The organism is Companilactobacillus muriivasis, from assembly GCF_036246245.1.
In the GTDB taxonomy this organism is placed as follows: domain Bacteria; phylum Bacillota; class Bacilli; order Lactobacillales; family Lactobacillaceae; genus Companilactobacillus; species Companilactobacillus muriivasis.
Map to the genome: position 1 here is coordinate 1 of NZ_BTTQ01000012.1, position 57,671 is coordinate 57,671.

Annotated in this window: 48 protein-coding genes, 1 rRNA gene and 1 pseudogene (1 of these 50 running past the window's edge); 30 read left to right on the top strand and 20 right to left on the bottom strand. The window is 37.8% G+C overall.

Annotated elements, in window-relative coordinates:
- The first annotated feature begins 19 nt into the window (after positions 1-19).
- From rrf to AAA923_RS11285, 5 genes are all read left to right on the top strand, one after another.
- Positions 20-136, top strand: a 5S ribosomal RNA gene (gene rrf / locus AAA923_RS11265).
- A 166-nt stretch (positions 137-302) separates the two neighbouring features.
- Positions 303-845 (top strand): GNAT family N-acetyltransferase, encoded by a 543-nt coding sequence (locus AAA923_RS11270; RefSeq protein WP_338217195.1) that lies wholly within the window; start codon positions 303-305, stop codon positions 843-845.
- Positions 846-905: 60 nt separating this feature from the next.
- Entirely contained in the window at positions 906-1,751 is an 846-nt protein-coding gene (locus tag AAA923_RS11275) for an aldo/keto reductase (protein WP_338217197.1), read from the top strand.
- 190 nt (positions 1,752-1,941) lie between these two features.
- Positions 1,942-3,006: a baeRF8 domain-containing protein gene (locus AAA923_RS11280; RefSeq protein ID WP_338217199.1), complete on the top strand. Its 1,065-nt coding sequence runs from the start codon at positions 1,942-1,944 to the stop codon at positions 3,004-3,006.
- 245 nt (positions 3,007-3,251) lie between these two features.
- Positions 3,252-3,860: an NAD(P)H-binding protein gene (locus AAA923_RS11285; protein WP_338217201.1), complete on the top strand. Its 609-nt coding sequence runs from the start codon at positions 3,252-3,254 to the stop codon at positions 3,858-3,860.
- Positions 3,861-3,921: 61 nt separating this feature from the next.
- Here AAA923_RS11285 and AAA923_RS11290 read toward each other — a convergent pair whose 3' ends face one another.
- The gene (locus AAA923_RS11290; RefSeq protein ID WP_338217203.1) at positions 3,922-4,491 is read right to left on the bottom strand and encodes a sugar O-acetyltransferase; all 570 of its coding nucleotides are present in this window, start codon (positions 4,489-4,491) and stop codon (positions 3,922-3,924) included.
- 445 nt (positions 4,492-4,936) lie between these two features.
- Here AAA923_RS11290 and AAA923_RS11295 point away from each other — a divergent pair, with 445 nt between their 5' ends.
- On the top strand, positions 4,937-5,389 hold the full coding sequence (locus AAA923_RS11295; RefSeq protein WP_338217205.1) for a flavodoxin: 453 nt from the start codon (positions 4,937-4,939) through the stop codon (positions 5,387-5,389).
- Between the two features lie 393 nt (positions 5,390-5,782).
- On the opposite strand, the gene AAA923_RS11300 is transcribed toward AAA923_RS11295, so the two are convergent.
- From AAA923_RS11300 to AAA923_RS11320, 5 genes are all read right to left on the bottom strand, one after another.
- The gene (locus AAA923_RS11300; protein WP_338217207.1) at positions 5,783-7,594 is read right to left on the bottom strand and encodes an oligopeptide ABC transporter substrate-binding protein; all 1,812 of its coding nucleotides are present in this window, start codon (positions 7,592-7,594) and stop codon (positions 5,783-5,785) included.
- Positions 7,595-7,756: 162 nt separating this feature from the next.
- Positions 7,757-8,707: an ABC transporter permease gene (locus AAA923_RS11305; protein ID WP_338217209.1), complete on the bottom strand. Its 951-nt coding sequence runs from the start codon at positions 8,705-8,707 to the stop codon at positions 7,757-7,759.
- A gap of 15 nt (positions 8,708-8,722) precedes the next feature.
- Positions 8,723-9,682, bottom strand: a complete 960-nt coding sequence (locus tag AAA923_RS11310) for an ABC transporter permease (RefSeq protein ID WP_338217211.1) — start codon at positions 9,680-9,682, stop codon at positions 8,723-8,725.
- A complete protein-coding gene (locus AAA923_RS11315; RefSeq protein WP_338217213.1) occupies positions 9,682-10,653 on the bottom strand; it encodes an ABC transporter ATP-binding protein in 972 nt (323 codons plus the stop codon). The genes AAA923_RS11310 and AAA923_RS11315 overlap by 1 nt, the downstream gene beginning before the upstream one ends.
- On the bottom strand, positions 10,650-11,666 hold the full coding sequence (locus AAA923_RS11320; protein WP_338217215.1) for an ABC transporter ATP-binding protein: 1,017 nt from the start codon (positions 11,664-11,666) through the stop codon (positions 10,650-10,652). Before AAA923_RS11320 ends, AAA923_RS11315 begins: the two co-directional genes overlap by 4 nt.
- Positions 11,667-12,711: 1,045 nt before the next feature.
- Between AAA923_RS11320 and AAA923_RS11325 the strand changes: the two genes are divergently transcribed.
- From AAA923_RS11325 to AAA923_RS11375, 11 genes are all read left to right on the top strand, one after another.
- Positions 12,712-13,206 carry a hypothetical protein gene (locus AAA923_RS11325; RefSeq protein WP_338217217.1) on the top strand — a complete coding sequence of 165 codons (495 nt, stop codon included), beginning with the start codon at positions 12,712-12,714 and terminating at the stop codon, positions 13,204-13,206.
- 271 nt (positions 13,207-13,477) lie between these two features.
- Positions 13,478-13,732, top strand: a complete 255-nt coding sequence (locus AAA923_RS11330) for a RodZ family helix-turn-helix domain-containing protein (RefSeq protein ID WP_338217218.1) — start codon at positions 13,478-13,480, stop codon at positions 13,730-13,732.
- Between the two features lie 790 nt (positions 13,733-14,522).
- Positions 14,523-16,850 (top strand): glycosyl hydrolase family 65 domain-containing protein, encoded by a 2,328-nt coding sequence (locus AAA923_RS11335; protein WP_338217220.1) that lies wholly within the window; start codon positions 14,523-14,525, stop codon positions 16,848-16,850.
- 583 nt (positions 16,851-17,433) lie between these two features.
- Positions 17,434-18,243 carry an SDR family NAD(P)-dependent oxidoreductase gene (locus AAA923_RS11340; protein ID WP_338217221.1) on the top strand — a complete coding sequence of 270 codons (810 nt, stop codon included), beginning with the start codon at positions 17,434-17,436 and terminating at the stop codon, positions 18,241-18,243.
- A 342-nt stretch (positions 18,244-18,585) separates the two neighbouring features.
- Complete coding sequence (locus tag AAA923_RS11345; protein WP_338217223.1) at positions 18,586-20,892, top strand: glycosyl hydrolase family 65 domain-containing protein; 2,307 nt, start codon at positions 18,586-18,588, stop codon at positions 20,890-20,892.
- A 133-nt stretch (positions 20,893-21,025) separates the two neighbouring features.
- The gene (locus tag AAA923_RS11350; protein WP_435890179.1) at positions 21,026-22,267 is read left to right on the top strand and encodes an argininosuccinate synthase; all 1,242 of its coding nucleotides are present in this window, start codon (positions 21,026-21,028) and stop codon (positions 22,265-22,267) included.
- Entirely contained in the window at positions 22,264-23,646 is a 1,383-nt protein-coding gene (gene argH / locus AAA923_RS11355) for an argininosuccinate lyase (RefSeq protein WP_338217225.1), read from the top strand. The genes AAA923_RS11350 and argH overlap by 4 nt, the downstream gene beginning before the upstream one ends.
- 873 nt (positions 23,647-24,519) lie before the next feature.
- Positions 24,520-25,743: an acyltransferase gene (locus tag AAA923_RS11360; RefSeq protein WP_338217227.1), complete on the top strand. Its 1,224-nt coding sequence runs from the start codon at positions 24,520-24,522 to the stop codon at positions 25,741-25,743.
- Complete coding sequence (locus AAA923_RS11365; RefSeq protein WP_338217228.1) at positions 25,700-27,214, top strand: AMP-binding protein; 1,515 nt, start codon at positions 25,700-25,702, stop codon at positions 27,212-27,214. Before AAA923_RS11360 ends, AAA923_RS11365 begins: the two co-directional genes overlap by 44 nt.
- Positions 27,211-28,194 (top strand): aliphatic sulfonate ABC transporter substrate-binding protein, encoded by a 984-nt coding sequence (locus AAA923_RS11370; protein WP_338217230.1) that lies wholly within the window; start codon positions 27,211-27,213, stop codon positions 28,192-28,194. The genes AAA923_RS11365 and AAA923_RS11370 overlap by 4 nt, the downstream gene beginning before the upstream one ends.
- 406 nt (positions 28,195-28,600) lie before the next feature.
- Complete coding sequence (locus AAA923_RS11375; RefSeq protein ID WP_338217232.1) at positions 28,601-29,128, top strand: helix-turn-helix domain-containing protein; 528 nt, start codon at positions 28,601-28,603, stop codon at positions 29,126-29,128.
- Between the two features lie 32 nt (positions 29,129-29,160).
- Here the strand turns inward: AAA923_RS11375 and AAA923_RS11380 are convergent, their stop codons facing one another.
- Positions 29,161-29,586 carry a protein-export chaperone SecB gene (locus tag AAA923_RS11380; protein WP_338217234.1) on the bottom strand — a complete coding sequence of 142 codons (426 nt, stop codon included), beginning with the start codon at positions 29,584-29,586 and terminating at the stop codon, positions 29,161-29,163.
- A gap of 182 nt (positions 29,587-29,768) precedes the next feature.
- On the opposite strand from AAA923_RS11380, the gene AAA923_RS11385 reads away from it, so the two are divergent.
- Together AAA923_RS11385 and AAA923_RS11390 are read left to right on the top strand one after the other, a co-directional pair.
- On the top strand, positions 29,769-30,977 hold the full coding sequence (locus tag AAA923_RS11385) for a cupin domain-containing protein (protein WP_338217236.1): 1,209 nt from the start codon (positions 29,769-29,771) through the stop codon (positions 30,975-30,977).
- Positions 30,978-30,979: 2 nt separating this feature from the next.
- Positions 30,980-32,314, top strand: a complete 1,335-nt coding sequence (locus AAA923_RS11390) for a dihydrolipoyl dehydrogenase family protein (protein WP_338217237.1) — start codon at positions 30,980-30,982, stop codon at positions 32,312-32,314.
- Positions 32,315-32,353: 39 nt separating this feature from the next.
- Here AAA923_RS11390 and AAA923_RS11395 read toward each other — a convergent pair whose 3' ends face one another.
- The 3 genes from AAA923_RS11395 to AAA923_RS11405 are packed head-to-tail and all read right to left on the bottom strand — an operon-like array spanning position 32,354 to position 35,403.
- Positions 32,354-33,085 carry an ABC transporter ATP-binding protein gene (locus AAA923_RS11395; RefSeq protein ID WP_435890180.1) on the bottom strand — a complete coding sequence of 244 codons (732 nt, stop codon included), beginning with the start codon at positions 33,083-33,085 and terminating at the stop codon, positions 32,354-32,356.
- Positions 33,085-33,897 (bottom strand): ABC transporter permease subunit, encoded by an 813-nt coding sequence (locus AAA923_RS11400; protein ID WP_338217239.1) that lies wholly within the window; start codon positions 33,895-33,897, stop codon positions 33,085-33,087. The genes AAA923_RS11395 and AAA923_RS11400 overlap by 1 nt, the downstream gene beginning before the upstream one ends.
- A 3-nt stretch (positions 33,898-33,900) precedes the next feature.
- A complete protein-coding gene (locus AAA923_RS11405) occupies positions 33,901-35,403 on the bottom strand; it encodes an AMP-binding protein (RefSeq protein ID WP_338217241.1) in 1,503 nt (500 codons plus the stop codon).
- Positions 35,404-37,548: 2,145 nt separating this feature from the next.
- Between AAA923_RS11405 and AAA923_RS11410 the strand changes: the two genes are divergently transcribed.
- Positions 37,549-39,444 (top strand): fructose-1,6-bisphosphatase, encoded by a 1,896-nt coding sequence (locus AAA923_RS11410; RefSeq protein ID WP_338217242.1) that lies wholly within the window; start codon positions 37,549-37,551, stop codon positions 39,442-39,444.
- 65 nt (positions 39,445-39,509) lie between these two features.
- Here AAA923_RS11410 and AAA923_RS11415 read toward each other — a convergent pair whose 3' ends face one another.
- The gene (locus tag AAA923_RS11415) at positions 39,510-40,904 is read right to left on the bottom strand and encodes a sensor histidine kinase (protein ID WP_338217243.1); all 1,395 of its coding nucleotides are present in this window, start codon (positions 40,902-40,904) and stop codon (positions 39,510-39,512) included.
- On the bottom strand, positions 40,901-41,593 hold the full coding sequence (locus AAA923_RS11420) for a response regulator transcription factor (RefSeq protein ID WP_338217245.1): 693 nt from the start codon (positions 41,591-41,593) through the stop codon (positions 40,901-40,903). The genes AAA923_RS11415 and AAA923_RS11420 overlap by 4 nt, the downstream gene beginning before the upstream one ends.
- Positions 41,594-42,222: 629 nt before the next feature.
- Between AAA923_RS11420 and AAA923_RS11425 the strand changes: the two genes are divergently transcribed.
- From AAA923_RS11425 to AAA923_RS11440, 4 genes and pseudogenes are all read left to right on the top strand, one after another.
- Complete coding sequence (locus AAA923_RS11425) at positions 42,223-42,645, top strand: Fur family transcriptional regulator (RefSeq protein WP_041501157.1); 423 nt, start codon at positions 42,223-42,225, stop codon at positions 42,643-42,645.
- Between the two features lie 118 nt (positions 42,646-42,763).
- Positions 42,764-43,300, top strand: coding sequence for a helix-turn-helix transcriptional regulator (locus tag AAA923_RS11430; RefSeq protein WP_338217248.1), 537 nt, complete (start codon positions 42,764-42,766; stop codon positions 43,298-43,300).
- A 4-nt stretch (positions 43,301-43,304) separates the two neighbouring features.
- Positions 43,305-44,723 (top strand): MFS transporter, encoded by a 1,419-nt coding sequence (locus tag AAA923_RS11435; RefSeq protein WP_338217249.1) that lies wholly within the window; start codon positions 43,305-43,307, stop codon positions 44,721-44,723.
- Between the two features lie 88 nt (positions 44,724-44,811).
- Positions 44,812-45,796, top strand: a pseudogene (locus tag AAA923_RS11440) (aldo/keto reductase).
- Between the two features lie 63 nt (positions 45,797-45,859).
- Here AAA923_RS11440 and AAA923_RS11445 read toward each other — a convergent pair.
- The 5 genes from AAA923_RS11445 to AAA923_RS11465 all read right to left on the bottom strand — a co-directional run bounded on the left by AAA923_RS11445 (position 45,860) and on the right by AAA923_RS11465 (position 49,635).
- Positions 45,860-46,657 carry a metal ABC transporter permease gene (locus AAA923_RS11445; RefSeq protein WP_338217251.1) on the bottom strand — a complete coding sequence of 266 codons (798 nt, stop codon included), beginning with the start codon at positions 46,655-46,657 and terminating at the stop codon, positions 45,860-45,862.
- 2 nt (positions 46,658-46,659) lie between these two features.
- Positions 46,660-47,325, bottom strand: coding sequence for an ATP-binding cassette domain-containing protein (locus AAA923_RS11450; RefSeq protein ID WP_338217252.1), 666 nt, complete (start codon positions 47,323-47,325; stop codon positions 46,660-46,662).
- Entirely contained in the window at positions 47,322-48,230 is a 909-nt protein-coding gene (locus AAA923_RS11455; RefSeq protein ID WP_338217253.1) for a metal ABC transporter solute-binding protein, read from the bottom strand. The genes AAA923_RS11450 and AAA923_RS11455 overlap by 4 nt, the downstream gene beginning before the upstream one ends.
- A gap of 534 nt (positions 48,231-48,764) precedes the next feature.
- Entirely contained in the window at positions 48,765-49,181 is a 417-nt protein-coding gene (locus tag AAA923_RS11460) for an arsenate reductase/protein-tyrosine-phosphatase family protein (protein WP_338217255.1), read from the bottom strand.
- Positions 49,174-49,635 carry a Fur family transcriptional regulator gene (locus AAA923_RS11465; RefSeq protein WP_041501171.1) on the bottom strand — a complete coding sequence of 154 codons (462 nt, stop codon included), beginning with the start codon at positions 49,633-49,635 and terminating at the stop codon, positions 49,174-49,176. The genes AAA923_RS11460 and AAA923_RS11465 overlap by 8 nt, the downstream gene beginning before the upstream one ends.
- Before the next feature lie 192 nt (positions 49,636-49,827).
- Here AAA923_RS11465 and AAA923_RS11470 point away from each other — a divergent pair, with 192 nt between their 5' ends.
- Complete coding sequence (locus tag AAA923_RS11470) at positions 49,828-50,517, top strand: VIT1/CCC1 transporter family protein (RefSeq protein ID WP_338217257.1); 690 nt, start codon at positions 49,828-49,830, stop codon at positions 50,515-50,517.
- Positions 50,518-50,530: 13 nt separating this feature from the next.
- Positions 50,531-51,232: a VIT1/CCC1 transporter family protein gene (locus AAA923_RS11475; RefSeq protein ID WP_338217259.1), complete on the top strand. Its 702-nt coding sequence runs from the start codon at positions 50,531-50,533 to the stop codon at positions 51,230-51,232.
- 520 nt (positions 51,233-51,752) lie between these two features.
- Here AAA923_RS11475 and AAA923_RS11480 read toward each other — a convergent pair.
- Positions 51,753-52,028, bottom strand: a complete 276-nt coding sequence (locus AAA923_RS11480; protein WP_338217261.1) for a metal-sensing transcriptional repressor — start codon at positions 52,026-52,028, stop codon at positions 51,753-51,755.
- Positions 52,029-52,191: 163 nt separating this feature from the next.
- On the opposite strand from AAA923_RS11480, the gene AAA923_RS11485 reads away from it, so the two are divergent.
- Together AAA923_RS11485 and AAA923_RS11490 are read left to right on the top strand one after the other, a co-directional pair.
- Positions 52,192-52,521: a thioredoxin family protein gene (locus AAA923_RS11485; RefSeq protein ID WP_338217263.1), complete on the top strand. Its 330-nt coding sequence runs from the start codon at positions 52,192-52,194 to the stop codon at positions 52,519-52,521.
- A gap of 697 nt (positions 52,522-53,218) precedes the next feature.
- Positions 53,219-53,488 (top strand): hypothetical protein, encoded by a 270-nt coding sequence (locus AAA923_RS11490; RefSeq protein WP_338217265.1) that lies wholly within the window; start codon positions 53,219-53,221, stop codon positions 53,486-53,488.
- Between the two features lie 43 nt (positions 53,489-53,531).
- On the opposite strand, the gene AAA923_RS11495 is transcribed toward AAA923_RS11490, so the two are convergent.
- Positions 53,532-54,020: a cysteine hydrolase family protein gene (locus AAA923_RS11495; RefSeq protein WP_338217267.1), complete on the bottom strand. Its 489-nt coding sequence runs from the start codon at positions 54,018-54,020 to the stop codon at positions 53,532-53,534.
- A 157-nt stretch (positions 54,021-54,177) separates the two neighbouring features.
- Between AAA923_RS11495 and AAA923_RS11500 the strand changes: the two genes are divergently transcribed.
- Positions 54,178-55,200 carry an LCP family protein gene (locus AAA923_RS11500; protein ID WP_338217269.1) on the top strand — a complete coding sequence of 341 codons (1,023 nt, stop codon included), beginning with the start codon at positions 54,178-54,180 and terminating at the stop codon, positions 55,198-55,200.
- 356 nt (positions 55,201-55,556) lie between these two features.
- Here AAA923_RS11500 and AAA923_RS11505 read toward each other — a convergent pair whose 3' ends face one another.
- A complete protein-coding gene (locus AAA923_RS11505) occupies positions 55,557-56,285 on the bottom strand; it encodes a GntR family transcriptional regulator (RefSeq protein ID WP_338217271.1) in 729 nt (242 codons plus the stop codon).
- 163 nt (positions 56,286-56,448) lie between these two features.
- Between AAA923_RS11505 and AAA923_RS11510 the strand changes: the two genes are divergently transcribed.
- A protein-coding gene (locus AAA923_RS11510) for a glycoside hydrolase family 1 protein (RefSeq protein WP_338217280.1) crosses the window boundary here: on the top strand, positions 56,449-57,671 show its 5' portion. It continues 175 nt past the right edge of the window; the window shows 1,223 of its 1,398 coding nt (coding positions 1-1,223); its start codon is at positions 56,449-56,451; its stop codon lies beyond the right edge, outside the window.

The following is a 57,671-nucleotide window of genomic DNA, read 5'->3' on the forward strand; positions in this document are numbered from 1 at the left end:
AGGGTACGAGCGAAAATAGTGTGGTGGCGATAGTGAGAAGGATACACCTGTTCCCATGCCGAACACAGAAGTTAAGCTTCTCCGCGCCGAAAGTAGTTGGTGGGAAACTACCCGCGAGGATAGGGAGTTGCCACGCTAATATAAAGGAATTGACTTAGGTCAGTTCCTTTTTTCGTATCATAAATAATTGGAAATACCGTTTATCTCCCTTCGGGATCATAAACGGTATTTTTTTGTGCCAAAAATTACCGAAAAGTCTATAATGTTCAATTATTAAATCTTTTACCAAGAAGGAATCAGGAATGATTAAGATTAGACAGGCAACTGAAAATGATGCGCAAGAATTGTTGGATATTTATGCGCCCTACATTATTAATACGACAATTACTTTTGAAGATGCCGTTCCAATTGTAGAAGATTTCAAAAAACGTATCCATAATATTCTAGAAAGCTTTCCATATCTAGTAGCGGTTGATGATAATAATAAAATTCGTGGATATGCTTACGCTCACGCCTATAAAACTCGAGCCGCATATGCTTGGACGGTTGAGTCGAGTATCTACGTAGATCGTGAGTATGAGGGTCATGGTGTGGGTACAACATTGTATCAACATTTGGAAAATACTTTAAAAAGACAAGGTGTCGTTAATTTGATGGCCTGTATCACAGAAGAAAATGCGAATAGTGTTAAATTTCATGAAAAATGTGGTTATGAGAAGGTTGGGACGTTTAAAAAGGTAGGTTTTAAGTTTAATCGCTGGCTCGATATTGTTTGGATGCAGAAAACATTGAATCCACGTTTGGAAAAAATGGAAAAAGTAATTTCTTTTGATAAATTGGATTAAATGTTTGACCTAGAGTTAACTCTAAGGAGTATCATTCTTAATGATGAAGGGAGCATTTATATGACAAAATTAACTGATACATTTGATATTTATAATGGTGTTAAAATTCCCAAGGTAGCATTTGGTACATGGCAAATTCCTGCTAACCAAGCAAGACAAGCTGTTTCTGACGCTATCGAAACAGGTTACAGACATATTGATACTGCACTTGTTTATGGCAATGAAAAAGAAGTTGGACAGGGTATTAAAGACTCCGGTGTTAAACGTGAGGACTTGTTCGTTACTTCTAAATTACCTGCCCAAACAAAGTCTTATGACGGTGCTCTAGCTGACTTTGAGACAACTATGAAAAAACTTGATTTAGATTATTTGGACCTCTATTTGGTTCACGCTCCATGGCCTTGGAGTGAAATTGGTGCTAATTATGACAAGCAAAATCTTGATGTATGGCGCGCTATGGAAGAAATTTACAACTCTGGCCGTGTTAAGGCTATCGGTGTCTCAAACTTTAACGTTCACGATTTAGAAAATGTTATGAAGACAGCAACTGTTAAGCCAATGGTTGATCAAATTCAATACTATATTGGTTACACAGAACCTAAGATTACTTCATTTGCTAAAAAGAATGATATTTTGGTTGAGGCATACTCACCACTTGCTACAGGCGGCTTGATCCACAACGAAGACGTTTTGAAGATTGCTGAAAAGTATCATGTCAGTGTTCCACAATTGGCCATTCAATTTGTTATCCAAAATGATGTTTTGCCATTACCAAAGGCTGTTCACAAGGAACATATTGTTGCTAATACCAAGTTAGACTTTGAGATTAGCGCTGAGGACATGAAGACATTGAACGCCATGCCTGATACTGCACCAGAACATTCTCATAACTCTACACAGGGTTAAAATTGAACTATTTTAAAAGAGCTTGAATCCGTTGAGGTTCAGGCTTTTTTTGTGTTCACATTAAAATTACAAAAAATCATCGCATTTAATTATCAAAATAATTATTAAAATGTTGGACAAATTGACTACGCCATGATAATATAACAATATACTAATGATAACGATAAGATTTTAAACAAGGAGATGAACTATGAAATTAAAAAACGATAACCTAATGAAACTTTTAACATCCGATAACGAACCAAAAATCAGCATTATCTTACCGATTCATCCGGAAACTCCTCAGGCAGAAACTAACTTACTTGCCTACAAAAATCTTTTGAAGGATGTCAAAAAAGACTTAGAACTAAATTATCCACGTCGGGAATGGAATAACGCAGTAAAAAATCTCGAATCCCTGATCCTTGATAGAAAATTATGGAACTCAGATAAAAGAGCCTTATTGATTTTTGCCAACAATGAGAACATGGAAATTAGAGCCATGGAACACACAGTTTTAGCCAAAGAACATGTTGGAAATACTTTCTTGATTCAAGATCTCTTGCTCCCCGAAGAAAATGTTAAGAGACCAGATTACTTGCTAAATATCAGTCGTGACCGCATTAACGTTATTGATATTAATAGTCTGAAAGAAGTCGAATTGCCTGACTTGCACACGAGATTTTCCGACTACTATTCAGACTTTGACGCTAATTCCAATGTGAACTCCGGTTCATATGGTGGTTTAACAGCAACATATCACGGACATCGTACTAAATCCGAAGAGCAACAAAAAGATCAAAGTATTTATTACCAATATTTAGACAAAGAGTTAACGAATTTAAATCGAGCAAAAGGTTATACATTTGTATTAGCAGGCTTGTCAGAAACATTAGATGTATATTTGAAGTCGTACAAGAATAGTCCTTATATCGGTGGAATCATGCATGGATCAGTCATGAATCTGTTCCGTGCTGAATTAGCCGAAAGAGTAAATGATTACTTCGCTTTTGAAAGAATTGCCGAAGTGGAACAAGTTAAGAACAATGTCAAAGCCGCCGGGGAAAAGAATAGAGTTATCAATGACTTGAGCATTATTGATCTAGCTTTAAACAATCGGGATGTTAAATCATTAGTTTCGTTTAACGATGGAAGTTCATATTCAGTAGAGCACAATAAGTTACTGATTAAATCCTTGATCAATAAAATCAATTGTCGAGTTTTATATACACCAGGCGACAATAGTTATCCTAGTATGAATGCTATATTGTATTAGAGAGAGAGCGGAGTTGGGCGCCCCATCGTAGCTCGTTTTAGAGCCACTGCCTAGAACCAATCGATACACCAAAACCATTCATCAAAAATTTCCAACCAAGTAGTGTAGTAGTAACCATACAACCACAAGTAAGCCGATAATCCTAAAAAGATTATCGGCTTATTTTGTGTCCTTCCAGCAAGATTTTCAAGAAAGGTTTAGGATAGACGTGTAACAGAGAGGTAAAACAATCGGAGGTAGAGTAAATGGCAAATGTATTAATTATTGGCGCAACGAGCTTAATGGGGCAAAAAGCGGCGAAATTTTTCTTGGACAAAACTGATGATAATATTACTTTGATGGCACGCTACACGGGACTTTTAACAATTGACGAAAAACGTGAACGTGTATTTCAAGGAGACATTATTGATGAAGAAATTTTGGACGATGCGATGAAAGGTATTGATGTGGTATTAGTATCACTCGATAGTAACGAAGAGCTGTTGATCCAAAAGATTATTGATGCAATGGACAAAGAGGGAGTCAGACGCTTCATATTCTTAACATCAATGGGACTTTACAATGAAGTACCAACCACAAACGGTGCGTCAGGCAATTTAAACGATGGCGAAATTTTGGCACCATATCAACAAGTAGTCGACGCAATCGCTGCTTCAGATTTGAATTACACAGTTGTCCGTCCTACATGGTTAGATAATGGACAAGATGTCGATAATTATGAAATCGTCCGCAAAGGTGGTTTGTCTAAAACAGATACAGTTGCCAGCAGCAGTGTAGCTGACCTTGTAGTTCGCCTAGCACACAACGGAAAGCTAGGTTCACATGATAGTTTGGCTATTAGTCGTAAGGCATAAAAATTATAAAAAAATGGAGTTACTAATCTCATAATTAGTAGCTCCATTTTTATATTAACTATTATTTTTCAGGTTTATTTTCTCTCAATATACGAGCAGGATTTCCAACAACAATAACGTTGTCAGGGAATGAATGTGTAACGACAGATCCAGCACCAACAATGACGTTGTTTCCTAAAGTGACACCTGGTAAGATGCTTGCGCCGCCGCCGACCCAAACGTCATTACCGATAGTAATAGGTGAAACTCTTTCAGCTTCAGTCCGACGAACCGATGGGTCCAATGGGTGCTGTGGAGTGTAGAGACCGACTTTAGGTCCAAACTTAACATCATTACCGATAGTGATTTTACCTTCATCACAGAGCATTACATCGTGGTTAGCGTAGAAATGGTTACCAATTGTAATGTTAACTCCGTAGCTAAAGTAAATCGTTGGTTCAACAAAGAATCTATCGCCGACCGATTTCATCAAACTCTTGATCTTGCTATTACGTTCGTCATTGTTGGCAATACGATTGTAGTCCATCAATTTAGCACGAACGTCGTCACGTAAGGCAGCTAAGTCTTTTGACTCTAGGTATAACTCCCCATTGATCATTTGTTGGTACGATGAATCTTCTTCAATATTCATTTTTAAATTAATCTCTCCTCAAAATAGACATATATTAAGGATAGCACAACGACAAAATGCTTGCTTTGAAGTGTACTTTAAGGTCTAGACTTGGGGTTATATGGGATTCCGTTTCCAGAGCTGAGAGTATTCATCTGCTGCGCGGCACGGTTCGAGCCAAAGGGCGGTCTCGAACCTCGGTTGAAGCCTTACCACAAACTGGTAAGGCTCCAACACGTCCGGTGGTGTAATTGCTAAAGCAATAACGCCACTTTCGCTGCGGATGAATACTCTCAGCTCTTCCAACTAAATTATCTTATGGGATGAATGATTAAATTAGCCGAGATTGTTCTCAATAATAATTATATTTGCTTTTTATCATTCAATCATTGGATAAGTTGTTTGTGTTCGACAATACGGAAATAGGTTTTAAATTATTAAATATAAAAACGAGGAGAGCATATTTATGAAGAAATTAATCATCTATTTTTCACTATCAAATAATACTAAAAAAGCTGCTGAAAAGATTCAAGAAATCACTAATGCAGACATCATTCGGTTACAACCAGTTACACCATATCCAGAAGGGTACAGCAATTACGTTCCAGTTGCTCAAAAGGAATATGAAGACCAAATTCATCCAGTATTGAAGACAGAAATACCAGATTTAGCCAACTATGACACGGTTTATTTAGGCTATCCAACTTGGAACGGAAAGATGCCAATGATATTTCACACATTGTTTGAAAAGTATGATTTTGGTGGCAAGACAGTCGTTCCATTCACAACAAGTGGCAGTTCATCAGTTTCTGAATCAATGCCAGATGTAAGAAAAGTAGCGGCTAATAGTAAGGTGACAGATGGCTTCAGATATGATAATAATGATGTCCAATTAAAAGCTTTTTTAAGCGATAAATAGTAATACCAAGTAATAATACACAAAACAAATAATAATTGAATACAAGAGCCGGAAGGTGCGAGATAGTCCACCAGCAGTGCAAGTGGTGTTAGGACTTTAGTCCTTACTCCACTGACGTATTTTGAGATTCGCAGTTTATGCGAAGCTCAAAATCGAGGCGCGAGACCTTGGCTCGCACCGGTCACACAGCAGGGGACTATCTCGTACCTTCCGGCGGCAGGAACTAAAGAATTCAAATTATAAAAACAACAAAAAAGCTGAAGCAGCTTGGATCGGGAATTATCCAAGTGTTTCAGCTTTTTCTGAGGTTTTAAAACAACCAATTAGCTATTTTTTTATGTGTGTGTAATATGGGAGAACAGCCAATTGATTATGAATAACGGAGCCCATTGACTACTTCAACTTCGAAGAAGTCAATGTAAGGTTACTGAAGAATTCATCGTTAGCAGGGCTAAGGTCGAATCCTTTAACACGGTTGTTAACTGGTTGCCATGCGTAGTTAAATTGTTCACCGACAACACCAGCTTGGTTGTTCATGTATTCTTGCCATTCTTTGAATGTCTTAGCACGTGTCTTATCGTTCCAAGCAGAACTATCATTCATTTGGTTGATCAACTTAGTATTCTTAGCAGTTACAAAGTGACCCATGTTGAATGCAGCAGTATCACCGTACATTTGTGATTGTGATGGTTCTGATGATAATGACCATGCACCTAACCAGATATCCATCTTGTTTTGTTCTGGTTTTTGAAGAGTATCGTAGAAACTGTTCATTTCAACTGGTTTGCCGCTAGTGTACTTAACGTCCAAACCAACCTTGTGCCATTGTTGTAGATAATCTTGGTATGTAGCTTCTGTAGTAGCACTACTTGTCATAGCACCGAAGTAGATAACGAGTTTCTTACCCTTTGGATCTGAACGCCACTTGCTACCGTTACGTTTCTTGTAACCAGCGTCATCAAGTAACTTGTTAGCTTTCTTCATGTTTAGTGGGTAACCCTTAGCAGACTTGTCGTAGTACTTGTTAAATACTGGTGGAATCAAAGTATTAGCACGCCACTTGATACCATTACCAAACTTCTTTGAAACTTGGTCAACGTTTAGAGCATACATCATAGCTTGACGAAGACTCTTGTTAGCCATCTTCTTGTTTGGATCAGCAACGTTCTTACCAGTTTTAGTATCGTAGTGACCTAAGTTAAAGGCAAAGTAGCTGTAACCTAAAGCAGGTTGTCCAACTTTAGTAAATCCTTTAAGGTTCTTCAAGTTCTTGTAATCAGTACCACCAAGTGCACCAGCAACTGATGGAGCAACTGTATCGTACTTCTTAGATTGAAGAGCTTTGTCGATATTATTCATTGAAACAACGTTCAAAGTAATGTGACCGATTTGAGCTTTCTTACCGTAGTAGTACTTGTTTGGTGACCATGATGTTGATTCACCTTCAACGACTTTATCCAACTTGTAAGCACCTGTGAAGATAGGGTTCTTACGGATTTGTTCTGAAGAAGCCAATTTAGCGATAGGAACATCTTTGATGTATTCGTAAGGTTCAACAGTTCCCCAAATGTATGAGTTACCAGAGAACTTCATACTTGGAGCCATTTTCTTGAAGTGGATGACAGCAACTTTACCAGTTTCGCCGTCTGGGAATGTGATACCTGAGATAGTATCAGCCTTACCCTTGTGATATTCAGACATACCTTCGATATCTTCGAAGTCAGATGAATATTGTTGTGAAGTAGTTTCTTTGTTACCTAAAACTTCATAAGCGTATTCAACGTCTTTAGCAGTAACAGGTGAGCCGTTTGACCACTTAGCATCTTTACGGATTGTGATTGTGGCAGTCTTAGCTTTACGGTCAAGTTTTTGATTAGCAAGTCCACCATCGATGATCTTGTAGTTCTTGTCAACGTTGAACAAATTGTTTTGACCACCTGGTGCAAAGGCCTGAGCATCTTCATTGTTAGAAGCAAGAATAGGATCGGTGATACCTTGGAATGGAGCATTATTAACGATAGCTAATTTCAAAGTACCGTTCTTAGTAGCATTTTTATTTGTAGCAGCTTTGTTGTTATAGGCTGTTGGAAGTTTAACAGCTGCATTGGAGCTTTCTGAGCTGCTATTGTTAGAACATCCAGCTAGTGTAAGAGCTGCTAGAAAAGTGATGGCAACTGTGGCTAGCTTTGTTTTTGTTTTAACCATATATATTTCCCCCTTGGAAATTTTTTAAACCCTAAATATTTTTTACCAAAACCACTTGTTGAAAGATGATTTGGTTGTGTAATAAAGAAAGAGAACTGGAAGATGCTTTTGTAATGATGTAGGCATCACTTCTTTCAATTGTTAGGTATGATTTTACAAATATTAAGCTTCGGCGCCTTGACGTTGAGAAGCATCAGCAGAACGACGAACAACTTGTCCGATGTAACTGATTGATAAACATAAAATGATGATTAAGAGTGCGGCTGGCAACCATGTCCACCAGTATTGGGTGATGTTGTTAGGATCATTGGCGTTAGCAATCAAAGTACCAAGTGATGGTGTATGAATTGGAAGTCCAAATCCCAAGTATGAAAGACCAGTTTCAACCCCGATATTTTCGGCGAAAGATAGTGTTGTATCAACGATAATTAGGGATGAAATGTTAGGCATGATTTCTTTAAAGATAATCTTGAAATTGCTAGTACCAGAAGTTTTAGCAGCAGCAACGTAATCTTTTTCTGATTCAGAAAGGGTACGAGAACGAATCAAACGTGAAGTACCTTCCCAGTAAAAGATTGAAAAAATTAAGGTTAAAGTAACAGCGTTGTAATTTTTGATGATTGTAACTAAAACGATGATCATCATAGTCATAGGTAGCATCATCATGAAGTCATACACACGTTGCATACCCCAGTCGATGTAACCGTTGAAGTAACCGGAGATAAGTCCCCAGCAAATACCAAAGGTTGATGAAATAATTGTCAATCCAATGGCGATACCAATTGAATTTCTAGAACCAACGATCAATTGTTGTGCAATCGAACGTCCACCAGTATCAGCTCCAAGTATGAAACCATTAGTACCAGGTGCAGTATTGTAATTCATGATGTTTGTTTCCATCATCTTCGGTGTATCGATAAATAGTGAAGCAATCATAACGAATAAGATGAAAGCTACAACGATAACTAGCGCAACCATAGCTGGCTTGTCGGCCTTGAATTCGCTCCAAATAATTTTGGCAGAACTTGGAGTTGCTTCTTGTTGGGCTTCTTTAGAAAGCCTCTCAAGATCAGCCGCTGAAATACGTGAATGTCTGTTTAAATTTTCTTCCATAATTTAACGGCCCCCTTATTGAATACGAATTCTAGGATCGACGATACTTAGGATGATATCTGAAAGTAGGGTACCTAGTAGATTCAAAATTCCGTAAATTAAAACTAATGCGGTGATAACAGTGTAATCACGGTAACTAATTGAGTTAATGAAGAGTAGTCCCATACCTGGATATGAGAAGACGGTTTCGGTAAATAGGGAACCGTTTAACAATCCGGTAATTGAGTAACCTGCAAAAGCTGCAATTGGTAAGAGTGAATTTCTAAAAATATGGTGTCTGTAGATATCTTTTGAAGGAACACCTTTTGAACGAGCTGTTCTAACATAGTCAGAACGTTTAGCATCGATAACTTCTGAACGAAGGTATTGAACGACGTTGACGGTTCCGAATAATGCACCCAAGATACCAGGTAATAGAATATGGTAGAAACGGGACCCAACTGTTGGTAACCCTGGATTTGCCGTTGATGAAATTGAACCAGTTGTTGGGAACCAGCCAAGCACGTAACCGAAGATCCAAACACCGATAACTAAGATAACGAAGAATGGAATACAGTAAGTAACGTATGTGTAAACTCTGATAATTGAATCAGGTAATTTACCTTCATGCTTAGCAGCGAACATACCCATTGGTAAAGCAAAGCAATATGTCAAAATAGTTGTGAATAATGCTAACCAAAGAGTATTAACAGCACGGCTACCAATCAAACGAGTTACAGGCTCTTGATATTGATAACTATTTCCTAAGTTTCCATGGAATAAGTGAACAACCCAGTTCCAATATTGTTGATACCAAGGATCATATAGACCGTTGAGTTTCATCAAATGATGGATTTGAGCTGGGTCAGATCTAGGATTAATGGAACCGGTGAATGGATCACCAGGCATCGCTTTAGCTAGTAGGAAAACTAAAATACTAAGAATAATAACTTCAGGAATCATAATTAAGATACGACGGAGAATTGTTTTCCACATTATGCTTGCACCTCGCCTTCATGCTTGAGTTGTTCAACCAAATCCTCAGGTAATGCAACTGAATGAGTTGGTGTAATTTGAACTAGTGGATAAGCTTGACCATCTTTGTCATAATATTTATCTTGTTGTTCGCGATAAACTTCTTCGACTGCCAAACGTTGAGCACGATGTTCAGCACGTTGACTAACGTTTGTTTCAGGAATAGCAGCTAAAAGTCGTTTAGTATAAATGTGCATTGGGTGATTGTAAATATCATCTCTAGTACCGATTTCAACTAAACGTCCACGGTTCATGATGGCGATGTTGTTACACATATGTCTGACAACACCTAAATCGTGAGAAATAAATAGGTAAGAAATACCAAATTCACGTTGAATCTTTTTCATAAAGTTAAGAACTTGTGCTTGAACTGATAAGTCCAAAGCGGAAACAGGTTCGTCAGCGATAATCAATTTTGGATTAGTGGCAACGGCTCTAGCAACACCGATACGTTGTCTTTGACCACCGGAGAATTGGTGAGGATACTTATATAAAGCATCAGCATCAAGTCCGACAATATCGAGTAATTGTAAGACACGTAATTTTTCTTCATCTTTAGTTAGGTGTTCAAAGTTACGAAGTGGTTCAGCGATGATATCTTCAATTCTCTTTCGAGGATTTAAACTGGAAAGTGAATCTTGGAAAATCATTTGAACATCGTGATTGTAATCAAGACTCTTACGATTAGACTTTTTAGTAATATCTTTTCCTTTATACATAACTGATCCGCTAGTGACCTTTTCGAGACCAACGACTGATTTACCAGTGGTTGATTTACCAGAACCAGATTCACCAACTAGACCATATGTTTCACCAGCTTCAATGTTGAAACTGATACCATCGACAGCTTTAACTGAATCAGTAATACGATTCCAGAAGCCGGATCGGATAGGGTAGTGAACTTTTAAGTCTTTAATTTCAACTAAACTCATGCTGTTGCACCCCCTTGTTGTTCATCAGGAAAGGTGAACGATTTGTAACATGTACAACGAACGATATGACCGTCGTCAACTTCATGCATACTTGGTTCAGCTTCGTGAGCATCATCTGGCAACCAAGGAATTCTTGGTGCAAAACGATCACCATCAGTAGGCATCTTTTGTAATGAAGGAACGTTACCTTTAATGACGTATAAGTCATCATTTTCTTTATCAAGTTGAGGCATTGATCTTAATAGTGAACGCGTATAGGGATGTTTTGGTTGGTCGAAGATTTGTTCGGCTGAGCCTTCTTCAACGATTTGACCGGCATACATAACAGCAACACGGTCAGCCGTTTCAGCAACAACTCCTAAATCGTGGGTGATTAAGATGATTCCGGCGTGATTTTCTTTTTGGATATCACGGAGAACATCTAGAATCTGAGCTTGGATAGTTACATCCAAAGCAGTGGTTGGTTCGTCAGCGATGATTAAATCTGGCTTGCAGGCGATGGCAATGGCGATGATAACACGTTGTCTCATACCACCAGATAACTCATGTGGAAATTGATGAGCCGTCCGTTTGGGATTGACGATACCAACTTGGTCCAACAATTCCAAAACTCTTTGATGCTTTTGTTCAGCAGTGAATTTAGTATGATAATTCATAACTTCACTGATTTGATCTTCAATTCTTTTTAATGGATTCAATGCAGAAAGTGGATCTTGGAAAATCATACCGATTTTAGCGCCACGGAATTGGTTGTAGCCATTTTCGTCGAGTTTTAATAAATTGGTACCTTCAAAATCAACTTCCCCAGTGATTTTTGTTTCTGATGGATCATGCAGTCCCATGATGGTCGTAGCTAAAGTACTTTTACCACAACCTGACTCACCGACAATGGCAAGAATTTCATCATGGTGTACTTCCAAGTTAATGTGGGAAATAGCATCGTAATATTTTCCTTTAATCTTAAAAGCAGTACTGACGTCTTTAATGTTTAAAAATTCTGAATTAGACCCCAAGAAATCCCCTCCCGGTTTTTAATTTATCTCTTATTCTCCCTAACCACTTTTCAGTGGTCTACACACAGTCGTTTGAATTGAGATGTAATAATTGATTTTGATTATAATTAATTTAAATCTAATTTACAACCCCAATTATTAAAGAAATATTAAAAAGATTAATAAAAATACAATTCGTCTTTTTTTGGGCCTTTTGGCTTGAAATAAATGGCCAGAGGGGTTTGAAAGGGGTACCATTGCCGTTTTAAAGGATATTTTTTTCTAATAATTGCCCTTTGGTCAGGTTAAATTGAAGTCAAAAAAGGGGAAATATCATGAAATATGGCTTCAGATACCTCCCTTATATTAATAAAAATTAAAATTTATATATTTTACAAAAACTTAGTTGGGTAAAACAATTGCACTAAAATTATTGTTCAGACATACTATTGAAATATATCATCTCCAGAGCTGAGAGTATTCACCTGCTATGCGGACCGGTCCGAGCCGAAGTGCGGTCTCGAACCTCGATTTGAATCCTTGCCAAAGTTCGGCAAGTATCCAAATTCGCCCGGTGGTGTAATTGCTAAAGCAATAACGCCACACCCACAGCGGGTGGATACTCTCAGCTCTTCCGATTCGTTCTTTTATTGCGATGGTTAATAAATCTGTTTTAAATGTAAGTTTTGAATATATTCTAAGAATTAAATTTTTTAGATTAATCTTTAAATTTGCTTAGTTACCATATTGAATATGATTTTTGTTAGAACGACCCAGCAGTAATTTATTTAAATGATTGTAAGTATTATTCATTTTATTATGAAAAAATAAATTAGTTGGAGGAGCCGAAAGCATTCATATGCAGCGAAAGTGGCGTTACGGCTTCAGCCATTACACCACCGGGCGTGTTGGAGACTTTCCGGTTTTTGGAAAGGCTTCAACCGAGGTTCGAGACCGAACTGTGGCTCGGACCGTACCGCGCAGCAGATGAATACTTTCGGCTCCGGAAACGGCAACACATTAAATTCCTTAAGTGGTAAGATATCGATAGAAGAAGGGTGATTGTATGCGTCATCGTAAAAGTAGTAAGAAACCGTTAATTATTACACTGGTTTCGATCGTAGTAATTTTGGTATTGTGTGTGGTGTTTTTCTTTCCATTGAATAATATGATTCGTAATGCCACTGGCAATGACACGGCTAGTGATAAGGTTGTTAAGTCGGAGCTGGTTAAAAAAGTCAAATCTAAGAAAACCGGTGATCCAAGTAAAGACAAAAAGATTGATCGTGCTGCATCGGTACTTGGAAAGAAGAAAATGTCTCAAATTATGTCAGCTGCCAATGATCAGGATCAAGCTGCTAATTTAATTGAGAATTCATCGTCATTATCAAAGGCTCAATCACAAACTGCAGCTCAAGAGATTTTTTCAAATGATGCTTATTCAGGATTACGTTCGGCAATCAGCTCAGGTAACTGGTATCAAGCGTATCAGCAGTATCAAAAACTTTCGAATAATGGTCAGCTAAATCAATTACAACAGGATATTAATCAACAAAAATAACGTTAATTCATCGAGGTTAACGTTATTTTTGTTTAAATTAAACAATATTAGTATTAAATTCTGGAGTCTTGGACCACTAAAAGACTATAATAGTAAATGCATTTAAGCCAAGAATATTTTGATTATTTTTTATTTTTTAAGGTTTCTCTAAGGAATTATTGGTATCCTTATAAATAGCTATAATTACAAAATTTCCAATAATATTTTTGGAAAAATTCGTATTTTAAACTAATATATTCATAATATGAAAGGTATAGGTAGTATTTAACGTATGATGACGATTGGAAGATATTTACGTACTAAAAGATTTTTTAAAGAACTAACCTTGCAACAGGTAGTTGATACTGTAAAGAGTGATTACAACTTCTCAACATCAACTTCAGTTTTGAGTGCTATTGAAACTGACAAGAACAAGATCATTGATGGCGAATTGTTATTTGTATTATCAGATTTATATGGAATCGATTTGAAGGAACTTCAAGAATTGATTTTGAATAATTTGAAGACTAACAATAACAGAAGATAGAATTTTTTAAATATGCCGCCTCCGGGTGACAGTGATTGAAGCCTGCTGTGGGGACCGGTCCGAGCCGAAAGGCAGTCTCGGGCCTCGATTTTGAGCCGAAGTTCACGTCTCAAAATTCGTCCTAGTGTTGTAAGAACGAGAAGTTTGCTCGTCCTAACGACACTTCCCACTACTGGATCCATCACTGTCACCCGGAGGCTAGGGTATTTGTTTTTTTGTTGACTATTACTGACTAGGATGAGATTTATTTTATTCCTAGTTGAGTATGCTTAGTTTAGTGATGATTAAATAATTGAGGATTTTTATCTTTTTAAAGTAGAATAAGCAATTTAATAGAACACATCATTTGGTGGTGTGTTTTTTTGTTGTTGAAATTTGTAAGTATCAAAATAGATTTAAATGTTTATGCAAAAATTTTATTCAAGATGTATTTAATCTGAGTAATCATGGAATTATTTAAATTAGTTCGGAAGGGATAAGAATATTCACCCGCTGTGGGTGTGGCGTTACGGCTTTAGCCGTTACACCACCGGGCGTGTTTGGAGACTTACCGGGTTTTGGTAAGGCTTCAAAACGAGATTCGAGACCGTACTGTGGCTCGGATCGGTCCGCATAGCATGTGAATATTCTTATCCCTAGAGACGGGCGGAAGATTTATTTATATTTTGAATGTGAATATTTTCATATTTATAATAAAATAGTTTATAATAGTTTTTGAGGAAGTTTAAACATGTTAACGACGTTACCAGTATTTGTGTCAAAATATTCTTTTTGATTGGAAGATGATAAAATGAAATTTTGCGTAAATACTGATAAGAAAAACAGTTGGTATATCGGAGTTAATGACTACGATCCGAAGATGATTAACAAGCTTGAAACGTTGATGTTTCAAGGTAATGGCTACATGGGGATGCGGGCGGTTTCTGAGGAACGGCAATTGAATGAACGACGCAATATGTTTGTTTCGGGGACTTTCGATGCCTTTCCGAGTGAAGTTACTGAATTACCAAATTTACCTGACATTTTGAATATGGAAATTCAAATTGATGGCGAGCCATTATCGTTGAGTTATGGTCGAGTTGAGAATTATCAGAAGAGTTTGAATTTGAAAAATGGTGAATTAATACGTAATTTTGATTGGATTATCAATGATAAACGCGTTAATTTCAAGTTCAGTCGTTTTGTTTCCATGAAAGATAAACATCTTTTCGTTTCAAAAGTGGAAATTTCGGCTGATAAAGATATTAATATTAAGGTTCAATCCGGTATTGATGGGCAACAATCTAACAGTGAGACCCAGCATATGATGGAAGGCGACAAACGTCTTTATGATGGTAAATTTATCCAGATGAAGTCTGAAACCCAGCAATCCCATATTAAATTTGTCTTTAACGTTAGACATAAATTGTATGTTAACGAAGTTTTGATGGGGAATAAGCCTTACATGAAGATGGGACGTCGTCAGATTTTTGGCAATTATGAGGCTGATATTAATCCAACTCAAAAGTTTACTTTGGTGAAGTATGCCAATGTTTACACGAGTATGGACGAGCATCACAATGCTGATAAAATGGCTGAATCGTCAGTTGATGATTTGAAATTTGCTAGTTTGAGCAATTACAAAGAACTATTACAAAAATCAGCTCGTGTTTGGAATAAGAATATTTGGAAGAAGAGTTTCGTTCAAATTGAATCTGACGATGTGATGCCACAAGTTTCCATCAATTTTGCGCGCTATCAGTTGGCTGCCAATACTCCACATGATCCACGCAAAAATATTGGTGCTAAAGGAATTACCGGTGAAGGGTATAAGGGACACAGTTTCTGGGATACTGAAACTTTCATGTTGCCATACTATACTTTCACTATGCCTGAAGTTGCTCGTAATCTTTTGACATATCGTTATTTAGGACTTGAAGGTGCGCATAAGAAAGCTTTAGCTAACAACTATAAAGGTGCCCAGTTCCCTTGGGAGGCAGCACATCCAGCTGATGGAGAAACAACTCCACTCTGGGGTTCAGCCGATATTGTAACTGGTAAACCAATGAAGATTTGGTCTGGCTTTATCGAACAACATATTACTAGTGACATTGTCATTGCGTTGATGGATTACATGAATGCCACTGGTGACCATGATTTTGCCGAAAAGATGGGCTTTGAAATTATTTTGGACGCTGCCAAATTCTGGAGTAGTCGTTTGGAATATAACCAAGCTAAAGATATTTACGAAATCAATGATGTTATTGGTCCAGATGAGTATAAGGAACACGTCAATAACAATGCTTACACGAACTTTACGGCTCGTTGGTGTATTCAAAAAGCTATCAAAGTTTACAATCTTATTAAGGAAGACAATCCAGCTCTCTACGTTGATTTGAATGATAAATTGAATCTGAAGAAGACATATGGTGACTGGATTAACCAAGTTAATAAGATATACGTTCCTCAACCTAACGAGGAAGGTGTAATCGCTGAAGATGACCAATACTTGTCAAAGAAGATAATCGATGTTTCCCAGTTTAAAGTTAATGACCAAATTAGTAATGTGTTTAAATATTATAATTTGTCACAAATCAACGATATGCAAATAACAAAGCAAGCTGATGTTTTGTTATTAATATATTTATTTGAAGATATGTTTACTGATGATGTGAAGATTAGCAACTGGAATTACTATGAACCAAAGACGACACACGACTCATCATTGTCACTATCAATTCACTCAATTTTAGCCAGTGATCTTGGCCTAGCGGATCAAGCTTACAAGTTATATGAAATGTCCTGCGAGACCGACCTGGGTGTTCACGTTGGTAAAGCAGCTCAAGGATTGCACATGGCAGCCTGTGGCGGAGTTTGGAATATGACAGTTCAAGGCTTTGGTGGTATGAGAATTGATAATGGGCGACTAAAGATTGAACCACATCTACCAGATGCTTGGAAGAGTTTGAAGTATCAAATTCAATGGCAAGGTAACACGGTTAAAGTTAGTGTTGATAATGAAAATCTTGTTGTCGAAACAATTGGCAATGGCATTGAATTCATCAATCACGGACAGACATATCAAGTTGCTGCCAACTCTAACGTGGCAATTGCAACATCTGTTGAAGAGCTTGTTTAAAGTTCTTGAGTTTTGTTTAATGTTTGGGTTTTAGTTTAGTTTGATTTGTTGTAATTGATAAAATGTAATTGAAAGTAGTACTGAGGTTCCAAAATAAAGAAGAGATTAAAAATCAAGCATTTCCCATCAGTGGATGCTTGATTTTTTATTTGAATAAAGATTTAGAGTTTATTGCAGTATGTTGGTTCCAGAACTGAGATCATCTTTTGTAGATGATAATTCCTTAATGATTAAATGATTATTATTCAAATATTAACTTCTATAAAAAAATATATTAGTTGGAGACAGTAAATAGTCTAAAATGAAAGTAATAATGCATGGTGTCAGTTAGCAATGGATAATTAGTCGGAAGAGTTGGGAAATATTTGTGTGCCGTGGTAGTGGTATAAGTACGGGATTTTATCCCGTACTTATACCACCGGGCGTGTTTGGAGACTTGACGAACTGTGTCAAGGCTTCAAACCGAGGTTCGAGACCGTTCTTTGGCTCGGACCGTTCCGCACAGCTTGTGAATATTTCCCAGCTCTGTAGACGGTATATTTAATTAGCATCATATGTTAAATACGATTTGGAGGAATACGCAATGGCAAAAGTGGTTATCATTACTGGGATTTCATCAGGCATGGGTCGAGCAGCAGCTTTGTATTTTCAAAAGCAAGGTTTCGAAGTTTATGGTGGAGCCCGTCGAGTGGAAAGATTAGTTGATTTGCAGGAACAAGGCATTCACACGCAAGAATTGGATGTAACTGATAAGTTGTCTGTCCGTGGACTGGTCGATCATGTCATCAGTGAAGAAGGTCACGTTGACGTTTTGATCAATAATGCTGGTTACGGCGAATATGGTCCTTTGGAAGAAGTTCCAGTTGAGAATGCTAAGAAGCAATTTGATGTTAACTTGTTTGGCGTTGATCAGATAACACAACTTGTTTTGCCATTTATGAGACACCAAGGTTCTGGTCGTATCGTTAATATTTCGTCCATTGCCGCAAATGTTTACAGTCCATTAGGCGGATGGTATCACGCAACTAAAGCTGGTTTAAATATGTGGAGTGACGTTTTGGATACTGAAGTCCGCCGATTTGGAATCCGGTCCGTCATTGTTCAACCCGGTTTGACTAAATCAGAATGGAGTAAGATTGCTTTCGAAAATGCTCGTAAGAATTTGGTGGATGATTCTCCATATGAAGATTTAGTTGATAAGTTGGATCACCTTTTTGGAGAACTTGGTAAAGGCGCAACATCAGAGGATTTGGCAAAGGTATTCTATCGTGCTGCCACAGATGTTCGTCCAAAACGCCGTTATTATAATTCGATAATGGATCATGGGATGGTCATGGTTGCTAGAACGATGCCTAATACTTATCGAGTTGCCTTGAATTTGTTGATGAAATAATAATTAATACTAATAAAAAAGACAATTAGAATGTACGTGAGAAAGTCACGGCGTTTTGATTGTCTTTTTTTAGTTTAGTCATTATATTGTGTTTAATTATTACTGTAAATCAGAAAATAATTTATATTTTAGACTCCGAAGTGGACTGGATATAAAAGCATCTGAATAATTTTATATTCAATTAATAACGATTAATTAGTCGGAAGAGCTGGAAAATATTTGTGTGCTGAGGTTCGAGACCGCACTTTGGCTCGGACCGTTCCGCACAGCTTGTGAATATTTCCCAGCTCTGGAGACGGCATGATAGAAAAAAACTTATGAACAACAAAAGAGGCGGTTTCAATGCTATTTGGAATTGCGACAAAAAAAGATGATGACTGGTGGATTGGAGTTACTAATCCAGACACACCACATTTGAGTAAATATGAATCATTGATGTTTCAAGGCAATGGTTATTTAGGAATTCGCGGTTCATTGGAAGAACATTATTTAAATGAAAAACGTGACATGTTCGTCTTAGGAACCTTTGACAAATTTAGAAATGAAGCAACTGAACTGCCTAATTTACCAGATATCGTTAATATTGAAATTACGGTAAATGGGAAGTTATTGAGTTTAAATCATGGTGAAACTACAAATTATCAACGGGGATTAAATCTCCGCAATGGTGAAATCGTCCGTTCATTTGACTGGAAAAATGGTGCAGATAAACTTCATTTTGAATTTAGACGTTTTGTCTCAATGGATAATTGTCATTTATTTGTGTCAGAAGTTAAGGTCACGCCACTATCTGACAATATCAGGTTGCAGATTAAGTCGGGTATCGATGGTCAACAGACTAACGGTGGAACGCAGCATTTTGTTGAAGGTACCAAGCGTTTATTCAATGCTCGATTCGTACAGATGCAGACGCAAACCCAGAATTCTTTGGTGAAATTTGCCTTAACTGAGTATCATCGACTCTTTTTGAATGCGACCGAATTGACGTTGAATCCTCGTTTACAAATTGAGCGACGTCAGATTTTTGCCAACTATTCGATTGATGTTGAAAAGGATCAATGCTTGACCTTTATTAAATATGCCAATGTTTTTGCTAGCAATGATCATGATTTAAAAGACAATGTTTCGATGGATTGTTTGTGTCAGTTGAAGCACGTGGGTCGAGAATCGTATCAAAAATTATTGGCTGATTCAACGCATGTTTGGGAAGATGAAATTTGGCAGGACAGCTTTGTAGAGATAGCTTCACATAATAATAAACCTCAAATTGCGGTCAATTATGCGCGGTATCAACTGTTTGCCAATGCTCCTTGTGATTACAGTAAGAATATTGGTGCCAAAGGGATGACTGGTGAAGGTTACAAGGGGCATGCTTTTTGGGATACTGAAATTTTTATGTTGCCGTTTTTCATGTTAAATATTCCTTCGTATGCTCATAATCTGCTGATTTATCGTTATTTGAATTTAATCGGTGCTCAGAAAAAGGCTCGTCAAGGTGGTTATCAAGGTGCGCAATATCCGTGGGAAGCTGCTATGCCGGAAGACGCTGAATCAGCTCCACTATGGGGCAGTGCCGATATTATTACTGGCGAACCGATGAAAATTTTGTCCGGATCGACTGAGATACATGTAACGGCGGACGTAGCTTTTGGCGTATATCAATATATTAAAAATACTGGCGACTATAGTTTTGCTAAACGAATGGGCTATGAAATCATCTTACAGTGTGCGCAATTTTGGGCCAGTCGTGTTGCTTGGAATAATGAAATCAATCATTTTGAAATTACCGATGTGATTGGGCCAGATGAATACAAGGAACATGCCGCCAATAATGCTTTCACAAATTATATGGTTCACTGGTGCATGCGTAAGGGTGCTGAAATTATTACTGATCTTCGTCAAAATGATGTGGTGACATATAGTCGTTTGAATAAAAAATTTGATATGAAAAAATTAGTCAAAGAGTTAATTGAGAAAGCCTCGATGCTGTATTTGCCAGCTCCAAATGAAGATGGAATTATTGCTCAAGATGACAATTATTTATCATATAAAAAAATTAATGTTAATAAATATCGGACTTCCGATAATATCTCTGAAATTTTCAAAGATTTTGATCTAAAACAATTGGACAAGTTGCAAGTTACCAAGCAGGCTGATGTTTTATTGTTGTTACTACTATTTGAAGATGAATTTCCGAAGAACATTATCAAGGAAAACTGGGATTACTATGAGCCGAAGACGATTCATGACTCTTCCTTATCATTTTCAACTCATGCAATTTTGGCTAATGATATTGGTCTCTATAATCGTGCATTCGATTATTTTGAGAAGAATTGTCAGATTGATTTGGGTACCAATATGAACTCGTCCGTTAAAGGAATTCACATGGCTGGTCTAGCAGGGACGTGGAAAGTTGTTATTGAAGGATTCGGTGGGGTTCGTGCTGTCAAAGATGGCTTACGAATTCAACCACACATTCCTAGTACTTGGAAACATTTGAAGTTTTCATTGATTTGGCGAGGAAGTAAAATCAATGTTTTAGTCACGCAAACTTACTTTTCCGTAATTTCTGATGGGAAAATTAAATTTATCTATCATGGTCACATTTACCATGTAGAGCCCCAAGAACGTGTGTTAATAGAGATTTGAGATATTTTTCACAGATTAGAATGGATTAAATTATTTAATTTTTCTCTAATTTAACTGTTGTAAAACACTTTGGAAGATGATAGTATCTTTTTCATAAATTAATTTTTTTCTAATAAAGAGGAGAGACAATATTATGACAGAGACAAAGAAAGTAGTTTTAGCATATTCCGGTGGATTGGATACATCAGTAGCCATTCCGTGGTTAAAGAATAAAGGATACGACGTGATTGCATGTTGTATTAACGTTGGTGAAGGAAAAGATCTTGAGTTTATCAAGAACAAGGCGATTGATGCTGGTGCAGTTGATGCTATCGCCATTGATGCTTTGGATGAATTCGCCGATGATTACGCCCTAGTGGCTTTACAAGGACATACCCTCTATGAAGGTATCTATCCGCTTCTCTCTGCTCTTTCCCGACCTCTTATTAGTAAAAAATTAGTAGAAATTGCCAAAGAAAATGATGCAGTCGCCATTGCCCATGGCTGTACCGGAAAGGGTAACGATCAAGTTCGTTTTGAAGTTGCCATCCACGCTTTGGCCCCAGAAATGACCGTGCTTGGTCCCGTTCGTGATTGGCACTGGTCACGTGAAGAAGAAATCGAATACGCTAAGGAAAACAACATTCCTATTCCTATCGATTTGGACTCACCATACTCAATCGATGCCAATATTTGGGGTCGTGCCAATGAATGTGGTGTCCTAGAAGATCCTTGGAACGAAGCTCCTGAAGATGCTTTCGATATTACTACTCCAATCGAAAAGACACCTGACGAACCAACAAGTATTGAAATTGAATTTGAACATGGTGTTCCCGTTACCTTAGACGGTGAAAAGATGAAATTCTCTGACATGATTCAAGAATTGAATATCGTTGCTGGTGAAAATGGTATCGGTAGAATTGACCATATTGAAAATCGTTTGGTTGGTATCAAGTCTCGTGAAGTTTACGAAACACCTGCCGCAGCAGTCTTATTGAAAGCTCACAAAGAGTTGGAAGATTTGACTTTGGAACGTGATTTGGCTCATTTTAAGCCATATATTGAAAAAGAATTAAGTGACACAATTTACAACGGCTTGTGGTTCTCACCATTGATGGATTCATTGTTGGCATTCTTGCATGAAAGTCAAAAGACGGTTAACGGAACTGTTAAATTAAAGTTATTTAAAGGTACTGTTTGGGTTCAAGGACGTAAGTCACCAAATTCACTTTATGATAAAGATTTGGCTACTTATACTTCAGCCGATTCCTTCGATCAAGAGGCTGCCCAAGGATTTATTAAACTCTGGGGACTACCAACACAAGTTTCAGCTCAAGTTGCTGCTAAAGCTAAGGCAAAACAGGCTGAAGAACATAAAGACGGAGTTAACCAATGAGCACAGCCAAACTTTGGGGTGGAAGATTTTCCGCTCAAGCCGACTCATGGGTAGACGAGTTTGGTGCTTCAATCAGTTTCGATCAGTTGATGGCCGATGAAGATATCGAAGGCTCTTTGGCTCATGTGAAAATGTTGCAGAAGACGGGCATTTTAAGCCCTGAAGATGTGCAACAGATTGTTGCTGGTTTGGAAGGCATTCAAGCTGACCTTCATCAAAATAAATTACATTTCACAGTTGAAAATGAAGATATTCATATGAATATTGAAAGTATTTTGACTGACCGTATTGGGCCAGTAGCGGGTAAATTACATACTGGTCGTTCCCGAAATGATCAAGTAGCAACGGATTTTCATTTATATGTAAAAAAACGTTTGCCACAGATTATCGAGGAAATTAAGACGATTCAAAAGACTTTGGTTAACTTGGCGGCTGATAATGTCGAGACAATTATGCCTGGTTATACGCATTTACAACACGCCCAACCAATCTCTTATGGTCATTATTTAATGGCTTACTACTCAATGCTCAAGCGTGATGTCGAACGTTTTGAATTCAATCAAAAGCACACTGATATTTCACCACTTGGAGCCGCTGCGTTGGCCGGAACAACTTTTCCGATTGATCGCCAATTCACAGCTGACGAATTAGGCTTTTCTGAAGTCTACAATAATTCGTTAGACGCTGTGTCAGACCGTGATTTTGCGTTAGAGTTTCTCAGCAATTCGTCAATTTTAATGATGCATCTATCACGTTTTTGTGAAGAGTTGAGTATGTGGGTCAGTTACGAGTTCAATTATTTGGAATTGAGTGACAAATATACAACGGGAAGCTCAATCATGCCTCAGAAAAAGAATCCTGATATGGCTGAGTTGATCCGTGGTAAAAGTGGACGTGTCTTTGGACATCTCTTAGGTTTACTTTCAACAATGAAATCCTTGCCTTTGGCTTACAACAAAGACTTACAAGAGGATAAAGAAGGCGTTTTTGATACTGTCAAAACTATTCTGCCAGCTTTGAGAGTTTTCAACGGCATGCTTTCGACTGTGAAGGTTAAAAAAGAGAACATGTACAAGGCAACGACACATGATTTTTCAAATGCCACTGAATTAGCAGATTACTTGGCTACGAAGGGAATTCCTTTCAGACAAGCTCATGGCATCGTGGGTGAATTAGTCTTGAAGGGTCTCCAGACTGGTCAGAATTTGCAAGATATTTCAATGGAAGAATTTAAACAGATATCACCTTTGATTGAAGACGATGTCTATGATGTTTTGAAGCCAGAAGTTGCTGTTGAGAGAAGAAATTCTTTCGGCGGGACAGGTTTCCAGCAGGTTTTAGCCCAGATTGACCGGGCTCGAACTGAATTAGCTGAATAATGATTTTGGAGTCCTCTCTTTTGAGGACTCCATTTTTTTGTTGTATTGAAATATGCCGCCTCCGGGTGACAGTGATTGTAGCCTGTTGTGGGGACCGGTCCGAGCCGAAGGGCGGTCTCGAACCTCGATTTTGAGCCGAAGTTCGCGTCTCAAAAGTCGTCCTAGTGTTGTAAGAACGAGAAGTTCGCTCGTCCTAACGACACTTCCCACTGCTGGCTCAATCACTGTCACCCGGAGGCTGGGGTTTTTGTGTGAAATTGGATCACTTTGGACTTCTAAATTATTTAGTTGAGTTGGTTTGAGGTTATTTGATTATTGGATGAATTTTTCCTGATTAGTTGGGAGGACTCATCTATTTTTTTGTCTTGAAGTATTTGGGAATTATATAGGCAGTGGCTTTGAAACGAGCTACGACAGGGCAACTCCTTCCGCTTTTCCAAGTTTCGTAAACTGCCCGCAGAGTGCGCGTGCAATTTACGAAATTTAGAAAATGCTCGGGAGCTGACCGCCCTGTCTCCGCTCTCTAAGATTTTCTTATATTAACCTTATTCAATCATCAAGACCCTGCTACCAACGGGATGCTATAACTTATATATGCTTTTGAACGAAATAAAAAGTTACTTAATTCCATTAATTATATGAATCAAAAGATTTAATCAAACTAGTCTCCGAGTGCGAGAAAATTCTACCCGCTGTGGAGGTGGCGTTATGGCTTTGGCCATTACACCACAGGGCGACTTTGGAGACTTGCCGAACTTTGGCAAGGCTTCAAATCGAGGTCCGAGACCGTACTCTGGCTCGGACCGGTCCTCATGGCAGGTAGGAATTTTCTCGCACTCGGAGGCGGCATATTTAACAAACAGAGGTGAGCTTTTGGTACAAGCACAAGTAAAGAAGAAAAGATATCTTCATGAAGTTGATCTGATGCGTGTTATTTTTATCGGTGGTGTGTTGTTGAATCATACGACGACTGCCTTTAAGAATAACGTTGGTAGCGGATCTGGCAGTGAACTTCTTCTTCAAGCAACTCATTTGGCACTTCATTTTACTAGAATGGGTTTCATGTTTATGACTGGGCTCGTTTTGGTACTTAACTATTACAATAAAGAACCGCATTGGTTTAATTTTTGGAAGAAACGTTATATCAGTGTTGGTATTCCGTATGTCGGTTGGAATGCCATTATGATGTGGTTCGCAACGATTACGGCTGGTGTCGCATTGAATTGGCCGAATTACTTTAAAAATTTGTTTGATGCAATCATTCACGGAAATAAATATTACATGTACTACATTTTAGTTACGTTCCAGTTGTATCTGATTTTTCCACTGCTGGTTTACATGTTTAAGAAGTTGAAAAATCATCATATTGCCATTTTGGTAGGTAGTGCTTTGATTCAGTTGCTGCTGGTGATTGGAATCAAGTATTGGTTGCCTGGTGTTGATCGAGACGGTTGGTGGTATTTATTTAGAGCTTACGGAATGAATATTCTAGTTTATCAGTTCTACTTTATCGCTGGGGCATTTGTCGCCATTCACTACGAAGAAGTTGACCGTTTTATTGAAAAAAATCACCGGGTCATTGGCTGGTCCACGTTAGTTCTTGCACTTGGGACTGTTGCTTTATTCTTCGGTAATCTAAAAATTTTGAAGTTGAGTATGGGAGCGACTGAATCAATTCACCAACCATACATTTTCATTTATGACATCTTCATGATTGCCTTTGTTTTCTGGATTGGGCGGCAATACGCTCATGCCCGGGAAAATGGATTACCTCAATGGCTCGACCGAATTATTAAAAATATGTCCAAAGTATCCTTCGGGATTTATCTAACACAAATGATTCCCATAACATTGTTGTACGGCATTCTCAGTGTTATCAAAGTTCCATCAGTCGTTATGTTGTTATTATTGCCATTCGGATATGCATTCGTTTTGGGCGGATCGTTCTTAATTTCGTGGTTCTGTTACAAAGTTCCACCATTTGGAGTTTTGATTGGCCGTCCCCAATGGCACCTTAGTAAAGCTAAAAAAGAAGTTAAAGGAGTAAAAGAAAATGTCAAAAATAACGAATCAATTAAACAAGCAATTAGAGAATAATATGAATGAAAAAGTCATTAAAGACGAAAAAATGAACCGTTGGTTTACTGGTTATGAAATAGCGGATGATGTACGTTCGTTACGTGATGTATTTCTGGATTTACACGTCGGTCGTGGTGATGCAGTGCTAGTTTGTTTGCCAAATACAGCCGCTTATCCGGTTATTACCCAGGCACTTTGGGAAGTTGGAGCAGTCATGCACCCAATTGCAGCAACAACTCCAGAACTCGAGTTACAACAAGAATTGAATGAGCACGATTATGTAGCTTCAATTGTTGGTCAAGAATTAGTTGATGCCGTGCTAGATGATCGATTGGCGATTGTAACGGCGTTACATTTACAGACTTATCCTTTATTGCACATTATTCGCGACCGCAAGTTGATGGGTAACGATGCAGGTATTCCTGAAGAAGACGATTTGGCGTTGATTATGAATACTTCTGGAACAACTGGAAAACCTAAACGAGTTGGTTTAACACATCGAATTTTGTTGAACGGAGTTGAGCACGATATTGAAAGTCATCAAATGACCGCCGCTGATACAACCATGGTTATCATGCCAATGTTTCATATTAATGCGCAGGCAGTTTCAATTCTTTCAACTAGATTGTCTGGTGGCAAAATTGTGATTGCTGACAAATTCAGTGCTTCTAAATTTTGGAATCAAGTTCGAGATAACGGCGTTACATGGGTTTCGGTGGTACCAACTATCGTCAATATCTTGTTGATCAATCAAAAAGCCAATGAAAGTTATAGTGAAGATGTCCGATTACGTTTCGTCAGATGCTCATCATTTGCTTTACCACTTGATAAACTAACTGCTTTTCAAAATCGTTTCCACACTAGAATCTTGGAAGGATACGGCATGACTGAAACAGCCAGCCAATGTACAATCAATCCATTCGACGCTCCCAAAGTTGGTTCAGCCGGTAAGGCATTTAAAACTGATGTTCAAATTATGAATGACGGTGAGATTATGACCGCCGCCAATCAAATTGGTGAAATCGTTGTTCGTGGCGATCATGTAATTAGTGATTATCTCGAATCGCATCCGGATTCTTTCAAAGATGGCTGGTTCTTGACTGGTGATCTCGGTTATTTAGATGAAGATGGATATTTATTCGTCAAAGGTCGTAAGAAGGATATTATCAATCATGGTGGCGAAAAAGTTGCTCCAGCTCAAGTTGAGAACGCACTCAGCCAATTGAATTTTGTGAAAGAAGTGTCAGTAATTGGGACCCCAGATGCACTCTATGGCGAGGCGGTCACGGCAGTAGTTATCAGCCAAGGTATGCAAGAAGAGTCCTTAGAACGTCAAAAGATTCTAGCTCATGCTAGAGAGACTTTAGCTAATTATGAACAACCAACACGAGTTTATTTTGTGAAGGATTATCCTCGTAACGCTACGGGCAAAGTGATTCGGTTGAAATTACGTGAACAAGTCATGTCATTAGTAGGGAGCGCTGTATGAGTAAAAAACAGAAAAAATTTAAAAAATTAATCATTAGCGTGGTCTTAGTATTCTGGGCAGTCATTGCCATTTATGGTTTCAAACAAACGGATGCTGGGGCTGCTAGTTCGGACTCACAAACCGTGACAATTGGTTATCAAAAGGGCGATCCTTTCGATATTGCTAAAGAACGTGGCGAGTTTGTTAAAAAGATGAAAGCTAAGGGCTATACAGTCGTTTGGAAAGAATTCCAAGATGGTAATTCTTTGATGCAAGCATTGAAAGCTGGCAGTATCAATTACGCTAGAACTGGTGATACACCGCCGGTCTCCGCACTCTCGACTGGAACTAAGTTGACCTACGTAGCAGCAGGTTACTCAAAGGCCAAAGGTTCAGGAATTCTAGTTAAGAATAGTTCAAGTATTTCATCAATCAAGAATTTGAAAGGTAAGAAAGTCGCTTATACCAAGGGAACTAGTTCACAATACATGTTACTAGCTGCTTTAAAGAAAGCCGGACTTAGTGCCAGCGATATTACTTGGGTCAACATGGACCAATCAAGTGCCAGTGTTGCTTTCTCCAAGGGTAAAGTTGATGCGTGGGCAACCTGGGATCCATATACCTCTCAAGCTGAAATTACGCAAAATGCCAAACTTTTGACCAATGGTGTTGGAATTACGAATAATCGTGATTACGTCTTAGCCATGCAAAGTTATGCCAAGGAAAATACCGAAGTTTCTAAATATCTAATCAAGTATCTTGAAGAAGATATGCAGTGGGCCAACAATAATCACAGTGAATTGATAACGATGATGAGCAAGTCATTGAAGGTATCAAAGACAGTGGTTAAGAAGATGGTCGACCGCAGAACTTATGGTATTAGCGCGATGAATAGTACTTATGCCAAAGAAGAGCAACAAATTGCCGATTTGTTCTATTCAGAAGGTTTAATTGAAAATAAAGTCACAATTAGTGATTCAGGAAATTATAAAGATGAATAAGATTAAAGATGAAGGTCAACTCAACGAGTTGGCTTTTTTGTTTGGGATGACGCCGGAGGTCGCAAGAGAATTTCGCCTGCTGTGGGACCGGTCCGAGCCAGGGAGCGGTCTCGAACCTCGCTTTTGAGCCGAAACCCGCGTCTCAAAAGTCGTCCTGTGGAGTAGGGGCTAAAGCCCCAACTCCACTTTCACTGCGGGTGAATTCTCTTGCGACCTCCGGCTAGTTTAGTTGGTTGTAACAGACTTATAGAAAATAGCTATTTAAAAGCGATGTCTTATTCTGTATCATAATTTATAACGATATCATAACGGTATAATTTACTTTACAAAACAATTGCAACTGTCACGTTCTCGGCAAATACTGTTTTGTCGAATAGAATTAAAGTCAATCAAGGGGGATATTGATATGAGAATTGGAGATCAGTTACAACGACAACGGAAATTACGTAATATGTCTCAAAATGAATTGGCTGATAAGCTGAAGATTTCTCGGCAATCAATTTCTAAATGGGAAAATGGTGCCTCGTTGCCTAGTTTTAGTAATGTGATTGCGATTAGTGAGTTATTCGATATTTCTCTTGATGAGTTGATCAAAGGGGACGTGGAGCTAATGAATAAATTTGAAGACGATAAAATCGGTTTGAGTAAAATTGAAACTATTTTTACAGTGGGTTTCGTTTTGGTTATTGCCAGTTTGATTTTTATATATAGTCAGGGTATTACCGTTACTAGCGTAGATTATTGGTTGCCAGGCTTAGGAATTATCTTTTTCATAGGTTTTGCTGCTAATATCAAATGGAGCGTATTTAATAAAAGTCTCAATAAAAAAGCAGTGTTTTTTGGAATTTTATTGTTGGTTGTAATTGTTGTTCCGTATATTATGCATGAGGTTCCTGATATTTTAGAAGGTATCAGGGAAGGTAGTAATTATTGATAAAAAAATAAGCCTATACGGGCTTATTTTTTTTAATCTTCTTCGTCTTCGTCATCATCTGAAAAGTCTAGCATTGGCAATGTCATAGCTGAAAACCCGCTAGCTGCTGTCATCATTGAAACCATTGGTCGTAAATATGACAACAGAATTGAAGCTCCCTCATCCTGCAATACTTGAAGTGCATCTTCTTGGGGCAGCAAGTCAGAGACTTTGAATAATGATAGGATACGAGCTGTGATTTTATACGGTGAATTATCGTTTTCATAATTGATAAAAATAGTTAAATAAACGGGAATTGATTCATTGAAGTCAATCTCATCTTCAGTTGGCATTTCCACAAGTGTGCTGATATCAGTATCGTCAATTGTGTCATCAAAATCAAAATCATCATTAACTTGGAAATCGAACTTTAGAACAGTGGGATTTTCAAATTCTAAATACTTGTTCGGTGTATTCATATTCGTGCTCCAGCTATTTTCTATCAGCTTATCATTATGCTGAAGAAAAAACAGCTTTTTTGATAGGTTTGTTTGCCATAAATTCCGTTGAAAAATTTTTCACTATACGAAGTGTATATCTTTGAGACCGCTTCCAAATGTCTTTATAATAAAGTCATTAAAAGTGAAGGAGTTGTGCAAAAATGACAAAGCAAAATGAACCAATTCGTCAAGCTGACCAAACTGGTTGGGTTGATCAAGGTCCGCGTAATGTTCAACGTGATTTGGAAAATCCTGATATTTTGGTGCCACCAACGACTGATCATGGAACAATTGCGAACTTGAGATTCAGTTTTTCAGATGCTCACATGCGCTTAGAGGAAGGCGGTTGGGCTCGTGAAGTTACTAACCGTGAGTTGCCTGCTTCACATGATATGGCTGGGGTCAACATGTGTCTAAAGCCAGGTGCTTATCGAGAATTGCACTGGCATAAAGAGGCTGAATGGGCCATTATGCTGAAAGGTAACGCCCGTGTTACTGCCTTGAACGAAAATGGTGAAAGTTTCATTGATGATATTGTTGCTGGTGATTTATGGGACTTTGAAGCCGGTATTCCACACTCAATTCAAGCGTTGGATCAAGGTTGTGAGTTCCTACTAGTTTTCAGTGAACCTGATTTTTCTGAGAATAATACCTTCTTATTAACTGATTGGCTAGCACATACACCCAAGGATGTTGTAGCAGCTAATTTTAAGTTGGATGAAGATGCTTTGACAAATCTACCAACTCATGAGAAATATATTTTTGACGGCGAAGTTCCTGGTCCAATCGACCAAGTTAAACGTGCTGGAACACCAATGACAACACCATTGACGTTACATATGAAAGATGTACCTGCTAAACAATTTGAAGCTGGTAAAGTTTGGATTGTTGACCAAAGTGTCTTTCCAGCTGCTAAGACTATTTCAGCTGCTATCGTTGAAGTTCAACCTGGTGGTATGCGTGAGCTTCACTGGCACCCTAAGTCAGAAGAGTGGGACTACTTTATGCAAGGTAAAGCCAAGGTCGGAGTCTTTAATTCTAATTCATTAGCCAGAACTTTCAATTATCAAGCTGGAGATGTTGGCGTAATTCCTAAGGAAGCTGGTCACTATATTAAAAATATCGGTGATGAGCCTTTGATCTTTATTGAATTGTTCAAGAATCCAGTTTATTCTGATATTTCTTTGAACAAGTGGCTAGCAACTACACCTTCACAAATCGTAGCTGACCATTTGAACATGTCAAAACAAACGGTTGAACATTTACCAAGTGAGGAAGCTGCTGTAGTTTGGTATAACAATCCTTCACAACCAAAAGAATCGACTGAATCAGCTCAATCAGTTGATGATGCTAGCGAGTACTTTAGCTAATCATGTCGACGTCAGAATTTGATTTAATCGTTATCGGTGGCGGTGTTGGTGGTGCTGGTGCGGCTATTAAAGCTAGTTCACATGGGCAAAAAGTTGCGGTAATTGAGCAACGTGACTGGGGTGGTACAACTGTTAATCGTGGTAGTACTCCGAAAAAAGTTTTATTAGCAGCAGCTGAAACTCACCGTCATTTTGAAACGCAAGTATTTGCTGAAACAACACCTGATATCAACTGGGAAAAGTTAGCTGGATATCGGGATAATATTGTTAATCAGACTGCAACTAAGTTTAAGAAACGTTTTCAAAACAATAACATTACGACTTATGAAGGTCATGCTGAATTTTTGAACAATCATGAAGTTACAGTCAATGGTCAAACGTTGTCAGCAACTAATATTGTCATTGCCAGTGGTGCCCATCCCAATGAATTGCAGTTTACAGGTAGTCAGTTTGTTCAACATTCCGGGAGTTTTTTCCGCAGTGAACAGTTGCCAAAAAAAATCGTTATCTTGGGTGCTGGGATCATTTCCTTTGCTATGGCTAGTATTGCGAATGAAGCTGGAGCTGAAGTGACATTGTTACAACATGATGCAGTGGCATTGCGCGGTTATGATTCTGAATTTGTTAGTTTATTGATTGCTGACTTGAAAAAGCGTGGAGTTCATTTCCAATTTAACGATGAAGTGACACAAATAAATTCAGTTGATAATGTTTTGCAAATTTCCACGCAACAAAGCAGCATTACAGCTGATGCAATTTATACTGCTTTGGGTCGAGTAGCTAATATTGGTGGTCTTCATTTGGAAAAGGCCGGAGTTCAATATACGAGACGTGGCATCCAAGTGAACGAGTATTTGCAAACGAGTCAGTCGAATATTTATGCTGTTGGAGATTGTGCACTGACAGGTGTTCCGCAATTAGCCAACTATGCAATTTATCAAGGTAAGTATTTGGGCGACAGTTTATCAGAAACATTGGCTTTTCCAATTAAATATCCAATGCCAGTGACAGCAGTATTTAGCATGCCGCGGTTGGCTCAAGCGGGTATCACTGTGCAACAAGCTACTAAACAACCGGATAAATATCAGGTTAAAAATATGTCATTAGCCCAGTGGTTAAATTATCAACGGGAACATGATGAACAAGCACGTTTGAAGTTGATTATTAATCGCCAAAGTCAACAAGTTGTCGGAGCTGAAGCTTACAGTTATACAGCCGATGATTTGATCAACTACTTAGCAATTTTGATTCAACAAAATATATCCGTAAAAAGATTACATGATTTATTCTTGGCTTATCCAAGTACCGCAACTGATTTGTACGGTATCTGGGTATAGACGAAAAAATAGACTCCTTTAAGGGGTCTATTTTTTTTATTATGCAGTTTGTTTTTCTAAAGTAGGTTCTTCCAGAATCTCACCGAGAACTCGATCTGCCACAATCCCAATTTGACCGGCATTACGATTCTTAGGGCAATCTTCTTCATAAGAATTAGTTGAATTTTTCATAACGATAATTCGGTCCGCCATGCGGGCAGCTTCTTCAACATCGTGGGTAACGAGGATAGTTGTTAGATTTTGTTTCTGACAAATATCGAGAATTAAATCCTGCATCTTTCGTCTTGTTAAAGCATCCAAAGCCCCGAGAGGTTCGTCTAATAATAGAATCTTAGGATGACTCATAAGTGCTCGAGCCAAGGCGACACGTTGTTTTTGTCCACCAGATAGTTGATTAGGATAGTGGTTGGCGTAATCGCTGAGTTCGACTAATTCGAGTAATTCCTGAGCATGCGCTTTAGTATTTTTATCCTTTGAACCAAATGATAAATTGTCTAAAACGGACATCCAGGGGAGTAGTCGATCTTCTTGAAACATTACGCGCATTAACGTCTTGGAGTTTGCTTGATCAACGGTAACAGAGCCAGCAGTTGGTTTCTCCAAGCCAGCAATCAAGCGTAGTAGGGTACTTTTACCACCACCACTCATTCCGACCAAAGCGATAAATTCACCTTGTTTAATATCAAGATTGACGTCATGTAGCGCAGTTAAATTATCATACATTTTATTAACATTTTTAATTGAAATCATTGTGTTATTTATTTTTTCCATTAAGCATTACTCCTTCCAGTATTTTGCCAATCGAGCAAGAGACTTTCGAAACTCTTAGCGATTAGGTCAGAAATTTTTCCAAGGACGGCATAGACGACGATACATAGGATAACTGTTTCCATGTTGACGAAATCTTCCGCGTTGTTAGCCATATAACCGATACCTGAACTAGCTGAAATTGTTTCGGCAACGATTAAAGTAGTCCACATAACGCCTAGTGCGTAGCGAATACCGACTAAAATTTGTGGCAAAGCGGCTGGAAAAATTATTTTGAAAAACATTTGTTTTTTGGTCAATTCATAAGATTTACCCATTTCAATCAAATCAGGATCAACGGAACGAATTCCATGGAAAGTATTGATATAAACAGGGAACATTGTCCCAATAGCGACCAAGGAAATCTTGGCTGATTCGTTAATTCCTAACCACAAAATGATTAGGGGAATAAGGGCTAAATGAGGGATATTCCGAAACATCTGAATCGATGAATCGAACAATAATCGACTCGTATTAGACATACCATTGATGAATCCGAGCAGAAAGCCAATTCCGCCACCGATTAATAGACCAACAGTTGCCCGGTAAAGACTGATACTAAGGTTCTTTGGCAATTCTCCGGATGCGGTTAATTTAACTCCGTCTTGGAACACTGCAATTGGTGATGGTAAAACGGAACTTGAGAGCCAACCTAAAGAACTGCTAACTTGCCATAACAAAATTACGATAATTGGAATTAAGAATGGCAAAAATTTATCGACTGGAATAGTAAATTTCTTCCGTTTAGTCGTTGTAAGTGCAACTGGCTTCTCCATAGATTAGGCCTCCTTGAGTTGTTGAGTCACTTCTTGAGCTAGAAGTTTGCGTTGAATTTTCCCGGTCGCATTTTTCGGTAATTGCGTACTGAAAATATACTTGGTTGGGCGTTCAACAGGTAATAATTGCTCATTGGCTAATTCATTCAACAACGCCAATTGGTGGCGATGATCTTGGCTAAGTTTCTTAGGAACGATAACGGCAGTGACAGTCTCACCATAAATTAAATCAGGTGTACCAATGACAGCCATTTCGCGGATAAACTTCAAATCATTCAGACAATCTTCGACAGCCAGGGGATTAATATTTTCACCGCCACGGATAATCATTTCCTTGATACGACCAGCCATGTGCAGATAACCTTGTTCATCTAAGGAACCAAGGTCACCAGTTAAAAGCCAACCGTCATGAAATGCTTCAGGTTGTGGGTCAAGATAATGTGTGATGATATGCTCACCTTTCAAAGCAATTTCACCGATTTCATTAGACCCGAGTTCTTGATGATTGCCATCTAAAATTCTAATCTGAGTACCTTTGATGATGCCGACAGTGTTTTGAATCGGCTTTTCTAAAGGATTCTGAGCAATTTGACTAGCAGCTTCGGTCATACCGTAACTTTCGATTAATGGGATGCTGAAACGCTGGCTAAACTGCTGGTGAATGCTTGGGAGGAGAGGGGCTGAAGCAGTCCGGAGAAACCGAAGCCTATTTTCTCTAGACTGTTCGTCGCGCTGCAATAAAATGGCAACGATGGCCGGTGTCAATGAAACCCAAGTTACCATTTCACTACTGACTTCTTTCCAGAAAAGGTGAGCACTGAATTTTGGTCGGAAAAGTAGCTGACCGTGAGATAGTCGTGTTGCCAAATTAGAAATTACCATCGCATTGATGTGGAACATTGGCATCAGGATTAAAGTGCTATCTTTTTCAGTTAATTCTTCGCTGTCGATAACGTTAAAAGCCGCAGCCAATAGTTGATGATGTGTTAGTCCAACTCGTTTGGGCTTTCCAGTAGTTCCCGAAGTGTGCATGATTAAAGCAATCTGTTCATCGCCTGGTGTTTCTAGGGGATGTGATTTATGTTCATTGCGAATAAAGATTTGAACCTCCGGTTCGTGGAGCGTGGTCAAACGCGGGTGATTAGTAAAGAGGTCGTTTAAAACTTCCAATTCAGTTGTATCTGCATCTAAGATAATTGCGGAATAATGATATTGATCTTCAAGTTCACTGATTTGAATTTCATTAGTTGCGGGGTTGATAGGTTGAACAATTGCGCCAACTTCCCACAAACTTTGAATTGCTAAAGAATAAGTAACCGAGTTAGTTAAGCTGACAAGTACGATATCGTTGTGACCGATACCTTTGTTTTGCCAATAATTTTTCCAAACATTTTCTTCTAAGTTAAGTTCACTGCCGGTGTACCAGTGTTGATTAGCGTCTTGCATCAAAGGACGAGTAGCACCAGCAATTAATTGTTGTTGTAATCTTTCAGTAAGTTCTGACATAAGTTTTTTTACCAGATTTAAGTGGAATCAGGGGGGGAGGATTATTACTTAAATCGATGTCCTTTCGATTGAATAACCATAGTTTACAAGGTAATAGGTTAAGCAACTACTTAGGTTTGATAAGGTTTATATAAGAAATTCTTAGAGAGCGAAACAGAGAGCGGAGACAGGGCGTTCAGCTCCCGAGCATTTTCGTGTCTTAATGAATTACACGCCGATTTTGCGTGTGATTCATTAAGACATGAAAAGCGGAAGGAGTTGCCCTGTCGTAGCTCGTTTCAGAGCCACTGCATATATAAAGGATTGATTCTACCGACTTTTAGACGAAGCCGCAGATATGATGTTAACCAATGTTTTACTTACTATTTACAGCTTCTTTACATAAGACTGATATTATTAGATTTATTAAATTGTAGACGAGGTCAATAAAAAATTATGAACAATGCTTTATATGAGCTCTTACTAAATCTTCTATCGTTGATTGTATTGTTAACTTTCAATGTATCCCCAACAATGCGTTATTTAAAATCACGTTTGCGGAATAGCTTTGGAAATACAGTCTTGATCGTAATAATATATATTGGAATTTTCTTTTCGATTATCATGGCTCATATATTTTATTATCTGTGGATATTTATTTTCTCATTTTGCGTTTTATTCGATACTTATAAATCTAATAAAGATAAGACATGAATTTATGGAAAATAAAAAAATCTCCAATCATCAAATTCGATGATTGAAGATTTTAGAACATAAGAATTAAGGATTTCTATTATTAATAGCTTAAAAAGCAAATAGATAAGTTAATCAGATAAATTATTTATTATTCGTTATGTAATTTATAAAAAAGCTTCGTCAAAATTTGTTCATTTTCATTATTCATTCTTTTTATTTGTTTGTACTTGATTAACAGGTTTACTGATGAGAAAAGAGTCACAGCCAAGGATGCAATTATTGAAATTGAATAAATTGAAGATAATAATGAGTCGTTCAATCGTGCCACCTACTTTTATTGAGTTTGTATTCGATGAATTTTAATCGTTTGTTGTTTATTTTCACTTTATTTAATGCCTGTTTATAAAATATGTCTAGAAATATAAAGGCCACAATAATAAGAAAATTAATAAAAATCAAAAAAATCATTCGTCTTCCTTCTTCCATTTTTGAATTGCAGATCGTATTTGTCTTATGAACTATTTTTTGTTTGGGATAAATATTAGAAAACTTTGAGTATTGAAGTGTACACTTTGTTACTTTTACATTGTTGATGACTGGTTAATGGCAGTATTTTTTGTTTTTTTTAGATGATTATTTATCATATAATTTGTTGAAAATCCTTATTAATATTTTTTGATTCTCCTTAGATATCTTTCTAGCTTTCGTATATTGAAAAAATAAATAAATGGATGATGTGATTACGGTAATAACAAATACGATGAAAAGAATTGAGTTAATAAAATCTAACAATGAACTTTGCAATACCATCACTCCCTCTTATTCAGCTTGTATTCAATCAACTTTAATCTTTTATTATTTTTTTTTACTCTGTTCAAGTTTTGTTTGTAAATCCAGTCTAATAATAGGAAAGATATAATAAGGAATAAATAAATGAGAATAAAGATAATTACAGTTTTATTAGTTGCAGCAATCGAAGTTCCCCAAGTTAACATTTATATTTTTCTCCTTAGTTTTTATTTATCCGCAAAAATGAGTCAGTAAATGCTATGAATGCACTGATAATTGCTATAAAAAAAGTGATTGTGAATATGGTTATTAACAAACTTACCACCAACTTTTGTGTTCAAGTTTATAATTTATAAGTTTTAATCGACCATTACTTTTTTTTGTTTTATGTAATGGATTTTTAGATACAACATGTAAGAAGATACTCGAAAAAATAATAAATATATTTAGTGTAATGTTAACAATTATTCCTTCAGTAGGCGATGCAAGTAACGCTAAATTGAGCATTATAAGTTCCCCCAATTAATTATAAATTTATTGATAAACTGCACTAAGTATAGCACAAGGCGCCTGAATCATTGTGATACCGTTTACATATATTTCTCTAAATGGTATAGTTCTAACTATGTGCTAGTAATTAACCTATAAGCATCATTTACAAAGAAAGGTCTATACACTGAAATGGGGAAGAATTTCACGAATCAAAATGAAATTAAGTCAGAAATCATCAATTTATCCGCAATCTTGAGTTTACCTAAAGGGACTGAAGCTTTTGTCAGTGACGTTCATGGTGAATATGATGAATTTGCTCACATCATGCGGAATGGATCAGGTAATACGAAGCAAAAAATAGCTGAATTATTCACTGGTCGATTAACTCCTGCCAGTCAGAAAAAGTTGGCATTTTTAATTTATTATCCATCAGAAATTCTGACTAAAACCAAATCACGGATGCATGATTCTGATGAATTGAATCAATGGTATATGGATACTTTCAACAATTTAATTGAAGTTTTACGCTATACGGCCAACAAGTATACGCGCTCAAAAGTTAGAAAATCCATTGCTCCAGAGTTTGTTTATATTACGGAAGAACTGCTCTATGCAGATTTGAATACTGAAACTAAGCAATACTATTATCAAGATATTATGACGAGCATTGTCAGTTTGAACGAAGCTGATGATTTTATCGTTGCCACATGTCATTCGATTCAACGTTTGGTGGTCGATCACGTTCATATAATTGGTGATATTTACGACCGTGGGCCACATCCGGATTACATCGTTGAACATCTGGCACGTCATTGGCAAAATTTTGATTTCCAGTGGGGCAATCACGATATTTTATGGATGGGTAGCGTTGCCGGATCCAAATTATGCATGTTAAATTTACTGCGAATTTGTGCACGTTACGATAATTTATCCATTCTGCAAGATTCCTATGGGATTGATTTGACCTCGGTAATTGCGTTGGCTACTAAGTATTATCAACCTTTGGAGACATTCAATCCTAAATCAGACACTGGAGAAGTTATTTCGATTGATAATAAAATTCAGGATAACCGTGTTCAACAGGCAGCAGCCATTATGCAATTCAAGTTGGAAGGGGCTGCTATCAAGCGCAATCCGGATTTTCAAATGGAGAATCGTTTGTTGCTGGATAAACTAACACCTGATAAAAAAACGATTATTTTGAATGGAAAATCGTATCCATTACAAGATGGCTGTTTTCAACTGGTGGATATGGAAAATCCATATGCATTGACTCCAGAAGAATCTGCTGTAATTGATGACTTGATTCAACAATTTATTAATTCCCCAAAATTAAATAAGCATATAAAATATTTAGTTGATAATGGTTCGATGTATCTCAAGTATAATTGCAATTTATTGTTGCATGGCTGTATTCCGGTTGATGAAAATGGTCAATTACAGGATTTAGTTATTAATGGAAAATCCTATGCTGGCAAGCAATTATTCGATTATTTTGACAAAATGATTCGCAAAGCATTGCAACACCCAACCGCGGAAGATTCTTTCAATACCGATATTATTTGGTATTTATGGACCGGAAAAATGTCACCATTATTCGGGAAGGATAAGATGACAACCTTTGAACGATATTTCGTCAATGATGATGAATTGCACATTGAAAAATTGAATCCATATTATTCATTACGAAAAGAAGAATGGTTTGCGGATCAACTGTTGCAAGAATTTGGATTGGATATCAACGAAGGTCACATAATTAACGGTCATACGCCAGTCAAAGCTGGGACTTCTCCAATTAAAGCCAATGGTAAAATTTTTGTGATTGATGGCGGTATGTCGAAACCTTATCATAAGACGACTGGTATCGGTGGATACACTTTGCTATCTAATTCTTATGGATTGCAGTTGGTCACGCATGAACCATTTACGACTCGTGCCAAGGCGATTGAAGAAATGAAAGATGTCGTTTCAACCAAACGGGTGATTGAGCAGTCAGTTAAACGCAAGCTCGTGGCTGAAACTGATATTGGTCAAAAGATTAAGCAACAAATGGATGAACTAATTTTAGAGTTGAATAGTAAGTAATAAAAAAGAGGAACCTTACCATACCTGATTATCTCAAGTATGATAGGGTTCCTCTTTAGCGAAGATTAGTTTCCGTTTTCATCGAAACTAACTTCAAAAATAGAACCTTTTGGTTGATTGTCCAAAACAGTAATCGAACCATTATTGATTTTAACTAGTTGAGAAACAATGGATAATCCCAAACCGCTACCTTTAATTTCAGTAGAGTGGGATGTGTCAACTCGATAAAAACGTTGGAAAATCAATTTCTTCTGATTGTCAGGAATACCCATACCTAAATCTTTAACTGACAATTTTATTGTGCCAGCCGCCTTCTCTAAAGCTAGTGTGATTGGCGTGTCCTCAGGTGAATACTTATTAGCATTGTCCAATAATGCAACAATAATTTGCTTCAATGTGTCGGCATTACCAGAAATATTCAGGTTAGATGTGATTGATAACTTCAGTTCATGTGCCAAAGTTTTTTGATATTGGCTACCAATTTGTTCGGCAATTTCAGATAGATTAACTTTTTCCAAAACTAAGTCGGCTCGGTCAGCTCGAGATAAGTGTAAGAGGTTGGTAATCAAATTTTGCATGCGGAGGGACTCTTCGTCGATAAATCCCAGCGATTCAGGAATAACATCGGGATGCTTTTCACCGTGGCGCTTGATTAAGTTGATATTGCCACGAATAGCTGCAATTGGTGTTTTCAGTTCGTGGGAAGCGTTGGAAACAAAGTCCTTTTCACGTTGCAATCGTTGATTTTGAGCTTCCAGCAATTCATTAAATGCATTACCCAATTCCTTAATTTCTTGAGGACTATCAGGCACCGTCAAAGTTGGCTGATCAGTGTCGGGGTCCTTGATGGTGCTGCGAGTTTCTTTAACTAAAGCAATCGTTGGAGCACTCAATTTGGTAGCCAATTGTTGCGCCCACCAAGTTCCAAATCCTAGGGTGACAAAGACGATGATGCTGATAATTATCAATAATAATAGAAGACTATTGATTAAACGGCTCAAACTAGTCCACAGTTGATAGGTCGTATCGGCATCTTTTCTCGTATAAAAGAGGAAGAAACCGTAGCCTTGAACATAGACGATATGTTGACCCGGCAAAATCAAAACTTTCCGCTGATTGATAAATTTTTTTGAGGCAGAGGTCGTCATAATTTCTTGACCCGCTCGATTGGAAGCAGCAGTAATTGACGATTTATTCGTTTTTACACGAACGACTGTATTCTGCTTGGTATGACGATTATTCTGATTGCTCCATTGAATAAAGCCGGGTATGTCATCGATATTGGACCGATACAGGCTCATCATTTGACCATTGGCTTCGTGGACGGTTTGCGAATACTGTTGAATACCCACGACAACCAAAATTATTGCGCTAATTGATAAAGTAATGATAATAACGAGTTTGCGAATGGCGCTGTTGATTAACTCTTGATAGGACGGTGACTTTTGAGTGTCTGTCATTCTGCCACATCCTCGATTGAATAGCCAACTCCACGAATAGTCTGAATCAAAGCTTGATTGTTTTTGCCATCAACCTTGTTTCGCAGATAACCAACGTAAACATCGACTACATTTTGTTGTCCAAGAAAATCTTCACCCCAAACATTGTCGAGCAATTCATCACGTGTAAAAACTTGTCCAACATGTTGCAGGAAGAATAACAATAGGTCGTATTCACGTCTCGTCAACTGAACATTTTCATCATCACGAGTAACTTGGTGTGACTTAGTATTCAAAACTAGGTCAGCAATTTGATAAGTTTGATCAGGTTCAGTTAGATGTTCAGCTCGTCTTTGAATAACCCGAACACGTGCTAAAAGTTCTTCAATCTCAAAAGGTTTAGTAATATAATCGTCAGCGCCGTTATCAAGACCAGCAACTTTATCACCAATATAATCACGAGCAGTCATAACAATGACAGGAACTTGATCATGCTTACGAATTCGACGGAGTACTTCCATACCATCTAATTTTGGCAACATCCAGTCGAGTAAAATTAACAGTAATTCATTCTGATGTTTTTCATAAAGTTCCATTGCTTCAGCACCATCGTTAGCGATAATGACGTCGAAATCTTCAAATTGTAGTTCTTTACTGACGTAACTGGAAAGACTACGTTCATCTTCAACAATTAAAATTGTATTTTTCATTAACAAATCTCCCAAAAGTTTATGCCGCCGGAGGTTATCAGTAATATAGTCTGCAGTGGGAACCGTTCCGAGCCAAAGTGCGGTCTCGAACCTCGATTTGAATACTTGCGAAGTTTGCAAGTTTCGCAAGTATCCAAACTTGACCCGTGGAGTAATGGCTAAAGCCATAACGCCACCTTCACTGCTAGCTATATTACTGATAACCTCTGGCTAGAGTATTTAATTAAAATCTTGTTAGTAATTATAATAGTAAATAGACCTTAATACTAACTAAAAAATAAACTAAAGCGTAAAAATTACTAATTATGCTATACTACTAATTAGCGAAAACGTTAGGCTAAAACTCATTCACGTTTGAGGTTACATTAATAATATGAATATTTAGCAAATATATTAAATAATCCGAAATGATTAGTTGATAAAGTAATAATTAGTCGGAAGAGATGAGAGTATTCACCAGCTATGAAAGTGGCGTTATGGCTTTAGCCATTACACCACCGGGCGTGTTGGAGACTTGCTGGTTTTGCAAGGCTTCAACCGAGATTCGAGACCGTACTTTGGCTCGGACCGTTCCGCATAGCAGGCGAAATACTCTTATCTCTGGAGACAGCAGTGAAAGGTGATATCAGATGGAAAAAGCAATTGAGATTCTTAAACAAAACAATTATAAAATAACTAAACAGCGAACTGACCTAATCGACTTCTTGGGCAAATTTACAGTTCAATACGTGTCAATCAACGATATTGCTAACTATATGCGTTCACTTTATCCGGGCATGAGTAATAATACGATTTATCGGAATTTGAAAGAATTTGCCGATATTGGATTAGTTGAATATCAGGAAAAAGATAAGACTTTGGTGAAGTATCAATGTGATTTTACACATCGTCATCATCACCATTTTGTCTGTAAGAATTGTGGGAAAGTTACGGAACTCAAGGCTTGTCCAATGGAATTCTTTGCTGATCAATTACCTGGATATACGATTGAAGGTCATGCCATTGAGGTTTATGGACTCTGTGCTGACTGTACAAAAAAATTAAATGCTTAAACTTGCTAAAGACATAATTTTGATTTTACTGAAATTATGTCTTTTTTTCTGCAAAAAATAACTTGTACAATATATCGAAACGATATATGCTTGGAAACGAGAAAGATAGGTGTTAAGGATGTACGAATTATTTATTTTGGGACAGTTGATGGATTATCCGATGACTGGATATGCATTGAGAAAGGCTTTCATCACGATTGCTGGAAATGACCAGGCCATTAGTTTCGGTACTTTGTATCCATTAATGGATAAGTTGGAACGGTCTAAGATGATAGATCATAAATTTGAAACAACGGACAATGAGCGTATTCAAAAACTAGCAGCGATAACTGAAAGTGGCAAAAAACACTTTTATGAGTTAGCGACTGTTAAAACGCCCGTCAATAAACAAACCCAATTGACTTTTTTAATGAAGATACATTTTTTACATTTATTGAATCGAGAACAACAAGTCTTTGTTTTGGAAGATTTTCAGGCTTTTTCTGAGGCTAAACTACAGCATCTTCAAAGTTTGAAAATGGGATTGGAAATCAATGACAACATGATTCAGGCGGATATTGACGATGCCTTACTAGTTAAGCAGTTACAGATTTTACGTGCGCAAGTTCAGATAGACTGGATTGCACAGCTTTTAAAGGAAAGAAAAGGAGCTTAAGTTTATGGATAGCTTTGCTAAAGATCCGGAGATTCAAAAGCATCGTTGGCTAATTTTAGTTGCGGTATGTATGTTTACTTTTATGTCGACTTTGGACGGAAGTATTGTCAATATTGCTTTGCCAGTGATGAGTAAAGATTTAAAAATTCCCATGAATCAAGCAGAATGGGTCGTTTCAATTTATTTAATTGTTATTTGTGCACTATTATTATTATTTGGAAAACTCGGGGATGCCTATGGTAAAATTCGAATTTTCAAACTAGGTTCAATTCTCTTTACGGTTGGATCATTACTCTGTGGATTCAATTCAGGCTTAACATTTTTGCTTGCTGCTCGTGCTTTGCAGGCCGTTGGTGCAGCGATGACGATGAGTACGAATAACGGAATTATTACTGAAGTATTTCCATTCAGCGAACGCGGTCGAGCTTTGGGAACAATTGGGTCATTCGTGGCATTGGGAAGTATTGCTGGACCCGGTGTCGGTGGTTTGATTTTGGCGCATTTGCACTGGGGTTACATTTTCTTGATCAATGTACCCGTTGGTATTATTGCAATTTTGTTAGGTATGAAAATTTTGCCAAAAGATATTACCTTGTCGAAGCAAAAGATTGATAAAACTGGTTCCGCACTCTTTGCTTTGGTGATGGTAACGCTGTTTGCGGGAGTATTCTTAGGACAAGAAGTCGGCTTTGTTCATCCAAGTATTTTGACATTGTTTGTGGTGGCTCTATTGGCATTCATTTGGTTCATTCGGACTGAATTGCGTGTTGAAATTCCGGTGCTAGATTTAAGAATTTTCCGTAGTGCTAATTTCACGATCAGTATTTTCTGTGCCTTTTTAATTTTCGTAGCAAACTTTTTCTTCAATGTTATTTCACCATTCTATCTAGAAAATGCTCGAGGATTGGCAGCTAATTATGCTGGTTACGCCTTGATGACATTTCCAATTGTACAGGTTGTTGTGGCACCGATTGCTGGGGCGATTTCTGATAAAATTGGTCCCGAATTGTTAACATTTATTGGCTTGATTTTAATTTCAGTCAGTCAAATTGGCTATATTTTCGTTGGTCTATCAACACCATTGTGGATTTTCATGTTCTTTGTTGGATTAGTTGGATTTGGTAATGGTGTTTTCCAAGCGCCAAATAATTCAATCGTTATGAATTCAGTTGAAGTCAAAGATCTTGTAATTGCCGGTGGGGTCAATGCTTTAGCACGTGAATTGGGAATGATTATTGGTATTTCCGTAGCGACAACTGTCTTGTTTTCTTCAATGAGTCATACAGCAGGGCACACAGTTACTTCATATATACCATCTCAGCCGGGATTATTCATTTCCGGTATGCACGTGGCATTCATGGTTTCATTGGCCATTTGTTTGGTGGCTACAGTTATTACGGGAGTTCGTTTGATGAGAAAGTAAATCTCAGTTTTTTTTAGAAAAAGTGATTGCCTTAGAGTATAGGCTAAGTGCTACTATCAAATTGAGTAAACGTTCAGGAGAAATATTCATGAAATATCGTAGATTTGGAAATACTGGCTTTAATGCTAGTGAAGTTTCATTGGGTACTTGGCAACTCGGTTCAAAATGGGGGCGATCCATTCTCAGAAAAAGATGCGCTTGCCACTTTGGAAGAGGCTTATGACCAAGGTGTAAATTTCTTTGATACAGCGGATGTCTATCAAGATGGTGAAAGTCAACGCGCCATTGCTAAATTTATTAAAGGAAAACAAGACAAGGTCTTTGTTTCAACTAAAATTGGCCGTCGCTTGGATCCGCATGTTGCCGAAGGTTACAATGAAAAAAATCTTCGTGGCTTCGTTGAAGATTGTCTAAAGAATTTAGATGTTGATGCGCTAGATAATGTGCTATTACATTGTCCACCAACTCAAGTTTTCTATGAGCCAGAAGTATTTTTTGCCATGGATAAGATGAAAAAAGAGGGCTTGATCAAGAACTATGGCGTCAGTGTTGAAAAAGTTGAGGAAGGTATTAAAGCTTTAGATTATAATATTTCTTCAGTTGAAATCATCTACAACATGTTCCGCCTTCGTCCGGCAGATAACTTTTTCAAAATGGCTAAGGAACATGATGTCGGAACAATCGTCAGAGTACCACTTGCCAGCGGCTTATTGACAGGTAAATATACTTTGGATACGAAGTTTGGTAAGAATGACCATCGAACAACCAACCGAAATGGTGAAGAATTTGATGCTGGTGAAACTTTCTCAGGTGTCGATTACGCAACTGGTGTTAAGGCTGCCCAAGAATTAGATGAAAGATTAGGTGCTGGTAACAAATTAGCACCAATGGCATTACGTTATATTTTGATGAACAACGGTGTCAGCACAGTTATTCCTGGTGCTTCAAAGCCAGAACAAATTGAAAGAAATGTAACGGCTGCAGAACTACCACCATTTACCCATGAGCAAATGGGAATCGTCCGTGATGTCTATGACAAGTACATTAAGAATCCAGTTCAATATAAGTGGTAAAATAATGAGTCAAAAAAGCTATCACTAGAAATCATCAAATTTGATTTCTAGTGATAGCTTTTTTTAATGTGTTAATTTCCAATTTTTATAACTTAAACCTGCAAAGTATGCCAAGACTTCAAACGTAGAAATGAAGAATGTCACTGGCCAATTGGTAACGAATGCTAGATAAAGTCCCAACCAGACACCGGCTAACGACAATCCAACTGAAACAAGGATCATCTTTGGTACAGAATGAACGATGTATTTAGCTGTTGCGGCGGGGAGTGTCAGTAGGACAAAGACTAATAGTGAACCGACGATTTGCGCGCCGATACTAACACTTAAGGCCAAGGTTATTAGAAAGACGATTGACAATAAACGTGTTTTTAATCCGGAGGCTTGTGCCCCTAGGTGGTCGAATGAGTCGAATGCAAGTGGTTTATAAAATATCAAAAAGATAATTATAACGAATATTGCCAAAATCAATAATTGCTTTACTTCTGCGGCACTGATTCCGACAATACTACCGAAGAGAATATTTGTAGCATAGCTACTTGATTGTGCTGATAAAGATAGAAATAGAATTCCTAATCCGATAAATAACGACGATATAGCACTGATTGAAGCTTCTCTTCGGGATGCTTCACCGCTCAAACTTCCAACGGCGATGGAACTGACGAGTGTGAAAATAATCATTCCCGCTAATGGTGAAATACCCACGAGAATTCCGAATGCTGCTCCGGCAAAACCTATTTCTGACAAGGTGTGCGACAAGAATGACATGTTCCGTGAAACAACGAAAACACCTACTAATCCAGCGGTGATTGCGATGAAGGTACTGGCAATAAAGGCCTGACGCATAAATTCATATTCAAACATAATTAGCCCTCCATCTCGAACATCTTTTTAGAAACTTGGTCAACGTCAAGTTCTTCCAGGGTTTTATTTTTGAAAAGTAATGCTCGATTCGTATATTTTTTAGTTAGTTCGTAATCATGAGTTATAAAAATAACTGTTAACTGATATTTTTGATTCAACTCTTGGACGAGATCCATCAGCTGCATTTTGACCTCGACATCCAAACTGGCAGTCGATTCATCAAGAATCAAAATCTTAGGTTCGTTCAAAAGTGCTTGAGCCAAATATGCTTTCTGCTTTTCACCACCAGATGCCAATCCTAATGGCCGATTCTTGAGTTCAGTCAGATGAGTTTTTTCCATTATAGTGTTGATAAGCTCGTTATCTTGCTGACGTTGTTTGGGACTGAAAGTAAACTTGAGGTTCAAACGGATGAATTGCTCAATACTGAGTGGATAATCGAGGTCGATATTACGAAATTGGGGCACGTAACCGATAGTCTGTTTTTCAACGTTCAACTCGCCACTAGTTTTTGATTCCAAACCCATTAGAATTTTGACCAGTGTCGTTTTACCAGAACCGTTGGGACCAATTAGGCTGATGAATTCACCGTCGTTGATTCGAAAATTCAATTCTTTGAAAACTAATTGCTTTCCAAATCGTTTAGTTAAATTCTCTGCTTCAATCATTGTTTCATCTCACTTTGTAAAATCTTATTTAGAGCTTGATATTGTGATAACATCCATTGTTGATAAGTTTTACCCTTAGGTAAAGTTTCCGTGACACTTAAAACAGGGATGTTATTTTTCTTGGCTAATGTAACGAGATTGTTGACGACTTTACTGTCCGTTTGTTTATTTAGAACGAGCAAGGCAATCTGTTTATTTTCAATTCCTTGGTGCATGGATTTGATAACGGCTGGAGTAGGGTCAGTGCCATTTTCGATTGCTTGTTCAAATTTTTGATTAGTAACTTTGAGCCCAAGAGCTTTGATTGAATAGTCGAAAACAGGTTCGGTGACATAAACATTTTTGTTAGGTAACTTGTTAACCACATCTTTTAATTGGTTCAATTCTTTTTGAACTGGCTTGAGTGAGGCAATGTATTCCTGAGCGTTTTGTTCAAAGTAAGCCTTATTTTTGGGATATTTCTTAGCTAATTTGTCAGCCAAATATTTAGCATAATCGGGCATGGTCTCAGGATTGTACCAAATGTGCGGGTTAACGCCAGTCTTTTGATGCATGACGTTTTCGCCAATCTTGATTTCGGTACCATTTTTTTGAAGTTTGTTCATCCATGAATCATAACCTAAACCATTGGCAACCGTGATGTTCGCTTTGCTGACGGATTGAGCAACTTTAGTAGTTGGTTCATAATCGTGAGGATCAATTGCCGGATTATTAATAATAGAAGAAACGTTTCCTTTATTACCAACAACTTTCTGAGCGACCTCAGCGTAAAAATCTGTAGTCGTGACGATGTTGATTTTTTGTGAAGTATCTTTAACTTTCTTGTTCGAGCAGCCTGAAAATATTAAAGTGAAAATTGCTAAAGATAGAATGATTCCTAAAGCTTTTTGTTTCTTAAAATTCATTGTGTTCTCTCCTTAAATGATAAACAATACTATTTAACCCTAAACTAAAGCTGTAAAAAAGTAAATAGTAAGTTTTATCATTTGGGGGGCTGCCGTCGGAAGGGCTGAGAATATTTGCCTGCTATGCGGACCGGCGCGAGCCAAGGTCTCGCACCTCTGTTTGAAGCCTTACCAAAGACCGGTAAGTCTCCAAACTCGCCCGGTGGTGTAAGAGCTAAAGCTCTAACGCCACACCCACAGCGGGTAAATATTCTCAGCCCTTCCGACTAATTTTTTTCTTTAACTCGAGCTATTCATATTAGGTTTGGTGATGTTGAAATTTTTAATTGTATGAAAAAAGAGTTGAATCACATCTGAAGTAATCAGGTGGGTTCAACTCTTTGTTATTCTAAATATTTAAAAATGAAAATTTGATATAAACGGTGCTGTAACAGCCATGGTAATAATTTATTTAAATAGTTTGGAATATTCCTACATCAAAAAAATAAATTAGTTGGAAGAGCTGATGAATACTCTCAGCTCTGGAAACGGCGTCTATAACTTATCAATATTGTCTGTTAATTCAATAATATGTTGTTTAATATCGTCACGTACATCACGATATGCTTGAATTTCTTCACTTTCACTACCGGTCGTTAGGGTTGGGTCGTTAATAGGCCAATGCAACCAACGAGCAGTTGAAGGTAGGACATTTTTATCACGTGCTTCACCACTTAAAGTGATGACTACAGTCGCATGATTGAGAAAGAGATCGTCAATCTTTTTTGACGTCTGTTGTGAAATATCGATACCATCATCTGCCATAACTTTTACTGCCTTTGGATCAAGATCTTCCGCGCGCACGCCCGCACTTTCAATTGTCCAATTTGGCAAATATTTTTTAGCGTATCCCTTGGCGATTTGACCACGACAAGAATTGCCGCTACATAGGAAGTAAATACTTTTATTCATTTTTTATACCTAGTTTGATTTGACATTCAGGGCAGAGACCGTAGACCTCCATGTGATTTCCAGAAATCATATATCCAGAAATCTCAGCAGTCTTTTCTTCAAGACTCTTTTCAGTATCGCTGAAACCAGGATACGTAACGTCTACAATTCGTCCACAATTGGTACAAATGGCGTGATAGTGGGGTGAACCGAAGTAATCATAGTGAGTACTGCCGTCACCGTTTTGCAATTCCACAACTAAATGATGGTCAACAAAAGTGTTCAGAGTATTATAAATCGTAGATGACCCGATATTAGGCAATTCCTTGCTGAGGGCATCACGAATTGTCTCCACAGTAGGGTGATTATGATGGCTAACTAAATAGGCCAAAATAATGTGTCGTTGTGGCGTAACTCGCAACTTATGGTCCTTTAGAACTTGTAGTGTTTCTTCCATTACAGCGTTACTAGCCATGAGCAATCTTCCTTTCTATATGAGAATCATTACAGGTTAATTATATTACTAAACGTAAGACAATTCCAAATAAACTACCTTTTTTCATCAAAAACAGTAATTTGTTTACTTTTCAGAAAACTAGGGTTATTATGAACTCGTTACTAAGTAAGAACCATTCCAAAGTAATAGATAGTTAAGGAGTGAGGAAACATGACCAAAGAAAAGAAACAACGTAGCTTGGCCGAAAAAATCAATGTAATGCGTGCCAGTGTCATGGGAGCTAACGACGGAATCGTTTCAGTTGCCGGAATCGTTGTCGGAGTTGCTAGTGCTCAAAGTAATAATCATGCCATTTTTCTAGCCGGAATTGCCGGAATGTTAGCCGGAACTATTTCAATGGCAATGGGTGAGTGGGTATCTGTCAGCACGCAACGTGACTCTGAAAAACGTGCTCTGGAAAAAGAGTCCGCAGCGTTAGATGGTAATTATGACAACGAATTCAGCTTTATTCGTGATAAATACCAAGCAACTGGGATTTCCAATGAATTGGCAACTCAGGCTACTTCAGAAATGTTGAGTAAAGATCCATTGGATGTTGCCGTTCGTGAACGTTATGGCTTTAATCCTAAAGAGAAAACTAGTGCAATTGCGGCTGCAATGGCTTCAATGATTTCCTTTCCAACGGGATCGATTTTGCCATTAGTTTCAATTACGATGTTTCCCCAGGACGTCAAAATGATAGCAACTGTGATTGCAGTTATTATCGCATTGACGATTACTGGTTATACAGCAGCTGTTTTGGGTGGTGCTAACCGTTTAAAGGCAGTCATCAGAAATGTAGTTTCCGGACTATTAACAATGTTTGTAACTTATGCGATCGGTTCGCTGTTTGCACATTAAGGGAGTGAGAAGGATGAAATCTATGACAGTTTCTAAACCAAAGAAACAAAAGAAGACAATGGCTGAACGTTCTAATACCCTTCGTGCAGGCGTTCTAGGTTCAAATGATGGTATTTTAACAGTTGTCGGAGTGCTATTTTCAGTTGCTGTAGCCACGACCAACCAATTCGTAATATTTATCGCAGGTCTATCTGACCTCTTAGCATGTGCTTTTTCAATGGCTTCTGGAGAATATGCTTCAGTTAGCTCTCAAAAAGATACCGAAAGAGCTGCAATTGAAAAAGAACGTGAGTTGATAAAAAGTGATTATCCGTCTGAATTAGCAGTGATTGCCAAATACTACGTTGAACGTGGCGTTACACAAGCAACTGCCAATGAAATTGCTTCTGAATTGATGAAAAAAGATGCCTTGGGTACAGTCGTTAGAGTTAAATATGACTTGCAGTTAGGACATTATATGAATCCTTGGGATGCCGCTTTTTCTTCATTAGTCTCTGCAGCTTCTGGTGGTATTTTCCCATTAGTTGCGATGACATTGTTGCCATCAGCAGTTAAGTGGCCCGGAACAATTTTGGCAGTTACATTGTCAGTAGCATTGACTGGATATTTGAGTGCCAAGTTGGGTGATGGACTTGTGAAAACAGCAATGATTAGAAATATTATCGTTGGTCTAATTACAATGGCAATTCACTATTCAGTTGGATTGATGCTTTAATTCCGCCTCCGGTCGTCAGGAATATAGTTCCACTATGGGGACCGATGTGAGCCAAGGTCTCACATCTCGATTTGAATCCTTGCCACAGTTCGGCAAGTATCCAAACTCGCCCCGTGGTGTAAAGGCTAAAGCCTTAACACCACCTTCATAGCGTAACTATATTTCTGACGACCTCCGGCTAATGTATCTCTTGTTTTAAAATCATATTGATATTATTTAATAATCTTCAAATGAAAAAGCCTCCAATAATCGAGTGATTTGATTACTGGAGGCTTTTGATTTCATTTAAATATTTAGTATTGTCCATCTATAAAAATAAAAGAGTTGGAAGAGTTGAGAGTATTCATCCGCAGCGAAAGTGGCGTTATCGCTTTAGCGATTACACCACCGGACGAGTTGGAGACTTTCCGGTCTTTGGAAAGGCTTCAACCGAGATTCGAGACCGTACTTTGGCTCGAATCGTGCCGCGCAGCAGATGAATACTCTCAGCTCTGGAAATGGAACGGCATACTTCAATTCACTATTTAGTTTTAAGCATTAGATCCAATGATTTTTGTAAATCTTCCAATTGTTTAGCATCTTTGCAATCGGTGTTTTTTCGGATATTTTGCGCGATTACTAATTTCATTGCTTTATCAACGCTAGACTTTACGGCTGACAGTTGCATTAAAACGTCGTCACATGGCTTGTCGTCGTCCATCATTCTGAGCACGGCATCAAGTTGACCACGTGAACGTTTCAAACGGCTAGTGATTTTTTTAGCTGCAGCGGCTGATTCTTCAGGTGTTTGAGACATGTTTACCTCCCAAATTTGTTTTATTGTTCCAATTATACCCATGCGGGTACAGGGTAGCAAATAATTGATTTATTTTTTGTGAAAAGGCCTTAGAATCAAAATATTTGCTTTCATTTACCCTAGGGGGTATATTATTTTACATAGAAATGAGAAGGAGATTTGAATGATGGCTAATATTACAGAAATTTCAGATAAGACATTCAATGACGAAACAGAAAAAGGACTAGTTATTACCGATTTTAATGCAGATTGGTGTCCCCCATGTAAAATGATGAACCCAATTTTGGAGAAGCTATCATCAACTGATGAATTGGGTGACAAGATTAAGTTTACTTCAATGAACGTGGATCACAACCCAGAGACACCTAACAACTTTGGTATTCAGGGAATCCCAACATTTATCATTAAGAAAGATGGTAATGTTGTCGGACGTATGGTTGGTTATCAACCAGAAGCTAAATTCCGTATGGAACTAGAGAAGTATATGGATTAGTTTTTTCACTGCCGCCGGAGGGGGCAAGTGATAAAAGACCGCTATGCGACCGGTGCGAGCCAAGGTCTCGCGCCTCGATTTTGAACTTCGAGAAAATCGCTCGAATTTCAAAATACGTCGGTGGAGTAAGGGATAAATCCCTAACTCCACTTGCACAGCAGGTCTTTATCACTTGTCCCCTCCGGCTATTTTTTTTGTTTTGGGCAGCTGTAATTGTTGCTAAATTATTTAACCGTTAGTTTAAGATATTAAGGGTCAGACAATTCCAAATATGGGGTGTCTGGCTTTTTTTGTTTTCTAGAGTGATAAATAATTTGAATCATTTAATACATTCCGAAACCTTTTGTATTTATACAAATAACAAAGCTATTGATTGAATGAAATTTAATTAATTATCAAGTTATCAAAACATGAGCCGGAAGTTGTCAGAAATATAGTCACGCTATGAAGGTGGCGTTATGGCTTTAGCCATTACACCACGGGGCGAGTTTGGATACTTGCGGGCTGTGCAAGGATTCAAATCGAGGTGAGAGACCTTGGCTCTCACCGGTCCCCATAGCGAGACTATATTTCTGACAACTGGAGGCGGCAACAAAAAAATTCCTTAGTTTCAAAAAGGGCCTCATTTCACATCAAAAAGGTGGTATATTTGACGAGAGAAAACGGTTTCAAATATATACAAAAGGGATGGTAGCAAATGTCTAAATTACCTGGAACGCTTAAATATATCAGCTGGTTTGAAGGTGAAATTATCACAATCGATTTTGGACGCTCAGTTGACTTTGACCCAAAGGCTTATCCAGAATTAGCAAAGATTGGACGTTGGATTGCATCTGATGATCAGTCGAAATATTATCTAGCTTATAAGATTGATGGCATCTATCCGGACAAAATTATCAATCATCTATTGGGAACATTGAATTTGAACGGATACGAATTGATTCACAGTTCTGCTACATATGCTTAATTTCTTTCAAAACAAAAAGCCGCGGCTGCGACTTTTTTACTTTTTATTGAATTGTTAGGAAACGTTGGTCCCAGATGTTTTCGAAGAATGAAATCGTATCTTCAGCAATCATATAATCATTGTCAAAGGTAGTCGTCATATCGTGTCCCATGATGATTTTATAGCCAAGGCCATGAGCCATAACGATTGTAGCGTTACAGCAATATTCAGTTTGGGCACCACAAAGTTCAATTGAACGAATCCCTTTTTGCATTAAAATTTTATTTAAATTAGTTTGATAGAAGGCATTAGGATGGGTCTTTTCCACCACGATGTCTTCTTTTTGTTTGTCCAATTTTCCTGATAAATTCCAGGCTTCACTGCCACGTACAAGGTCCTGATCATTATGTTGAATAAAAATAATTGGCAAATTGTCTTGGCGATAATTAAAGATGCGGTCGTTGATGCTGTGAATTAATCCATCAAAATTGTAGCTGTATTGTAGACCCCTTTGCATGTCTACAATTACCAATGCGTCAGCTAATTCTGGCATGATAAATAACACTTCCCCTTAAAAGATTTTCTAGGTTGAGCGTACCATTATGGTTCAATTTTTGAAAGCGACATTATTAAAATTTGTCTCTCAAAAATTTGCAGACAGCTGGTAACTCGCTTTATAATTGAAAATATCAAAATATAGGATATAAAAAATGAAAAAATTAAAAATAATTTCTATTATAATCGGTGTGCTTTTAGTTATCGTTCTAGCATTCGCTGGAATATTTGTTTACCGAACTCAAGATTCGCTGAATTCTTTGAATACAAATAAGAATAGTGTTTCTCAAAAAATTGAGCAGGGCAAACCTTTCTCAATCTTGCTATTAGGGGCTGATACCGGAACCGATGGACGAGTTGACCGTGGTAATTCTGACACGATGATGTTATTAACTTTGAATCCCAAGAAACAAAAGACCGTGGCTTATTCAATCCCTCGAGATGCTTTAGCTGAAATGGTCGGCGATAAAACGAAAAATGTTCAGAAAATTAACGCAGCTTATAACATTGGTTTGTCTAAAATGGCCAAAAATACGGTTGGCAGTATGTTAGGAGTACCAGTGGATTATCACGTGGCTATCAACATGCAGGCTTTGGAAAGAACCGTTGATTTTGTTGGCGGTGTGACTGTCAAAAGTCCTATGAATGTTTCGTTTGACGGCGTAACAGTTCCTAAAGGGACACATCATTTGAATGGTAAAGAAGCTTTGACGTATGCTCGAATGCGTTATCAAGATCCACGAGGAGATTATGGTCGTCAAATTCGTCAGCAACAAGTATTACGAGCAGTTGTCAAAAAATTGGAACAACCCAAGTATTTAATGAAAATTCCAGATTTAATCAAAACGTTGGGTAACGATATCAGTACTGATTTAACAACATCTGAAATCGACCAAATAATATTGAAGTACCATGGCAGTTCGAAGTCAATGGACTTCAATCAAATTCAAGGAAAAACAGCTTGGATTAACGAAAGTTCATATCAAGTATTGCCAACATCAACAATGCAAAATGCATCAGATGATTTAAGAGCCAACTTAGGCCTATCAGCACAAACATTGGATAATACTGAAACTAGGTTGAACGCAAAGAATAAGGCGTTCTTCAAAGATCCAGATGATATAAATTACGATACATTTGGCTTAGATACTATGCATTATACGAATAATACATATTAAGATTTTCCGTCTCCAGAGCTGAGAAATATTTCGCCTGCTATGCGGAACGGTCCGAGCCTGCGGTCTCGAACCTCGGTTGAAGCCTTTCCAAAGACCGGAAAGTCTCCAACTCGCCTGGTGGGGTAACGGCTAAAGCCGTAACGCCACTCTCATAGCTGGTGAATATTTCTCAGCTCTTCCGACTCTTTTATGTCGATTGGTTATTAGGAAACATTGAACTATCATTAAACATTCCAGATTTTCTAACATCTATCCATGAAATAAATTAGTTGGGTAGATGAATCTTATTAGCTCCCGAGACAACAACTTTAAAAGAATAAATAAAAAATGACATCCTAAAAACGGGATGTCATTTTTTATAATGTTATGTCAGCTGTTAAACGGCTGCTTTGATAAGGAAAACGTGATTCGGCAATTTCAAATGGTTGTCCATCATCAAGATAGCTCAATTGGTTGATTATTAAAACTGGTTCACCTAATTCTTGAGCAATTCCGGTATCAACGTCAGTTTGGTCAGCTTTGTCGGCCCGGATGATTCGATGGGTTCCTTCAATTCGTAGACCTTCTTTTTCAAGATGGTTATAGATTGATTTTTCCAAAATGTCTTCAGTTAAAGTGGTAATAGCTGTTGGCATAATGGTGTGTTCATAGGCAAAAATTTTACCATTAACGTAACGAACACGGCGAATTACATAGACTGGCTCAGTTGGCTGGATAATCAACTTATCAGCTTCATCTTTAGTAGGGATGCGTGCTGATAATTCCAAAACTTTACTGGTAACAGTTTTACCTTTATTAGTTTTCGTTGCACCAAGGGGTTTGTCGATTGGCGAAACACGTCCAAAGCGGTCATCGCTGTGATTGTCGGCAACATAATCTTTGCGGACGTATGTTCCAGAACCACGTTTGGAATACACCATACCTTCAACCATCAAAAGCTGTAAAGCCTTGTGGACCGTGATTCTAGTGGTATTAAACTTTTTTGCAATTTGATTTTGATCGGGCATCAATTCACCTGGGGCGTACCGTCCGGTTTGAATTTGATGCCTTAGCGTATTTGCAACTTCTTTGTACTTGTATGCCATTAACAGATAGCCCCCTAACTTATATCATTAATAGTGTAGCATTAAAAATGTACGATTTTCGTTTTATTTAAAAGTATATACTTATATTATATTGGACGTTTACATTAACTGCTTTTGTGGTATGCTGAAAACGTATTCATATGAGAGGATGAGGTGGATAATGATGAATAAAAAATTGCCAGAGAATTTCTTTTGGGGAAACTCAACATCCAGTATGCAAACTGAGGGTGCCTGGAATGTGGATGGTAAAGGTAAATCAGTTTATGACATCAAAAAGGCAACCGCTGATACTTCGGATTGGCATGATGCGATTGATGAATATCATCGTTATGAAGAAGATTTCAATTTGATGGCTAATCAGGGAATGAATTTTTATCGTTTCCAGATTTCTTGGAGTCGTGTTGATCCTGAAGGTGATGGCAACTTCAATGAAGCAGGAATCGAGTTTTACAACAAATTGATTGATGCTCTGTTGAAACGTAATATCACGCCGATGATTTGTTTGTATCACTTTGATATGCCACTGAATTTAGCTGAAAAATATAATGGCTTTCTATCTCGTCCAGTCGTCAGCGCCTTTGTCAGATACGGAACTGAAATGGTTAAACGCTTTGGCGACCGTGTAAAATATTGGATTACTTTCAATGAACAGAATTTGTATCACACGACCGAAGCATTTAAAATTTCAGGATACATGAAAGGCGACAAGACAGTTGATGAAATGTATCAAATCAGCCATCACGTTATGTTAGCGCACGCGGGTGTTGCCAATTATATTCATGAGAAAACTGATTGTTTAATAGGTGGAATGTTGGCTTATACCGAAGTCTATCCAGCTTCACCTAATCCCAAAGATGTCTTATATGCTCGTCAGATAAATGAATTTCTGAATCGCAATCTGTTGGATTCCTTTGTTTACGGTCGTTATTCACATGAAGTTATGACATATGTTAAAAATCATAAGATTGAAATGGATTATCAATTAAATGATGATGAAATTTTAATTCAGGTATCATCAGACTTTCTAGCGTTCAGCTATTATCGCAGTGAAACTATCAACTCTGCCAAGGTTCCTGATGGGACAGTGCCTAATCAATATTTGGATTATGGCGCGCAAGAAAATCCATTTTTACAAACGTCAGAATTTGGCTGGCAAATTGATCCACTCGGATTCAGGGATGTTTTGACCAAAGTTTACAACGAATATTGCCTACCAATGTTTCCAATCGAAAATGGTTTGGGTGTTCGTGAAGTTTACGATGGTAAAGAAATTCAAGACGACTATCGTATTAATTACATGCGTGACCATATCCAAGCAATGAAAGATGCTGTTTGGGAAGATGGCGTGGAAGTTTTGGGTTACTTGGGTTGGGGATTGATTGATAT

Excerpts from the sequence above, each read along its gene's own strand:
- AAA923_RS11270 (WP_338217195.1), top strand. The coding sequence starts at position 303 with ATGATTAAGATTAGACAGGCAACTGAAAATGATGCGCAAGAATTGTTG.
- AAA923_RS11275 (WP_338217197.1), top strand. The coding sequence starts at position 906 with ATGACAAAATTAACTGATACATTTGATATTTATAATGGTGTTAAAATT.
- AAA923_RS11280 (WP_338217199.1), top strand. The coding sequence starts at position 1,942 with ATGAAATTAAAAAACGATAACCTAATGAAACTTTTAACATCCGATAAC.
- AAA923_RS11285 (WP_338217201.1), top strand. The coding sequence starts at position 3,252 with ATGGCAAATGTATTAATTATTGGCGCAACGAGCTTAATGGGGCAAAAA.
- AAA923_RS11290 (WP_338217203.1), bottom strand. The coding sequence starts at position 4,491 with ATGAATATTGAAGAAGATTCATCGTACCAACAAATGATCAATGGGGAG.
- AAA923_RS11295 (WP_338217205.1), top strand. The coding sequence starts at position 4,937 with ATGAAGAAATTAATCATCTATTTTTCACTATCAAATAATACTAAAAAA.
- AAA923_RS11300 (WP_338217207.1), bottom strand. The coding sequence starts at position 7,594 with ATGGTTAAAACAAAAACAAAGCTAGCCACAGTTGCCATCACTTTTCTA.
- AAA923_RS11305 (WP_338217209.1), bottom strand. The coding sequence starts at position 8,707 with ATGGAAGAAAATTTAAACAGACATTCACGTATTTCAGCGGCTGATCTT.
- AAA923_RS11310 (WP_338217211.1), bottom strand. The coding sequence starts at position 9,682 with ATGTGGAAAACAATTCTCCGTCGTATCTTAATTATGATTCCTGAAGTT.
- AAA923_RS11315 (WP_338217213.1), bottom strand. The coding sequence starts at position 10,653 with ATGAGTTTAGTTGAAATTAAAGACTTAAAAGTTCACTACCCTATCCGA.
- AAA923_RS11325 (WP_338217217.1), top strand. The coding sequence starts at position 12,712 with ATGCGTCATCGTAAAAGTAGTAAGAAACCGTTAATTATTACACTGGTT.
- AAA923_RS11330 (WP_338217218.1), top strand. The coding sequence starts at position 13,478 with ATGATGACGATTGGAAGATATTTACGTACTAAAAGATTTTTTAAAGAA.
- AAA923_RS11335 (WP_338217220.1), top strand. The coding sequence starts at position 14,523 with ATGAAATTTTGCGTAAATACTGATAAGAAAAACAGTTGGTATATCGGA.
- AAA923_RS11340 (WP_338217221.1), top strand. The coding sequence starts at position 17,434 with ATGGCAAAAGTGGTTATCATTACTGGGATTTCATCAGGCATGGGTCGA.
- AAA923_RS11345 (WP_338217223.1), top strand. The coding sequence starts at position 18,586 with ATGCTATTTGGAATTGCGACAAAAAAAGATGATGACTGGTGGATTGGA.
- AAA923_RS11350 (WP_435890179.1), top strand. The coding sequence starts at position 21,026 with ATGACAGAGACAAAGAAAGTAGTTTTAGCATATTCCGGTGGATTGGAT.
- argH (WP_338217225.1), top strand. The coding sequence starts at position 22,264 with ATGAGCACAGCCAAACTTTGGGGTGGAAGATTTTCCGCTCAAGCCGAC.
- AAA923_RS11365 (WP_338217228.1), top strand. The coding sequence starts at position 25,700 with ATGTCAAAAATAACGAATCAATTAAACAAGCAATTAGAGAATAATATG.
- AAA923_RS11370 (WP_338217230.1), top strand. The coding sequence starts at position 27,211 with ATGAGTAAAAAACAGAAAAAATTTAAAAAATTAATCATTAGCGTGGTC.
- AAA923_RS11375 (WP_338217232.1), top strand. The coding sequence starts at position 28,601 with ATGAGAATTGGAGATCAGTTACAACGACAACGGAAATTACGTAATATG.
- AAA923_RS11380 (WP_338217234.1), bottom strand. The coding sequence starts at position 29,586 with ATGAATACACCGAACAAGTATTTAGAATTTGAAAATCCCACTGTTCTA.
- AAA923_RS11385 (WP_338217236.1), top strand. The coding sequence starts at position 29,769 with ATGACAAAGCAAAATGAACCAATTCGTCAAGCTGACCAAACTGGTTGG.
- AAA923_RS11390 (WP_338217237.1), top strand. The coding sequence starts at position 30,980 with ATGTCGACGTCAGAATTTGATTTAATCGTTATCGGTGGCGGTGTTGGT.
- AAA923_RS11395 (WP_435890180.1), bottom strand. The coding sequence starts at position 33,085 with ATGGAAAAAATAAATAACACAATGATTTCAATTAAAAATGTTAATAAA.
- AAA923_RS11400 (WP_338217239.1), bottom strand. The coding sequence starts at position 33,897 with ATGGAGAAGCCAGTTGCACTTACAACGACTAAACGGAAGAAATTTACT.
- AAA923_RS11405 (WP_338217241.1), bottom strand. The coding sequence starts at position 35,403 with ATGTCAGAACTTACTGAAAGATTACAACAACAATTAATTGCTGGTGCT.
- AAA923_RS11410 (WP_338217242.1), top strand. The coding sequence starts at position 37,549 with ATGGGGAAGAATTTCACGAATCAAAATGAAATTAAGTCAGAAATCATC.
- AAA923_RS11415 (WP_338217243.1), bottom strand. The coding sequence starts at position 40,904 with ATGACAGACACTCAAAAGTCACCGTCCTATCAAGAGTTAATCAACAGC.
- AAA923_RS11420 (WP_338217245.1), bottom strand. The coding sequence starts at position 41,593 with ATGAAAAATACAATTTTAATTGTTGAAGATGAACGTAGTCTTTCCAGT.
- AAA923_RS11425 (WP_041501157.1), top strand. The coding sequence starts at position 42,223 with ATGGAAAAAGCAATTGAGATTCTTAAACAAAACAATTATAAAATAACT.
- AAA923_RS11430 (WP_338217248.1), top strand. The coding sequence starts at position 42,764 with ATGTACGAATTATTTATTTTGGGACAGTTGATGGATTATCCGATGACT.
- AAA923_RS11435 (WP_338217249.1), top strand. The coding sequence starts at position 43,305 with ATGGATAGCTTTGCTAAAGATCCGGAGATTCAAAAGCATCGTTGGCTA.
- AAA923_RS11445 (WP_338217251.1), bottom strand. The coding sequence starts at position 46,657 with ATGTTTGAATATGAATTTATGCGTCAGGCCTTTATTGCCAGTACCTTC.
- AAA923_RS11450 (WP_338217252.1), bottom strand. The coding sequence starts at position 47,325 with ATGATTGAAGCAGAGAATTTAACTAAACGATTTGGAAAGCAATTAGTT.
- AAA923_RS11455 (WP_338217253.1), bottom strand. The coding sequence starts at position 48,230 with ATGAATTTTAAGAAACAAAAAGCTTTAGGAATCATTCTATCTTTAGCA.
- AAA923_RS11460 (WP_338217255.1), bottom strand. The coding sequence starts at position 49,181 with ATGAATAAAAGTATTTACTTCCTATGTAGCGGCAATTCTTGTCGTGGT.
- AAA923_RS11465 (WP_041501171.1), bottom strand. The coding sequence starts at position 49,635 with ATGGCTAGTAACGCTGTAATGGAAGAAACACTACAAGTTCTAAAGGAC.
- AAA923_RS11470 (WP_338217257.1), top strand. The coding sequence starts at position 49,828 with ATGACCAAAGAAAAGAAACAACGTAGCTTGGCCGAAAAAATCAATGTA.
- AAA923_RS11475 (WP_338217259.1), top strand. The coding sequence starts at position 50,531 with ATGAAATCTATGACAGTTTCTAAACCAAAGAAACAAAAGAAGACAATG.
- AAA923_RS11480 (WP_338217261.1), bottom strand. The coding sequence starts at position 52,028 with ATGTCTCAAACACCTGAAGAATCAGCCGCTGCAGCTAAAAAAATCACT.
- AAA923_RS11485 (WP_338217263.1), top strand. The coding sequence starts at position 52,192 with ATGATGGCTAATATTACAGAAATTTCAGATAAGACATTCAATGACGAA.
- AAA923_RS11490 (WP_338217265.1), top strand. The coding sequence starts at position 53,219 with ATGTCTAAATTACCTGGAACGCTTAAATATATCAGCTGGTTTGAAGGT.
- AAA923_RS11495 (WP_338217267.1), bottom strand. The coding sequence starts at position 54,020 with ATGCCAGAATTAGCTGACGCATTGGTAATTGTAGACATGCAAAGGGGT.
- AAA923_RS11500 (WP_338217269.1), top strand. The coding sequence starts at position 54,178 with ATGAAAAAATTAAAAATAATTTCTATTATAATCGGTGTGCTTTTAGTT.
- AAA923_RS11505 (WP_338217271.1), bottom strand. The coding sequence starts at position 56,285 with ATGGCATACAAGTACAAAGAAGTTGCAAATACGCTAAGGCATCAAATT.